Raw genomic sequence first — 57,671 nt, 5'->3', positions numbered from 1 at the left:
GGGGGGGATTATATTTCTGTCTATCGATAATAAATGTATCGTTATGCAGTCGAGTAATCGCTATGTACTTGTCACTCTTGAATTTTTTTTGTTTTTTTTGTTTTGTATGAACCAATGAGCCCCTTTTTACATCTCAACTTATAGTACTAAAAATCAAGCACAGGAATAGGAGGTTTCACGATGTGACCGTTACATACGATTCTCAGCAGGATGTCGGCCTTGCCATGCGCGAAGGATACGGAAAGGCGGTGATCGTTGAGGCCGAAAGAACCGGTAGGGAAATGGGCTGCATCTTCCGCGCATACCTCGACTTTCAGTTACCAATCTCCGCATTTTTATCAGACCATGGGGTACAAGATTTTTGGCATTCTGGACGACTATCCGGACGGAATCAAGCAATATTTTCTGAAGAAAAAACTATAGAAGGAGTGTTTCTTACGTGATTTATAAACTTGATAAAACCGATTATGGGAAGATACAACAATTGTTAAAAAACGAGCAACAAAATGACCTGACACTAAATGCGATTATGAACGGCAACAATCGCGGCACCGTTTACGTGGACAACATAGAGCATCCGCGCACGGCTATGATCGATGTTATCGGAACAATCTCAATGTTTATTGGGGATCATAAGAATGAGGATTTTTTTCACCTACTGCCGGATTTTATTGATAACCAATTGAAGATGGATACGTTGGAATCGTGCGGCGGCACTTATTTCCTGGCCGTGGCAAGTGATGAGGCTTGGGAGCAAGCGATAGAGAAAGCCATTTCACATCGGGAATACGAGACAGATTTTGAGTGGTACCACACCTTCAACGCGGACCGTTTTCATACCCTCAAGAGTGGCTTTAAACCGTTACCAGCGGGGTATACGGTTCGAAGAATTGACAAAGCGACGATCGAGAACGATTCAAAAAAAATCCTCTCCGAGGTGTTAAATGAATTTTGGTACTCGACGGACGATTTTCTTACGAAAGGTTTAGGCTATTGCGTGGTGAAGGACGACCGTATCATTAGCGCATGCCTTTCCTGCTGTGTGAATGGCCGAGATCATGAGATAAGTGTAGAAACGTATAACGACGAAGACATGAATAAAGGTTTCGCTACATTGGCGTGCACCGCGTATTTGGAGCATTGCCTGGCAAATAGAATAACCCCGCATTGGTCGGCACTCGAGACGAATAAGGAGTCTATCCGTTTAGGGGTGAAACTCGGGTTTGAATTTACATCCAAGCGCAAGACGTTTGAATTTGAGTTTTAGATTAATCCCCTGGAAAGGGTGCGGCGTTACGTGAGCTGCAACTTACATTTGGATGCCAGAAAACCAGCTGGTGAGGCATGCAGGCAGGCGAAAGGCGTGTTGTTGCCGCTGTGCGTGCGGATTCAAAGAGCAAGCGGTACATTTTTCGGTAAAATTGCAGATGGACATCCCCATCATTTTTAATAAAGAAACATACAAAAAAATCGTCCTATCCAGTAAAATGAAGTTAACACACTACATTCAAAAGAAAGAACCATTTTTTATGAGCAATCACCAAAAGCAGATGAAAAAACAGTCTCTAAAAGACGACTACCCCCTACCTTTCAACTTTTACAATAACCAATAAATTCATTTTATTTATGATACTAAGGCACTCATTCCTGAACATCGTGTGGCGTGTAGTAGATGAAATGGTGAAAGCGATACCCGATGAGAAGTTGTTTTCCTGCTGGAGAGATGTCCCTATCATCCCAAAATGACGCTCAACATCATTCTATTTGGCTACTCACAAAAGGTTTATTTTTGTAGAGGAATCGAAAAGCAAATTAGAAAAACTTAGCTTATCGCCAAGTCTTTAGCGAAAGCTGTAGTTTTTCTTATACTATAAACCTTAAAATTTTATACTTTCCTATAGTACGAGTTAAAAAAACAGCTAAGGAAAATTGTTTCATTTTCTTAGTTGCTTTACTTTTAAGGACTTATCGGAAAGCCCGTGTTATTTAATGTACATTATTCTTAAGAATGATTTATATGCTACGACCACATAATTGGTTGACAAATACTAGAATCGTTTCAATAATAGAGACGACAAACACTTCATCAATAAAGGAGAAATCAAAAGTCCATGACATATAAAACACTATTCCTCGATATTGACGGAACAATTTTAAGGCCGGATCATACGTACGCTTCCTCTACAAAAGAGGCAATAGAACAAGTACAAGAACAAGGTATGCTTGTTTTTATTTGCACCGGAAGACCGCTTCATGAAGTGAAAGAACTGGGAGAAGAACTAGGTGTAGAAGGCTATATCGGTTATAATGGGGCGTATGCCATCTATGAAGACAATATTCTTGTAGATGAACCGATAAATCAAAACACCTTTGAGCAATTTTTAGCAGTCGCTAAAAAAAATAATCATGAAATTGTTTGCTATACAAGTGATAAAAATTATTTTACCTCATTAATGAACCCAGTTATGAAGAACTTTTCTGAAGTATTCCAGTTAAAAAATAATCGCATATTAACACAAGATGTGCATAGTCATATCCTTAGCCTATCGCTAATTAATGTCCCTCCTGAACAAGCCAAAGAATATGAAGCTGTAAATAACGATTTTTATTTATCTGAAGTGATCGTAAATGGTATTTCCAACTGTTATGATGTTATTCGTAAACGAGTAAATAAAGGAGAAGCAGTAAAAAAAGTGCTTCAGCATATAGGAGTAGAACCTGAACAGGCAATTGCCTTCGGTGATGGAATGAACGATAAAGAAATGCTGCAAGTGGTAGGTGAAGGTTTTGCTATGGGAAATAGTAATCCAGATCTGTTTTCATATGCAAAACACCGAACCACTTCTGTTGATGATTCGGGTATTTATAACGGACTAAAAAAACTAAATTTAGTGGAGTAAATGGAGCAAAATCTATTCCGTGGGTCCTCTATACCCACGGAATAATGGTTATAGAAGTTGTTCAAAGGTTGAGTAAAATGATGATCGGAACTGGACTATAACAAAAATCCTCCATAAATGAGTGCACCTCCAATGACAAATGCAGGATGTAACTTCAGTCGTTCCATTAATATATAACTAAGAAGTGCTAACACCGCTGTTTGCACGAATCCAATACTGACATAAGATTCGCTAAAAAACCGCCAAGCCATAACCCCGAGTAATATTCCAATAACTGGTCCGATGAACAACGTCATTCGCTTAACTTTCGGGGAGTCTTTATATCTATATAATATGTTTAATAAAATAATGATAAGTAACAGTGACGGTGCAACTGTGGCAAAGACTGCCACAGCAGCACCCAATACTCCCCCCACCTCAAATCCGATATAGCCTGCCATTTTTGTAGCAATCGGACCAGGCAGTGCATTCCCAAGTGCAAGAACTTCACTAAACTCTTGTACATTCATCCATCCGTAACGGGAGACAACTTCATTTTCCACAAGTGGAATCGAAGCTGGACCACCACCATAACCTAAAATGCCCGGAATAAAAAATGCAAGAAATATTTCCCAATAAATCATAAGGTATCACCTTCTTTGACGACTGTTTCTTCTTTTCGATTTCTATCCTTTTTTAACAGGGCAGCTATTAATAATCCCCCTATGATTATAGCCGGATGCACATGCAATATTTCTAACAGAATAAAGACGGCAACCAGCATTACACTGGTTACCACCCAACCAAGTCCGTTTCCGGATTTTTGAATAAATTGCCAAGTTAATACAAGAAGCATAACGCCCACAACTGGAATTACAGCTGCTGTCATGCCTTGAACCCAATCAAATCCTTTAATAGAAGATAAAGAAGACAATAAGACAATCATCAATAAAATAGTTGGTAAGATCGATGACAATAGAGCATTCATCATTCCCCAAAATCCAGAAACGCGATAACCAATATAACCCGCTAGTTTTGTCGCAATTGGTCCCGGCAAAGTATTCCCTAACGCCAATAAATCTCCGAATTCTTCAGCGTCCATCCATTTATATTTTTCAACTACTTCTTTATGAATTAATGGAATTGAGCTGGGGCCACCCCCATAGCCAAGTATCCCTACACGGAAAAAAGCGATAAAAATATTCCAATGTGTTTTCATAACTCACATACCTTTGTTATATAATCAGTTTACCAAGCAGCGATTGTTCCATCAGTACGAGATTCTGTACCGCCAACCAGCACTCCTGTCTCCGCATTTCGCCAAATAATTTGCCCTCTGCCAAAGCTATTCGGTTCCAGCTGAATTTTCACATCATGTCCCTTTTCAGCTAATTGCATTGCTATGTGAGGAGGAAATCGCTGTTCTACTTCTACCTGTTTATCTTTCAGCCATTGCCAGCGTGGTGCATCCAATGCTGCTTGAGGGTTTAATTGAAAATCAAGCGTATTCATTACTACCTGTACATGTCCTTGTGGCTGCATAAATCCTCCCATTACTCCAAAAGGTCCGAGGGGTTGATTCCCCTTTGATATAAAGCCTGGAATAATCGTGTGGTATGTACGCTTATCGCCACGAAGTGCATTTACATGATTTTCATCCATCGAAAAATTATGACCGCGATTTTGCAGAGCTATTCCAGTACCAGGTACAACCAACCCAGAGCCAAAGTCCATATAATTACTTTGGATAAAAGATACCATATTTCCTTCATGATCTGCCGTCGCTAAATACACTGTACCACTAAGAACTGGTTCTCCTGCTTCAGGCTGTAATGCTCTACCTTGAATAAGCGATCTGCGTAATTCGCCATATGTCTCATTTAATAATTTTTCTACGGAATGTTTCATATACCTGGATTCAGTTACATGTTTTCCACCATCCGCAAACGCAAGCTTGATCGCCTCAATCTGCTTATGGTAAGTGTCAACAGATTCCTTCTCTACAAACTTAAATCCACTCAAAATATTTAGAGCTTGAAGTGCAACAATACCTTGCCCATTGGGTGGTATTTCCCAAATATCAAATCCTCGATAGTTAACTTTTATTGGTTCTACCCAATCCGGCTTATAATTAGCCAAATCTTCACCACTTAAAAACCCACCATTATCTTTAGAAAATTGAACAATTCGTTCAGCTATTTCTCCACGATAAAAGGATTCTGCATATGTATCGGCAATTTCCTTTAAGGTTTTTGCATGATTCGGTGAATTCCATATTTCTCCCGGTTCAGGTGCACGATTATTAGGAGCAAACGTTGTAAACCATTCGTTAAACAGTTCATCCGTTAATTCATGTTTATATGCTTCAAACACTTTTTTCCAAAATCTACTCAAAATTGGTGAAACTGGATACCCTTCCCATGCATACTGAATAGCAGGCTCCAAAACAACAGACAGTGGCAATTTACCAAAACGATTAGAAAGCTCAGCCCACGCACCTGGAGCACCGGGTACAGTCACTGGAATCCAGCCATGTTTTGGAATTTTATCATAACCGGCTTTCTTGACCGCCTCAATAGAAATCGATTTTGGAGATTTACCGCTGGCATTTAATCCGTGCAGTTTTTCTTTTGTCCACACTAATGCAAATGCATCTCCACCAATACCGTTAGAGGTTGGTTCTACGACTGTTAAACACGCTGCAGTAGCAATAGCTGCATCAATAGCATTTCCTCCTTTTTTTAATATTTCCAACCCCGCTTGTGAAGCTAGTGGTTGGGAGGTTGCCACCATTCCATTTCTGGCATAAGTAACCTGTCGAGTTGTTGTATATGGCTGTGTTTGATTAAATAAGAATTGCATTTTTCTAAACGTCCCCTCTGCATCGTTAAGTTCTTTTAGGTGAATGTAAAAAAAGTACGGTAAAATGACATATCGTACGTTGGAAAAAATTTAGCACTGAAATTAAGATATAAAGTCCAAACTTCAATCAATGGAGGTTTTCTTTCATCTCCTACTGATTGTTAGTACCTTAATGGTACGACCTAAAGCCTTTGAACGAATCGGGAATTTAGGTATGTTGCTATCTCCCACTTAGACTTCTTTCGTATTCTCTATAACTCTCGAGAGCGGGAGTATTACGGCACCTTACATTCGGGATAAAGCATCAAAATTTTTCATGTTCAACGTATAAGTGCCCACGAAGCATAACTATATCTTTTTTCAGTCATTTCTTACTTTTATCAACTTAAGTGTATATTATCAAACAACTATATATTTGTAAATAACATACAAACATAAATAAATAATATAACATAAAATTCCTTCTTATATAAAATATTTTATTATTTACACCTTCTTTTTGTAAGCACTTCTTCAATATAGGCAACTGTTATGTAAAAATTGAAGAATACCACTTTTATGAAGAATAATAACACTTTCTCTTTCTTGTTTCTCAAAACTTGAAATAAAACCGTTCTCCAACCAATAACCTATTCAAAGCGTAATGGGTAAGTAAAAAATAGCAGTGAAAACTATTCAATGAGAAAGTAAAACTTCATTCAGTAGGAGTTTTCTTCCATCTCCTACGAATGTTAGTACCTTAATGGTATGACCTAAAGGCCTTTGAACGAATCGGCATTTGGTGCCGTTATCTCCTGCTTTGACTCCTTTATATTCTCTATAACTCTCGAGAGCGGGAGTCTTACGGCACCTTAGATGCAGATGAAATTTAAATCGCCGATGTATATGTTATTGGAGCACTAACCAAGTTTTCTTTATACGTTTAGAATGAATAATATTGCAGCGCAGAAATTAAGTAAACCGGAATAATTTTTAAATCATAAATATAAGTGCAATTAGGCTTTGTGTGCACTAGAGTTAACCCTGACTATGTTTTCTTTACATATAAATTCTGGTAAACTAAAACGTAGCTGAGAAGGTCATATTTCATTTGTTTCTTCACTTCTCAGAATGCCATTTCAACCAACCAGAAGACATTTAGAAGATCTATACCATTATGCTAGAAGTGAGCATTATACAGCCGCCTTAGATACATAATAAACAATAAGGAGCTCAAAATATGAAATTGGATAATATTGATAAACAATTATTGGCAGAGTTATCTGAAAATGGAAGACTATCATATGTAGAGCTAGCGGAAAGAGTTGGGCTATCTCGAGTAGCCGTGAGGGATCGAATTCAAAACTTAAAGGATAAAGGCGTGATTGAGAAGTTTACCGTTGTGATTAACTCTGAAAAATTTGGCAAACAAGTCTCTGCTTTTTTTGAAGTAGATGTTGAACCAATGCAGCTTCAAGAAGTTGCACAAAATTTAGCAAATAATCCTCAAGTAGCGAGCATTTATCAAACGACTGGACCGAGCACCTTACATATGCATGTACTCGTAGAAGACTTTCAAAAATTAGAAACCTTTATCAATAAAGAACTATATTCCGTTAGTGGCATTATGCGGGTAGAAAGTTCAATTATTCTAAAACGCTTTAAAAGCCGGACAAGTTTTAAACTATAAGCTTTCAACTGTCCTTGTTATGACATCGAGATTTTTAATAGAGTGCTATGCTTCAAGGACAGTGTCTGTTTAACATGGTATACATGGCATTTTTCAGGTAAAGTTTTCTATGCTAGATTGTGATATCAATAACATTACCAAGCAAATCGTATGGAAAAGAGGTTATCTTATGTTTGATCTTTTGGTTTTGATGCTAGAAAGACTCGGTATCATTGTTATGCTCGCCTTTTTATTAACAAGATTTCGGTTCTTTCGTAATTTGATGTCTCCACGTACATTAAGCCACAGTCAACAATATAAGGCCATGCTATTCTTTGGTTTGTTTGGGATCATTGGAACGTATACTGGACTTATTTTTAATTCAGCAACTTCGGATATTGAGCGTTGGCAAATAGGTATTGAACCAGATGAAGCAATTGCTAATTTTAGAGTAATTGGTGTAGTAGTGGCGGGACTACTTGGTGGTTATAAAATCGGATTCGGTGCGGGAGTTATTGCAGGCGTCCATCGTTTTATGCTCGGTGGCTATACGGCATTAAGTTGTGGACTTGCAACGATCATTGCCGGTGTTTTTTCAGGTTATTTCCATAAAAAACAAAGCTATAATTCCTTGCCAAAAGTATTTACGATTACGGCTTCAGCTGAAATCATTCAGATGCTACTAATTCTTTTATTATCAAGACCTTTTGAAAAAAACATTCCGCTTGTAGAAGTAATTGGACTTCCTATGGTACTTGCAAACGGACTCGGTGGAGCTTTATTTATACTGATCATTCAAATGGTTGCCAGTGAAAAGGATAGAATAAGTGCACACCAAGCTCAGTTGACATTACGTATCGCGGATAAGACATTAGCCCATTTGCGAAAGGGGTTGGACTATCATACTGCTCAAGCTGTTTGCAACATTTTATATCGAGAGATGAATGCAATTGCCGTTTCGATGACAGATGATAAAGAAATTCTTGCTCACGTTGGCTTAGGAGATGAACATCACACACAAGCTAGCAGTATCCAAACCCAAGTTACTCGCGACACGATTCGATCAGGAAAGCTTACCTTTGCAGCTTTAGAACAGATCCATTGCAGCCATGAAGATTGTCCGCTTAAAGCTGTAGTTATCGCCCCGTTAAAGCAACGCGAAAAAACAATCGGTACACTCAAATTTTATTATCATTCTAAAAATGAGATTAACACTGTGGTTAAGGAAATGGTGTCAGGTCTTGCGAAGCTGTTAAGCAATCAACTTGAAATTGCTCGAGCTGAACAGGCGTTACAATTAGCAAGAGAATCCGAAATTAATGCATTACAAGCACAAATTAGACCACATTTTCTATTTAACACATTAAATACGATTACATCACTTATTCGAATCGATCCAATGAAAGCACGCAAATTACTCGTATCGTTATCCAATTTTTTACGAAATAACTTAACCGTAACCACAGATAAAGAAACTACGATTGAGCAGGAATTAAAACATGTTCAGGCATATTTAGATATTGAATTAACACGATTTTATGATCGGCTTCATGTTGATTACAATATTGACGAGAGCTGTTTACAAGAAACTATTCCTCCATTAATTTTACAGCCAATTGTCGAAAATGCTATGAAGCATGGACTAAAAGATAAAGCAACGAATTGTCATATTGAGATACAAGTGAAAAGGAAACATAAACAGATCCATATTTCTATTATAGATAATGGAAAAGGAATGGATCCAGCATATATAAAGCAAATTGGTAGCCATGTTATACATTCCAAGTCCGGAACAGGTATGGCGTTATATAATATTAATCGTCGACTGGATATGAAGTTTGGCGAACAAGCAAAGCTGCAAATTCATAGTAATTTAGGCGAAGGAACAGAGGTCAGTTTTATCATACCGGCAAAAGATCGTGAAACGGAGGAAAAATAATGCAAGCGGTTATACGTACGATAGTTGTTGATGATGAAAAATTAAACCGTGAAGAGCTAATCTATTTACTAGGGTCCCATCCATCTATTCAAGTTATCGGTGAAGCAAACTCAGGTGAGGCCTGTATTATGGAGGCAATGAAAAAAAAGCCTGACCTTGTATTCTTAGATGTAGAAATGCCGGGGATGAATGGTATGGAAGCAGCTGAATCTTTAATGGAACTTAAAATACGACCATTATTAGTTTTTGCTACCGCATATTCGCAATTTGCTGTACAAGCTTTTCGCTTTGAAGCAGTTGATTATTTATTAAAACCGTATGATGAAAATCAACTTGCTCAAACAATTATGCGTATTGAAAAGATAGTGTACGGTGAAGTGAAAAAAGAACAAGAAACGGCAAATAAACTAGGTATCGAAAATGAAGATGGTGTAATATACCTTGAACCAAATGATATATTATATATTCAAAGTGAAGAGAAACAAGTAAAAATTATGACTGTTTCTAAAACATTTTTTACTAAAAAAACGTTAAAAGATTTAGAATCAAAATTGATCCCGTTTGGTTTTTTTCGTATTCATAAAAGCTATCTCATTAATTTAAATCATGTCAGTCAAATAACACCTTGGTTTAACGGTGCCTATAATTTAAAAATACAAGGAAACGAAGAACTTCTCCCGGTTAGTCGTAATTACGTGAAAGGTTTACGCGAACGCTTGGAACTTTAATTAATAAGCTAAGACTAGAGTACAGGTCGTATCATTACAGGAGTTGTTCAATATATTGATGTATCGGGCGGCTCTTTATACTTATGTAAAGAGCACCGAATTTAAAGGTATATTATAGAAAAACTTGGCTTGTCGCCAAGTCTTTAGCGAAAGCTGTAGTTTTTCTTATACTATAAAGTGAAACTCCATTCAGTAGGAGTTTTCTTCCCTCTCCTACTGAATGTTAGTACCACAAGGGTATGACCTAAAGGCCCTTGAACCAATCGGGCATTTAGTGCCGTTTTCTCCCACTTTGACCCTTTGTATCAACTAAAGGCTCTTGAAGTGGGAATCTTACGGCACCTTACATGCGGGATAAACCATAAAATTTGATACTTTCCTATAGTGGAACAAACACTCAAATATTGATTTAGTACTTTTTCTTATGATGAGCTGGTTCTTCAAGCTATTTCTAGCTTTTGGGCTTCTGCTCGGTTCTGAGCGCTCTAGCCACTACCTTACTTTCGCTAGTTAGGAGTTTATTCTTTTACTTCGTATCTCTCACACGAATTTAGGGATTTTTCTAAAAGCTTCTTCACTTTAGATAGGACTACTATTATATTTATTACTTTTTCTCCTATCCTATAATCTTTGCCTCCATCAAAGTTTGCCCTTTTCTTCATAAACTTGAAAATTATTTGCTTTATCGGGTTCCGATTTATAGTTATCTAATTTATCAGTTTTCAATTCGGTTTCATCTGTTTTTGCTAACTCCGCCATTCTGCAAGTTTCCTCAAATCAACTTATTTGATTTCTTTTCATCCTCACTTTTTTGCATGTTAGTTCCTAAAAAAAACATCTTATCTAAAATCTCTCTTTTTAAAGCGACTTCATATTACATTAAATATGTAAACGAATTCATATAGAGAGGAGTATTTATATGTTTACATTTATAGGAGGTATTATATTATTAATTGTAGGTTATTTCACATATGGTAAGTTTATTGAAAAAGTTTTTGGAATAAAACCTGATCGCCCTACTCCTGCTATAACAAAGCATGATGGTGTTGACTATCTTCCATTGCCTAAACGAAAAAATGCGATGATTGAATTAATCAGTATTGCGGGAGTTGGTCCCATATTCGGTCCAATAATGGGGGCATTGTATGGACCTGTAGCCTTTCTTTGGATTGTCCTCGGTTGTATTTTTGCAGGAGCCGTTCATGATTACTTGACCGGCATGATTTCCATCCGTAATGGAGGAGCACATCTTCCACAACTGGCTGGAAAGTTTTTAGGAAAATATATGAAGCATTTAGTTAATCTGTTTTCAGTAATCTTACTATTATTAGTTGGTACTGTTTTTGTTAGTTCATCCGCAAGTTTAATTTTTGATTTATTTAACGGTTCTATTGCATTAGTTACTCTCATCACTATCATTTTTGGATATTATATTTTATCAACTATGTTACCTATAGATAAAATCATTGGTAAACTTTTTCCGATTTTCGGTATCTTTTTGCTTGTTGGTACACTTTCATTAGGGGTTAGTCTTGTAATTAATCAAGCTCCCATTCCTGAAATTTCCATAACAAATATGCATCCAGAGAATACTCCAGTATTTCCGCTATTATTTTTAGTTATCTCCTGTGGTGCTTTATCTGGCTTTCATGCAACCCAGTCACCAATTATTTCCAGAACAACAAAAAATGAAAAAGAAGCACGAAGTATTTTCTATGGCATGATGATTGTAGAGGGAATTATTGCTATGGTTTGGGCTGCAGCAGCAATGAGTTTATTTGGCGAAACGGTTACGTTAAATGAATTGATTCAAACGATTGGAACAGGAGGAATTGTAAGCGAAGTCGGTACAATGATGCTCGGATCTATTTTAGGTACTGTACTCGTTATGTCCGTTATCTTTCTTCCATTATCATCAGGAGATACAGCATTCCGCAGTGCTCGCATGATTATAGCTGATTATTTTAATATTTCCCAAAGTAAGATTGCTAAGCGCTTAATTATTGCTTTACCGTTATTTACGATTTCCGTTATCTTAACCAATATGGATTTCACATTACTTTGGCGATATTTCTCTTGGGCAAATCAATCCCTGGCAGTAATTGCATTATGGGTAGCTTCCATGTACCTCTTTATTGCTAAAAAGAATTATTGGATCGCAATGCTTCCAGGTATTTTTATGACCTATGTAACGACAGCATATATCCTTAATGCGGAAATTGGTTTTCGATTACCGATGAATATAACCTATATTCTTAGTGCTGTTATGACTATAGGAATTATTGCATTATTTTATAAATATGCACAGCAAAACACGAAAAATAATATGCAAATTGAAGAAAACATCCCAGTCAATCCAGGAGCCGGTGCAGCTTAAAAATGATCTAACTGTTAGGTACTAAACTATCAACCGCCGAACAATTGTGTATGTTCTGATTCAAAATTCAACTTCATGACGAGCTGGCTTAACTCAACTTTACGATGCTCTATCTCGATTGTCAAAGCGTTCTGGCTTCGTGCTCCTTTTCACATTCAAAAAGCCCTCTTAGCAACAGTCTAGAGGGCTTCTACGTTGTTATTTTTTTTCAGGAAATGAACGGATAACCGCATCATAGACATCTGCAAGCTGTTTTCCCATTCCGGATTCAACTGCTGCCACATACGATCCTTCCACAATTGGTGCTTCCACTAATTTTACATCATCTCGTTCTGCCAATTCTATCGCCATTTCTGCATTCATTTTTGCACTACCGAGATCATAAAATAACAGTACGCCCATACCTTGATTTGCTTGATCAATAGCCGCAGATATTTTTTCAATACTTGTCCCAATTTCGTTTTCATCTGTTCCACCGGCTGTTTCAATTGGTATATCCTTCATTACTTGAAGAATTAATTCTTTTGTTCCTTCTGCAATTTTAGCACTATGGGAAATAAGTACAATGCCTACGTAGCTCACGCTTTGCTGTCTCCTTTCCAAATTTCTGCTAGAGCTTCAAAAATATAATAGCTTGAAGCTGCGCCAGGATCTTGATGACCTACCGATTTTTCCTTAAAATATGCCGCTCTTCCTTTTGTTGCTTTCATTTCCTTCGTTTTTTCCAACGCCATTTTAGCGGTATCTACCACTTTATCAGCAGTAATGCCCTCTTCTTGTTGAAATAGTTTAGTAATTGGTGCCCACATGTCAATCATCGTTTTTTCGCCTTCTTCTGCTTTTCCACGCTGTTTCAAGCCAGTAACCGCAGCATCTAAAGCACTTGCAAATTGCTTTGCATCTATTGTTGCTTCCCCTTTAATAGATGTAGATAATTTTAAAAACGCTGTTCCGAATAAAGGCCCTGAAGCACCACCAACTTTTGCCATTAGTGTCATGGCTACATCTTTCAAAAGCTCCGATATATCTTTATAATCTTTACCACTTATTTTAGCCTCTACTTCTTTAAAACCCCTTGCCATATTAATCCCATGATCGCCATCTCCAATTGGCTGATCAAGGCTAGTTAAATAATCTTTTTTTTCCTGTATTTTAGTATTAGCTAATTGCAACCATTCGATTGTTTTTTTTACATCCAATTGCATTGTAATTCCTCCTAATTTCGAAAAGCAGGTGCACTGCATGGGGCATTAAGCAATGTCTTTAGTTCATCATCAAGCTGTAATACCGTTACGGAACAGCCCGCCATTTCTAATGATGTCATATATTCACCAACAAACGTTCTATATACGTGTAATCCATTTTCTTTTAGTATTTGTTGCACTTTTTTATTTACAATATATAGTTCCATTTCCGGAGTAGCACCCAGACCGTTTACCATCACTGCTACTTCCTGACCTTTTGGTATTTCCATATCTGCCAAAATTCGTTCAACTAATTCAGTCGCAATTTCATCAGCGGATGCTATCGGCTTTCGTTCAATACCTGGTTCACCATGGATCCCTATTCCAATCTCCATCTCATTTTCAGCTAATTGAAAGCTTGGTTTGCCCGCTGCCGGTACGGTTCCGGATGTTAGCGCCATTCCCATGGAACGTACGTTAGCAACTACTTTATCAGCAACTCGCTTTATTTCCTGAAGTGTGGCTCCACTTTCAGCCATAGCACCAGCTATTTTATGGACAAGTACTGTTCCGGCAATTCCCCTTCTGCCAGTGGTGAATGAACTATCCTCTACGGCAACATCATCATTTACGACAACCTTTTCTACTTCAATGCCTTCTGCTTCTGCAAGCTCAGCAGCCATTTCAAAATTAAGAACATCTCCTGTATAATTTTTAATAACTAGAAATACTCCTTTTCCTCCATCTGCTGCTTTTATTCCTTCTAAGACTTGATCTGGTGTTGGGGAAGTAAATACCTCGCCAGCGACAGCAACATCTAGCATCCCTTCACCGATATAACCTGCATGTGCTGGTTCATGACCGCTTCCTCCGCCGCTAACTAATCCAACCTTTCCTTGAACGGGTGCATCCTTCCTTGCAATAGCCAATGTCTCAGGGATGAGTTTCAACTGGGACGGATAGGCAGCAATTAAGCCTTGTACCATATCCTGAACAACTTCATCTGGTTTATTAATGATTTTTTTCATACTACATTCCTCCTTAACCCTATTGTATTGTATTTTGGCTTAAGAATAAAAAGAGGTCACTCCTACCTCCTTAAGATAATCATGACCTCTATTTTCTTCGCCTGCCTATTTAAATGCTCGGGTTGCTTCCACTGCTTTTTTCCATCCGGCATAAAGTTCATTGCGCTGTTGTTCACCCATTTTGCTATGGAATGTCTTTTCTACATCCCATTGTCTAGCAATTTCATCTTTATCTTTCCAATAACCAACTGCTAACCCAGCTAAATATGCAGCACCCAACGCTGTAGTTTCTTGAATAACAGGGCGTTCAACTGGGACTTCGCCAAGAATATCACTTTGAAATTGCATTAGGAAGTCATTCTTTACTGCCCCGCCATCAACACGTAATGTTTTTAATTCTAAGTTTGAATCGGCAACCATTGCCTCTATAACATCTTTTGTTTGATAAGCTAACGATTCCAATGTGGCACGAATAAAATGACCTCTTGTCGTTCCACGAGTAAGACCAAATACGGCTCCTCTAGCTTCACTATCCCAATACGGCGTACCTAATCCCACAAATGCAGGAACCATATATACACCTTCTGTGCTGTCTACACTTTTAGCATAGCTTTCACTTTCCGGCGAATCTTCAATTAACTTTAGTCCATCACGCAACCATTGAATGGCAGATCCTGCTACAAATACACTCCCTTCCAATGCATATTCAACTTTCCCATTAACACTACAAGCCAAAGTTGTTAATAAGCCATGCTTTGAGGGTACACCCTCTTCACCAGTATGCATTAACATAAAGCAACCAGTTCCGTATGTGTTTTTAACCATGCCTTTTTCGAAGCAAGCCTGACCAAATAGTGCAGCTTGTTGATCACCAGCAATTCCGGCAATTGGTACTTCTTCTCCAAAGAAATGATAAGAAATAGTGTGAGCATATATTTCAGATGATTGTTTTACTTCAGGAAGCATACTTTTCGGTACAGTCAGAATATCTAAGAGCTCATCATCCCATTTCAAATTGTAGATATCAAACATTAGTGTACGTGATGCATTGGTATAATCTGTAACATGAACTTTTCCAGCAGAAAACTTGTAAATAAGCCAGCTGTCAACCGTACCAAATAATAAATCTCCATTTTCTGCTTTTTCTCTTGCGCCTTCTACATTATCTAAAATCCATTTTACTTTTGTACCAGAAAAATATGGATCGAGTAATAATCCCGTTTTTTTCCTAAACAATTCATTATATCCAGCATCCATCAATTCTTTAACAATACCCTCTGTTTGCCTGGATTGCCAAACGATGGCTCGATAGATCGGTTTTCCTGTATGCTTATCCCAAACGACTACCGTTTCTCGTTGGTTTGTAATCCCGATAGCAGCAATTTGATTAGCTTCTAGATCAGCTATTCGTAACACTTCAGCAATACAGGCAAGAACGGATGTCCAGATTTCATTAGCATCTTGCTCTACCCAACCTGGATGTGGAAAAAATTGTTCAAATTCCCTTTGTGCAGTAGCAACAATCTCTCCATTATGATTAAATATTATTGCCCTAGAACTTGTTGTACCTTGATCAATAGATAGAATATATTTATCTTTCATTTTGTCATCCCCCTAAATAATTTCATTCTTTAATTTAGCAGAATTATCTCCCTTATTCTTTAATTCTACACTCAGTGCCCCTAAAATAAGAACAGCAATTATCCCACTTAACAGCCAAAATCCAATGGTCAACTCCCCTACGAACAATGCATCATAAAAAAAGGCTCCATAAATTCCTCCGATAATGGGTCCAACAATCGGCACCCAAGAATAGCCCCAATCGGAACTTCCTTTTCCGGATATTGGAAGTATTGCATGAGCAATTCGCGGTCCAAGATCCCGAGCAGGATTAATTGCATATCCAGTTGGCCCTCCTAAAGACATGCCTATTGCTATAATTAATACCCCGACAACAATTGGGTTTAAACCTTCTGTAAATTCATTTGCCCCAATAAACAATAATCCCATAACGAGAATGAACGTACCAACAATTTCCGATAATAAATTGGCTAATGGACTACGAATGGCTGGGATCGTTGCAAACACTCCGAGCTTTGTTGCTTGGTCTTTTGTTTTTCTCCAATGGGCTAGATAATTTAAAAAGACAATCGCTGCCCCAATAATCGCTCCAATTATTTGTGCAGTAACATACATCGGTACTTTCGACCATGGAAATTCGCCAATAGCAGCAAATCCAATCGTTACAGCCGGATTAATATGAGCAGGAGAATAATTGCCAACCGCATATACTCCAAACGTGACCGCAAGTCCCCAGCCAATCGTAATAACTATCCAGCCTGCGCCTTCAGCTTTGGATGATTTTAATGTTACCCCGCCTACAACGCCGCCACCAAGGATAATCAAAATCATTGTACCAATTAACTCAGCCAGAAATTCAGATTCTGCCATATGTAACACCCCTTTGTATCAGTTTGATTAATTATGAGCAAACAAAAAAGACCACACTTTTTATCCATATTTCACCATTGGAACATATGATAAAAAGTGTGGGTCTCCTGTTCTCCGCCACATAATTAACTTATGTTTAAATATAGCTGATGTTGAAAACGTTGTCAAGATAAAAATAATCTTTTATTTGCATAATCTTGACAAGTCTTTGAACGGATTAACCTTCCTTGGATAAGGCTCCCTCAACTTAGGACTGAAATAAAACTCTTACTCGAATGAATTTCATCATTCTTAACCCATGTACCACAAGGGGAGGCAGGGCATGAAAAAGGAAGCACAATTAGATGTTTCTTTAGAGGTGTACCGGGTCATCCGGGGTATAGAATAACGAAGATGAAAATTTATAATTTCAATTTATAACGGAGCCTATTTAAGATGTATAAGTATAGTTAATATTTGATCAAGGTGAAGAAAACTAGAATCTTATCCTATGATTTAAATAGAACTTCAGTCTAAACCGAAATTTGTACCAATTAGGTTATATTTTTATCTTATAAAGTGAAACTTCATTTCTTGGAATGCTTTTCCCAAGAAATGTTAGTTGAACGAATCGGGCATTTAGGTGCCGTTTTCTCACACTTAGCCCCTTTTGTATCAGCTCAGGTCTTGAAGTGGGAGTCTTACGGCACCTTACATGCGGGATAAAGTGAAACTTCATTTCTTGGAATGCTTTTTCCAAAGAAATGTTAGTTGAACGAATCGGGCATTTAGGTGCCGTTTTCTTCCACTTATACCCTTTTGTACCAACTCGGACTCTTTGAAGTGGGAGTCTTACGGCACCTTACATGCGGGATAAAATCAGGAGAAAACATCCATTCTCCAACTTATTTCCCGGGGAATAATATCAACTTTTCGTTTCAGCTGTGAAAGTGCTGTTTTAAAAAGACGCTATAATCTCAGCTGATTTCTGTCTTCATCCTTTTTAAACACACGCTTCAACTTAATTATCTTTTTTAGGCTGCAAAATCAATGGTTTACCTACTGTTTCATTCAGCTTAGTTATATGATAATTGCCAGTAACCCAATCCTCTGATTGATCATCATACCACTTACTTCTAAAATGTCCTGACTGTCCGGGTGCAACAAGATGATATCCTTGATCCGCCTGACTCATATCAATAACAAATCGCCATGACGCTCCGTGATCAATAATTCCCGTTTCGGAATCATAACCTGCCGCCATTGGAGTTACACTGCTCCCATCTGACGAGATCGGATCCTTACGATTAAAGAAGAATGCTAACACAGGATGGACACTGGACAGGGGATGCTTAAACTCTACCTGATGATAATCTCCCCACTTCCATTTTTCCAAGTTCTTTCCGTATTCCTTTTCCAGATTGGATAATGCTTGATTCAAAGATTCAGATAAAACATTTTGCAATCCGCCTTGAGCATTAATCCACTGTGAAGTTCCTTCTTTTATTGCTGTTCGTAACAACTCATCGGTCGTTTGTCCCTTAGATGTAAACAAATTCATCATAGAATCCGGAATATCTTGATAAATGATGTTTTCTAATGTTTCGTACCAGTGATGAAATATTAACGGTTGCGCAGCCGTTGATTGATCTTTATAGTCCCATTTTCTTAAAAGCTCGATTGCTTGTTTCGCTTGACCTGATAAGTCAGTTCCTTCTAATTCAGTAATAAACAAAGGTACGAATTCTTTAGCTTGCATATTAAAGTTATCCATTTGCAATTTTTTCATATCCTGTATTGTCAATCTATCGTTTGCTTCAAGTACTTCTACTATCCGTTCATAACGATAAGGTTGTGCCCATACATTACTTATATGATAAGGATAATCGTCTGTTGTAACTTTATTATTTGCGGTGGCGATATAATCTTTTTCAGGATTTACGATGGTTGGAAGCTTGTCAAAAGGTATATATCCTTTCCATTCAAAATTTTTATCCCAGCCGGGAAGTGGTAATAATGCCTCCTTCCCATCTTTATAAATTGGAATGTTTCCATTTGCTTTATAGGCAATAGTTCCATCAATCGATACAAATACAAAGTTTTGTGCAGGAACTAAAAATTTTTCCAACCCTTTTTCAAATTCCTCCCAATTTTCCGCCTTATTTATTTGTAAAATTGCCTCTAACTCCGTTGTCGGCTCTAATGCTGTCCACCGTAACGATAGCACATTATCTTTTCCACTATCTTCAGCAAATTCAGATATGACTGGACCATGCCTCGTCTCAACTACTTGATAATCAATTGTTTTCCCATCCTTCACAGCAATGGGTTCCTCTATAACTTTTGCTTGTTCCCATTCTTCCTCATACAAATATTCAGTCGGCTGATCAGGATTTCTTTTTTCCAAATATAATTGCTGTACATCTGGTCCGGTATTCGTTACGCCCCAGGCAATTTTTTCATTATGTCCTAAAATAATTCCTGGAACGCCTGCAAAAATTACACCACTCACTTGTTGTTCATTTGTTGTTAATTTCATTTGAATCCAAATAGAGGGGGTTGCTAATCCCAGATGTGGATCATCTGCTAATAGCGGTAAACCAGATTCCGTTTTATCTCCAGAAACAACCCAATTATTACTACCATTAAGTTCATGGGGAACAATTGCTTTTTTTAAACGATCATGTACAGAAACAAGTTCTTCTTCCATAATAACTGGCTTATGACTGGGATAAGAAGGAAATAATTCATACGCTTTCTTTTCATTATAGTTTTGTAAAAGAAAATAATTAAAAGCTTGACGTTCCCAATGTCCACCTAGATCAAACGCCATATATTTACCAATCGTTAATGAATCCACTGCCGTCCATTCTTTTGGTTCAAATCCCATTATGGTAAATTCAATTGGCAAACGACTATTTTCCTTTGCTTGGTTAATATACACATTTATCCCTTCCGCAAAAGCATGTAAAATCTCCTTCGCTTCCTCGCTGTAAACGTCATATGATTGTGCTGCTGCTCGGCGTAACCCTAACGTTCGAAAGTATTTATCCTGATCCACAGCTGCTTCTCCGACAACTTCACTTAATGTACCAGAAGCTTGTCTACGCGACATTTCCATCTGGAACAAGCGATATTGTGCTTGCACATATCCTTGTGCCATATATAAATCATAATTGTTTTTAGCATTTATTTGTGGTACACCATGTTCATCCGTAATGATTTCAACTTTCTTTTTCAACATCGGCAATTCAATCGTACCCTCAATTTGCTCAACCGGCCTCTTTGTGTATTCGTTCCCATATAAAGCAAGTAAAAACAATAAAACTGCCAAAATACCACTAGTAATAATAATCCACTTTCTTTTAACTCGTTTCTTTCCTGTTTCTGTTTGTTTATCCAATACACGCTCTTCCATACCCTTCCTCCTTGCTTATTTTCCGCTTTATTCCATAAATTCTGTATTTTAATGTTTTCCCCTTTTATTCACTATATTCTGTAAAATAATGAACTATGAAACGTTCCACATCTTTATACGTGATTCATAATCTTTTTGGAATATTCCATTAAAAGCATTTAAAAAGGAAATTAATTTTTTACTAAATTGAGCAGTAAGACAAAAGCTACCTTAAAAAGACCAATAATATAAAACAAATATCGTTTCCTAGACAATAAAGGAAAGCAAAAAGGATGAATACAACTATGATAAAGAAACTTCATTCAGTAGGAGTTTTCTTCCATCTTCTACTGAATGTTAGTACCTAGAAGGGTATGACCTAAGGCCCTTGAACGAATCGGGCATTTAGGTGCCGTTTTCTTCCACTTAGACCCTTTTGTACCACCTCAGGCTCTTGAAGTGAGCTTACGGGACCTTACATACGGGATAAATCATTCCTACTTTAGTTATAGGCCTAGGCGTTTTAAGTTCAACCTTAACTAAAAGAACAATTGCCGGCGTAATTGTCACACTAATTTCAACTATTTTCATAGAATTAATCATTTCTCAAAGTATGTTGTCTATGATTTTCTTTTATCCTAATTGTTACGATTATATTCTCTCAACTATTTATAGAATAAGTTGTTGGGATTTTGATTGGAAACTCAACATTTATTACTTCATATGGTGCTCTCGATCTAGGTGTAATCAAACAATCGCTTCAAATGCCTATTTAATTTTCCAAAAATAACTGCTTACTTTTCCGAGGTGTATTTATTACTACCGGGAAGCTGTTTATTCCATTTTAGAACCAGGCCCCACGTATGCCATTTTTTCTGCAAAATGATTGTTATTCTTCTTTCAGCAATAAAAATCCTTAAATTCTTGGATAGTAATTTCTTTTGGGAGTTCTAATCTCCTACACCCCACCTCCGTTTGACGAACTTACATAACCAAAACTTACGATTCTATTCATCAAACTTTACAAGTATTTCCTTGATTTGGTTTGTGAAATTTTTAGAAGATGGCTTCCGGACAATTGCTTAGCTACCGTTTATAGCCATTTATTTACGTTGTATTTTTTCGTAAAAAATATCCCGTATCACCTTTAAAAGATACGGGGTAACTGATTTTCATATCATATTGTTTATCTGTAAAACATCCATATAGCGTTTATTCAGAATTCTAAAAAAGTTTGTTTAAAGCTGCAAAAAGTTCCCTAACAATCTATTAAAATCTTTCATTGTCTTCATTTATTGCTATTCAAGTATCGAGCTACATAAAATGAAACTTCCATTAGTAGGGGTTTTCTCTTATCCCCCACTGATGGTTAGTACCTTAATGGTATGACCTAAGGCCCTTGAACCAATTGGACATTTGACTTTCCGTTATCCCCCACCTAAACTTCTTCGATTCCTCTTGCTCCCCCAGGTGGGGGTCTTACTGCCAGTTAGATGTGGGATAAATTGTTTGCAATATCTTCGCAAAAACTACTTCAACTTTTTTCCTAATTTGTGTCACTCTATCAGTCTACTATATTAACATCATATGTGCGTAACCAATAATCAATTTGGCACAGGTGGGCAATTAATTGCGGCCCCTTCATTAACTGTCCATACCAAGGGTCCTTAAACTCTCTACCTTCACTTTCTAAAATCGCTTCTACCTTGTCTTTCTTTAAAAACTCAAATAAGCGTGCATCTTTATCATTTATAATCTCATGCATCCAAGCTTTTACTGCATTCGTATATTCTGGTTGAAACGTTTTAGGGAAAGGACTTTTTTTACGATATAAAACATCATCCGGTAAAATGCCCTCCATCGCTTTTCGTAAAATTCCTTTTTCCTGTCCGCCCATCATTTTCATTTTCCATGGAATATTCCATACGTACTCAACTAATCGATGATCTGCATAAGGAACTCTTACTTCTAAACCGGCACCCATACTCATCCGATCTTTACGGTCAAGTAACTGTGCCATAAACCAATTCATATTTAAATAGAATAGCTCTCTTCGCCGTGCATCAATATCAGATTCCCCTTCTAAGCGCGGAGTTTCGTCTAACGTTTCTTTATAACGCTGATAAACATATTCCTTCAACTTTAACTTTTTACTCCATTTTTTATGGAGTAAGTCTATCCGTGATTCTAATGAGCGTATCCACGGAAATCCTGTTCCTGCTGCAGTTGACGGATCATGAAACCATGGATAACCACCAAATATTTCATCGGCACATTCTCCGGAAAGACTTACGGTTGCATGCTTTTTAATTTGTTTGCAAAACCAGAGCAGTGATGAATCAATATCTGCCATTCCAGGCTGATCTCGTAACGTAACCGACTCTTTTAAATGATTGGCAAGCTCTTGTCCGGTAATCACTTCATTATAATGTTCTGTAGTAAATTCCTTAGCCATCAACTGAATAAATGGTTGATCCATAGAAGGCTGAAATTTACTCACTTTAAAATGTTGTTCATTTCCTTCATAATCAACAGAAAACGTGGTTAACGGACTTCTTCCTTTATCTTGTAAATAATTAGCTGCAATTGCTGTAATCGAACTGGAATCCAGTCCCCCTGATAAAAACGTAGAAACTGGTACGTCCGCTACCAGTTGTCGCTGTACGGCATCGATAAACAACTCCCTTACCCTTTGTACCGTCTCCTGTTCCGAATCAGTATGCTTACGGCTTTTGACATTCCAATAACGCCACGTTTTTAAACCATTTTTGGAATACGTAAGTGCATGACCTGCTCGCAATTCTTGCATATTTTTAAAGAGACCATGACCCGGTGTTCTTGATGGACCCAAGCCGAAAACCTCAGCCAAACCGGTTGAATCTATCTCAGCCTTTACTGCTTGATGAGCAAGAACAGCTTTTAACTCCGAACCGAAAATAAATTGGCCTGATTTTTCTTGATAAAATAATGGCTTTACCCCTAACCGATCCCTGGCTAAAAATAACTGGGCTTTTTGCTCATCCCAAATAGCAAAAGCATAAATCCCATTCAGATAGTCAACACATGATTCTTTCCACTCCATATAAGCAGTAAGTAACACTTCCGTATCAGAAGTTGTCGTAAAGGAATAACCGTTATTTCTCAATTCATTGCGAAGTTCTTCTGTATTATATAGCTCGCCATTATATAGGAGGGTATAGATGAATCCATCCTTTATCCGCTGCATTGGCTGTTTTCCACCCTCAATATCAATAACAGACAGGCGCTTATGACCAAAAGCGACATGTTGATTTATCCACGTATTTGTTTCATCTGGACCACGATGGGCCAATGTTTCCGTCATATTTACGAGCATCTGTCTATTAGTTCGTACATCGCTTTGCCAATCAATATATCCTGTAATTCCACACAAAAGCTGTCACCCTCCCTGGAAGCATAAAAACTAGCTTACAAAACAGTTTATGCGGAAAATGTCAGCAGTATGACCATTCATGGGTTGAAACCACATTTCAGAAGAACAACAGCTTGAAGAGCTCGAATAGGGCGTACAAACAGAAAGTTTCCTAAGCAATAAAAAATAGACAGTCTGTCTGAATATTACAAACAGACTGCCTAAATTATATGTTATTCTGCTTTAATTGGTTCTTCCTGGGTTACAGCAATTTCATGCCGTTTTAAGCCATAATACTCTACTGTATAATTTAAAACACGATTATTAACAGGAACGACGACAGCGCGATAATGGGTTGGAATAACTGGAACTTCTTCTATCATTAATTGCTGCCATTCTTTATACACTTTCTGACGATACTTTTGATCCATCGCTTTTTCGGATGCACCTTCAGCTAACAACTTATCATTTTCTTCACTTGCATAACGTGAATAGTTAAATAATGCATCACGACCATATAGACCAGCAGGATTTACATCTGTCGCTACCCCCCATCCCGCCATATAAACATCAATCTTTGGATCATCTTCTCCAGTATTTCCGACTCGATCATAAAATGAGTTAAACTCGTGCAAACGACCGTCTAGCAACTGTACATCTAATCCTACTTCTTTCCAAGCCTGGATATAATAATTTGCAACTGGTTCAGCCGTATCTCCACCGGACATCGAAGCAAAGTTAATCACTAGTTCTTCCCCATCCGGGTTTTCCCGCATACCATCATTATTTACATCCTTATAGCCTGCCTCATCCAAAATTTTCTTTGCTTTTTCCGGATCATATGCCAATCCAGAATTTTCTTTATCATGGAAGTTCGGATGCGACGGTGGAATTAAGGTAGTAGCATTCCAGCGTAAACCATTATAAAACTGTTTTCCTACAGCTTCGTTATCAATCGCATGCCACATCGCCTTGCGCAAATTTACATCTGCCATTTTCTTATTAGGGTCAGGCTTGACTTCTTTCTCCTTTTTATCCCATGTTCCTAATTTAAAGCCAATATAGGAATAAGCCATGTCAACATTACCTAAAAACTCAACATTTGACATATTGGCATTATCCGGATATTGATCGGTTGGGAATTTATCAACTGTGTCCACTTTACCTGTTTTTAATGCTTGAACAACCGTTTTTGGATTTACTACTTTAACCGTCACCTTATCTAATTTCGGCTTTCCTTGCCAATAATCTTCGTTTTTCGTAAGCACTACAGCTTCTCCCGGAGTAATACTCTCTACTTTAAACGGTCCAAAACCAATTGGCTTTTCCCGCACTTCTGGCGATTCAGCCATTTTTGCCACCGGAATATCCTTAAAGATATGTTTAGGTAAAGCATAAGACCAAATACCTCCGCTTAATAAAGACGGTGATGCTTTTTTGTACGTTATTTTCAATGTTTTGTCATCGACCACTTCAATCCCTGAAATAGAATCCGCTTTGCCACTATGATACTCTTCCATTCCTTCAATAATGGTAAAATCTTCGCCATAGCGAACACCCGTATAATCGGGATCTCCAATAACTTCATAGGCAAAGGCCCAATCTTCTGCAGTTACCGGTTTCCCATCATGCCAATTCACATTATCTCGAATCTTAAACGTAAACACTTTTCCACTGTCGTCTACTTCAAATGTTGCAGCTCCATCTTGTGTTAAATTATGATTTTTATCAGCAGCTAATAACGACTCATCAAACCATTTTATAATTTCATCATCATGTTCACCTGAATAAAAATTAAAGTTTAATAACCCCTCAAAAGCCGTATCCGTAACGATACCGTATTTAAAATGACCTCCGTCTATCGCTTCGCCTTCATTTTTCTTCTCCACATTAAAATCCTCAATCGAAAATACTTGTTCACTGTTTTTTGCTGCCTTCTTATCACCAGACTTATCTGACTTGCTTTTATCATCTCCACTACATGCTACTAAAGCAAGCAGCAATCCTAGCATACATGCATATAGCATGAAGCGCCAATTTCTTTTTATCATAAAATAAACCTCCCTTTTTTAATTCACGTCATGTTGACGTAATCTATACTTAACATCATCCTATGATGTAAGTAGTTAAAAAAATTACGAGTTTATTTATCAGCCCCTACGTTGTCGGGCATCAGTTGCACGCTTTAAAGCTTCTCCAACATTTCGAACAGCTAACATCAATAGGAAAACCATTACCGCAGCCGGCAGCCAAATCCACCATCTAAGCTCTAATGTTTGCGGATTTCGCGCATATCCTAACAAGGTTCCTAGACTTGGAGTTGATTCAGGAAATCCGAAACCTAAAAAGGAAAGACCGGATTCCAGACCAATATTAGCAGCTAAGTTTAACGTCATCGTTACAATGATGATCGAACTCAAATTTGGTAGTACTTGCGTAAACATAATCTTCCAATCTGGTGTACCTAATGTTTTTGAAGCCTGGGCATAGTCCAACTCTCTTTCTTGCAATGCCTTTGAGCGAATTATACGTGTTATTCCCATCCATAGAAAAGCTGTCATAATTAAAGAAAATGACCATATGCTATACTTGGGCACAATTGCTACAAATACAATAACAATCATTAAAAAGGGTAAGATCAAGAAGAAATCGACAATTCGCATCATCATATTGTCGATTGTTCCACCATAATAACCAGAAACCAATCCATAAACAACGCCAATAATCCCTGTCATCAATGTTACTAATATACCAATTGATAATGAGTTGCGTGTTCCGATAATGAGCTGCCCAAATATATCCCGTCCACCATAATCAGTTCCCAGCCAAAATTCAGAAGACGGGGGTTGGTTAATGGCAAATAAATCAACTTTAACAATTTCCTCTTGGTTTAAAAATAAAGAAATACCATAGACAAATGCTGTAATAATTACAAGAAATATTAATGAAAGAAGTGCAATTTTATCCCGAACAATTTCTCTCCAAATAATGCTTGTCATCGAAGGAGCTTTTTCTGTATCTATATCAATAACGTTGATGTTTGTATGTTCCAATCTGTATCACCTCCATGTTAGTTAACCGAATAAAATTTACTTAATTCGTATCCTAGGATCCACTAAACTTAAAATAATATCTGATAAAAGCGCACCCAAAACAGAAGCAATTCCGAATAATAAGACAACAGATGTTACGACACTATAATCGCGTTGTAAGACAGATTCCATAAATAATAGTCCCATTCCGGGATAACTATAAATAGTCTCAATAAAAACAGTTCCGCCAATTAAGCCAGTAATTTCAAAGCCAAAATAAGCGGCTATCGGCAGTAAAGAGTTTCGCAAAATATGCTTATTATAAACACGTGACTCCGGAGCACCTTTAGCTCGAGCTGTGATGATGAAGTCTTTTTGTTTCGTGTCAATAATTTCACTTCGCAAATACTGCACTGTATTTACAGTTGTAATTAATGCCATAGAAATTGCAGGCAATAATAGATGATTAAACTTACTCATGATGTAAGCAAATGACCCGGGATCTAACCCTGGCTCAACGCTTCCTCCTGTAGGAAACCAACCAAGTGTATACCCAAATAGCCACAGCATTACAAGCGCAAAAATAAATAACGGTGTTGCAAACCCAATATACGTATATCCAGAGATTAATTGATCACGTAAAGTATCATTATAACGACCGCTTATAATACCAAGAGGAATAGCTATAATATAAGTAAATATTAACGTTACTAAAGAAAGCCAAAATGTATTAACAAGTCGCTGACTAATTAATTCTTCGACCGGCATTTTAAAGCGAAAAGATTGCCCTAAATCTCCTTGCAAGGCTGCGGTAATCCAATCAGCATATTGCTCATACCAAGGATCATTAAGTCCTAATTTTTCCCGTTGCTCTTCCATAGCAGCTGGATCGATATTCGGATCTATTAAACCTGATAATGCATCTCCAGGCATCATTTGTGCCATAATAAAGACTAATACACTTAACAAAATGATTTGCGGCATCGTAATCAATAGTCGTCTAACAATAAATTTCCACATGTTATCAACCTTTCTGCGGCAAAGCTACTAAATGAGTATTGGATATACTCCGTAAACCGTAAGCCAAGCCTTCATGATCAAAATAATCATCATAATGTTTCTTATATTCTTTTTCTACTTCATCTCGCCATTCTTGTAGTTTTTGTCGCTTAAAAGGATCGATATCCGGAATAGCCGCAATGAGACGCTTCGTATAAATATGTTGAGGATTATAAAAAATGTCATCCCTAGAACCTTCTTCTACATAACGTCCTTTATACATTATGCCGATTTCATCACACATATGTTTTACAATACCTAAATCATGACTAATGAATAGATACGTTAAATTTAAATCCTTTTGAATATCCTTTAGAAAATTTAGAACTTGAGCTTGCACCGATACATCAAGAGCAGATACTGGCTCATCTGCTATAATTAATTTTGGCTTTAATGCAATCGCTCGGGCAATTCCAATTCGTTGCCGTTGTCCACCTGAAAATTGGTGTGGATATTTAAAAATACTTTCAGGGCTTAAGCCAACATGTTCCAGCAATTCTTGTACTCGTTTTCTTTCTTCCACTTTTGATAATCTTTCAAAGTTGCGTAGCGGTTCTGCAACAATATCAAATACACTTTTTTTTGGATTTAATGAAGAGTAAGGATCTTGAAAAATCATCTGAATTTCTTTCCGAATATCTCTTCGGTTTGATTTTAAGTTCGTTAAATCAACACCAGAAAATCGTATATTTCCGCTCGTGACATGGTTTAATCCAATAATCGCTCGGCCCGTTGTTGTTTTACCTGATCCTGATTCACCTACAAGACCATATGTTTTTCCTTGTTCAATAGAAAATGAAACTCCGTCTACAGCCTTGATCTCGTCAATTTTCCGATTTAAGATTCCTCCTCGAATTGGAAAATGAACTTTTAAATCTTTAACTTCTAAAAGTGCCATTACCAAACACCTCCTTGTATCGTTCCTCCGGGAAGTAAAAGTGTTGATAACACGTACAGCGAACAAAATGATCAGGAGCGACTTCACGCAATTTCGGATCCGATTCGTGAGCTGTTCTTTCTACCCACGGAATTCGTGCAGCAAACCGACACCCTTCACGCGGTAGATTTTGTAAGGAAGGTACAATTCCTTGAATTACATGAAGCTTATCGTTTACTTGGTCTGTATTTGGTATAGAGTTTAACAACGATCTAGTATATGGATGTAGAGGTTTTTTAAACAATGTTTGTACATTTGCTACTTCAACAACTTGCCCTGCATACATTACTGCTACACGATCTGCCATCTCTGCAACAACCCCTAAATCATGGGTAATTAAAATGATACCTGTGTCCATCTTGTCTTTTAAATCATTGATTAAACGTAATATTTGAGCTTGAATGGTTACGTCTAAAGCTGTTGTAGGTTCATCAGCAATTAGTAATTTTGGTTTATTTGAGATAGCAATTGCAATCATGACCCGCTGCCGCATTCCACCTGATAATTGATGGGGATATTGTTCACATGTATACTCTGGTCTAGGTATACCAACTTGTTTTAGTAAGTGAATAACCTGATCTTGGCGCTCTTGCTTCGTTAGTTCCTTATTGTGAAGTAATAATGCTTCTCCTATTTGTTCCCCAACAGTCATCAATGGATTTAATGCTGTTAAAGGATCTTGAAAAATCATAGCCATGTCATTACCACGAAGCTTATTTAATTTTGCAATCGGTAAGGGAACAATATCTTGGCCATTAAAGTAAATATTTCCTTCTATCTTTGCTCGATTATGTAATCTCATTATCGAGAAAGCTAAAGCGCTTTTTCCAGAACCTGACTCACCAACAATCGCCATCGTCTCATTTTTATTTACCGATAAAGAGACATCGTCCACTGCAGCATAATAATGATCTTTAATTCTGAAAGAAGTTTTTAAATTTTTGATTTCTAATAAGTTATTGCTCATGTTGACCCCTCCTTTTTAGTAGCGTTAAGCATATTCTTTATTATTTCGGAGTTTTTAGATCTATATATTTCTGAAAATAACTGTCAACTTTAAAACAAACATAATAAACTCGAATTTTTAAAATAATCTAAAAACGTAGTATATTATATGCTACTTTTTAAAAAAAGCTACGTTTTTAACATAATCTAAATTATTCGCATTAATTATCTGAAAATTAAAGTTACAAGTATTTGCTGTCATTTATTTAGTTATCATTTAAATCTAAAAATAACGAAAGGAATAAATAGTATGAAAACTATTTCTTGTTTTATAGTCTAGATCGGTGTAAATTTTTAGCTTTCCTTGTCATATAAAAACAAAATACCCCCCCTTGTATATTTCAAGAAGAGATACCATTTTATTGGGTTCTCCTCTTATTTATCAAGCATAAAATGCTTGTTGGACTTGGCATAGGAATAGTATCATTCCCGTTGCCGAGGTTTCTTTGGGCCAATTCCCTCCACCTCTCTTAATAAGAAGTATTGTATATTAAATTATTGTTACTATAGTATTACTTATTTTATGTCAAATACTATTTTTGTATTATTTTACTTTTTTCCCAATTATTATCATCTTATTTAAAATTTATAGTCTAGTAAGCATTATTATTTTAAAACGCATCTTGCAACATATTTGTAACAAGAATGTAAGACTATACTTTAATATAGGGGAATAATATTAAAGTTGAAGAAACTAGACAACAAAAAGGCCCTGTAATTTTTCACCACTTCCATTTTTTACTCACTTCTCGTGACTGCTTTCACCGACATTTTTATAATCCCATAAAACCGTCCATGCTCCTTCTATCTCCGACATATATACATCTTGAACGATTGTAATATTTCCATATTTCCCATTAAAATGCTGTGATACTGTAATTCGGTACACAGTTGGTATCGGCTCGGCATCCGTTGTTGGAGCCCAATCCTTTATTTTTTTTACCTCCCCAAAGCTATAGGTGAAGTACAATACACCAAAATAATTCATAATTGCTTCTGAACGATCTTGTATATAGGTATCTTTTGCAAATTTATCTTTAATAATGGGATGGAGCATCTCCCATGATTTCGAAAAAGCTCCCTGCTGTTCATACGTAAAAAATTCTTCGCAAGCCTCCTCTGCTTGATTTTCGGGAGATGATTTTACTACAAGATAAGCTGATATCACTAAAATACTAATCATAGTAATCCCAAATAATAGAATGACTCGTTTGTTCATCGTGCTCCCCCATCCCCTGATAATTCTCATACTAGCTTATTCGGAACGGCTTGCAATTATTAGCCTTTGTTTAGAAAAACTTGGCTTATCGCCAAGTTTTTAGCGAAAGCTATAGTTTTTCTTATACTATAAACCATAAAGTTTTATACTTTCCTATAGTACAAGCATAAGGATGAAGAAAACCAATCAACGTTTGCGTTACGGTTTTTAGAAGTTTCCTATTTTTAACTTCGAGTCACTTATTATATTCGAGGTTACCTTTCTCTATCTTCTAACGATTAATCTTCTTTTTTCTTAGATTTTTATTAGCTTACATGATCGTTGTTTATGGTCGGTGGGTTGTTAGATGTACTAGTACTTCTTAAGTTAGCATTCCCTAAAGATCATTTTCACTAGTCCGTTTGGTACAGATTATCGTATTCAAACTCTATTTTTGTGTATTTACAAAAATACTTACTTAACAGAAAAACTGGTGACACGACTTAAAGGACGTACCAGCTTTTTCATTGTGATTAAACTGTTTGATAATGTACTTTTCGGAATAAATTTGTCAGTTACCATCTCGTTATCTCTAAAATACAGCCCTTGAAGTTGCCGCTAAAGAAATCACAAGCTGTAATGATTATATATTTTCCAAATATTATTTCATTACAGCTTGTATTGTAAGCATTTGAAGCTCTTTACATGGCCTTAATCAGATAAGTAAACAGAATCAATAATCGTACGTTTGAATGGTGATCCCGAAGCTGTTTCCCCTTTAATGTCAATCGTAATATTATAAGCACGATTCTCTTTTAAATGCGAGAGTTCTTCTGATAAATTTAAAGTTCCCTTCGTTTTCCATGTCGAGACATTGTGCTTCTTTCCTGATTCAATTACCGTATAAACAGCTTCAATACTATCTTCTTTGACATAAGATTTATCCGCTTTTAGTTGGTATTTTCCAGAGATATTTTTATCTTGATTGACATGTGAAATAATTTTCTTGTTATTTGCTTTGCTAAACTGAACATGGAGTAAATAAGCATTTTCTTGCGGACTTTGCATTTGTATCGACCACTCCCCTGATGAAGGGTCATCTACTTCAATATTATAGGCTGTTACACCATCAAAAATGCCCGTTTCCTCCATTATCGCAACTTGATTTGTTGAATAAGCATTCCCCTCAGGATCTACAAGCTGTACGTCAGTTAGTTGATATCCTGTGTATAATTGTAATGTCATCTTATCTACATCGGATTCGATTGGAAAAACTTGTTTCACTTGCTTACCCTTGGTTAGTTTATTTCCGTGAATATACCGGTCAGCATCAGGGGCAATCGTGTGCATCAAGTTTGATTTACTCTGGTTGCTACTTTTCATATCTGCTGAAATATAGCTTTCAATTACAGGGAAGATAATATTACTGCGAATGGAGGTGTGATTCCAATTACCGATCTCAATCTCATGGCCCTTCGGCAAACGAGTACTCCTCGCTGTAACTACTCCATCATTTTCACCGTAGCTGGATAAATAAACTCCACCAAACCAAGTTGCAGAAAATATATTTCCCCAATCTCTTCCGCCAACTGTATAAAAATCATTCACATACGCATACGGTTTGTCATCGGTGATTGATCGAAAATATTCCATATAACCTGTTTCCACCGCCGACGTACCTTCCCCTCGCAAACCCAATAGTTGCGCTAACCATCCAGCCCAGTTACTATTTGCTAAATCTGCCAATTCTGACCCATAGTGAGGACTGGATAATGTAATTATATTGTCAACATATCGCCATGCACCATAATACGTCACCGCTGCTTGTGTATCTACTCCACCCTTACTGTAGGCTACGACTGTAATCGGCTTACCATTAAAATACGCCGATATCTCTTTAATTTTTTCGGCAAGTAATTTTCCATTATTCCACATATCCGCCGAAGCTCCACCGGCATCATACAACTGAATAAAAGCAGTTTCATACCCCGCTTCATTTGCTGCTTGATATAAGCCATTTTCTTCCCAGAAAATTTGAGCAACATTATTTAAACCAGGGACAAACAATAAAACCGGGGCATTTGGTTGTGGATTAGCCGGCGATTCCCCTACAAACCATTCACCTGGTGTTTCAGCATTTCCATTCCCTCCCTTCCCCATTATTGAATGTTCTTTTTTTTCGCCAACCAATTTTGGTTTAGCCAAACCTTCCGATTGGGCAATTACATAAGATGGAATGGATACTACAAACAATCCTAAAAGAAACAATATTAGCAATCGTTTTGCCATTTGATTCTCCTCCATTCAATTTGTAATTTATTTAAACATCATTTAAAAATGATGGAATTAGAAGGTAGATTCTATTTTGTTTTCAGCTATCGATAATTTGCACGTTGCTTGGAAACATCGAAGTAACTCAAATTCTTCATTGTGGGGCTTTCATTTTGTAATTATTTAACGAAATATTAAGATTTTTCTAAAAATAAATGAACAAATGAATCTATTTAAGATAGTGACCTAATTAAACATATTGCATAAATAAATCACAGTTAGACAATAGGCGTTAAAGTGCGTGTTCAAAAAGAAGATATTAGAAAAACTTGGCTTGTCGCCAAGTCTTTAGCGAAAGCTATAGTTTTTCTTATACTATAAACCCTAAAATTTTATACGTTCCTATAGTATAACAAAGCGAGGTCGGCTATTCTTAGGCACCTTGTTACAACGCCGACACTGGCATGTCCTATCTAGTCGAAGTTCCAGACGGCGAAGTTTCGAGTAGCGCGCTTGTACAGGACGTACTGCCTTCAACGGTTCCTACAGGGCGTGGGCACTTTTAGTAGAAGATCCTTAATAGATACATGAGCACCAGTATAGCTTCCTTGAGACTTATTTCCACGCAGGAAAAGTGTTTTTCTTTTCCAAGGAACGGAGAAAAAAGCCAATAAAGAAAACTTAGCTAGCCGCAAGCTGTAGACGATAGCCTTGTTACACGTATACGTAGAATTTAAAAGGTTTTACTACGTTGAATGAACTTCAACGCAAAAATTTTATGCGTTTGAACGGGCGAAGAAATTCGATGTGTCATTTTTAGCATACTTTTTGAACAACCTCTTAAAGTTCCAATAAAGCATGGAATCTTTCATAGAAATCTTGTTGATGCGAACATATTCCATTTAATATTGCGTTCGTATCCATGATTCGATTTCAGTTTAGCTTAGCATTTATATGTTAAATGTACACGATAATGTAAAACTTGAAAATAAGGAAATAGAACCGTGAAATTAATCCCAAGTCACTTCGGCATTTATTCACCTATCAAATTCTAAAGATTTAATTCTGAGAGATACAGAATGTTGTTAATTCAACTTAACAAAAGTTTGAATTAACTTACATAAATGTCCAAAAAATTATATTTAGTTAGAAGGGGTGAGCGCGAGAAGATGTTAACAGCTAATGCATGTAGGAGACCTTATAGTTTTAAGTGGGTAACTTTTGGAGTTATGCTGTTACTGATGTTCCTCTTCCTGTTCATCCAGCTTACCCTGTATTCGTATTATTTATCATGTCTGTAGCACAAATAACGGTTTACTTTTTTCGATGAAAAACAATATAAACTATTGATTATCTGCTTTCAGATTATATTTTTTGAGTATCCTAATGTTTAAAAGCACCTCTTGGGGTGCTTTTAAACATTTAATAGCGGACTCTATCTGGTTCGTCTTCATATTTTGTTGTTACTTTACAACGTTTTGTTTCAACTTTACAGCTCTCTGTTGCGACTTTACAACGTTTAGTTTTGACTTTGTATCTCTCTGTTGCGGCTTCGCTCATTCTGATCCAACTTCGCCGTATTCTGTAATAAAGTGAAACTTCATTCAGTAGGAGTTTTCTTCCATCTCCTACTGAATGTTAGTACCTAGAAGGGTATGACCTAAAGGCCCTTGAACGAATCGGACATTTAGGTGCCGTTTTCTCCCACTTAGACCCTTTTGTATCAACTCAGGTCTTGAAGTGGGAGTCTTACGGCACCTTACATGCGGGATAAAATTTATTTCTATCGCTGACCTTTTATTTATTTAATACATCAATAAATCGTGCAAATGTAGTGCTGTTTTTAAATACACCTGCATCTTGTAATATTCTTACAAACTTTTTACCGACCTCTTTTTGAATAATATCCTCTGCTATTTCCTTTGACTTGACATTTCCATATTTACTTTTTAATTGGCTGGCCCAAGTTTTGTGATAAGCGGCTAGTTCGTGCTGCTTACCTAATAAATAATTTTGAATTTGAGCTAATTCATCCTTTAATCTTGCTGGTAACACGGCAAGACCCATCACTTCAATTAACCCAATATTCTCCTTTTTTATATGATGAACATCCTGATGTGGATGAAAAATACCTTGTGGATACTCCGCTGTTGTTCGATTATTTCGTAATACAAGGTCGAGTTCATACAAAGCATTTCGCTTTCTGGCAATTGGTGTAATGGTATTATGTGGCATATCATCCGTATAAGCTAGAATATTAGCTGTTTCATCGGAATAGTTCTTCCAAGTATCAAGTATATGTTCTGCTGCTTTAACTACGTCATCCGCTTTTCTTCCTTGTAATCTAATCACGGATAGCGGCCAATGTAAAACAGAAGACCTCACTTGAGGAACGAGCTTTAATTCGAATGTATATGCTACTTGTGTATTTGTCATAGCAAACTCATAGCGCCCCGCCTGATAATGATCGTGACTTAAAATCGAACCGCCGACAATTGGCAGATCGGCATTGGAACCAATAAAATAATGGGGAAATTTATCTGTAAAAGCAAGTAATCTTTTGAATGTTTTGCTGTCAATTTTCATGTCCCGGTGTTCCTCAGAAAGTAATATACTGTGTTCATTATAATACATATATGGAGAATACTGAAAAAACCATGTCTCATTGTATAAGGGAACTCCGATCATCCGATGATTAGCACGTGCAGGGTGATCAACTCTTCCTGGATATCCCTCATTTTCAATACATAAAAGACATTTAGGATAAGCGATTGCTGTTTTTGTTTCCCGTTCACGTTTTATTTGTTCCGGGTCTTTTTCCGGTTTCGATAAATTGATGGTAATATCCATTTTTCCATACGGTGTTTCCACTGGATACCTGATATTCTTTTTAATACGTTCCATTTGAATGTAATTACTATTCTTACAAAGATCATAAAAGTAATCTGTAGCTTTTTTCGGTGATTCATTATATTTCTTATAAAAAATGCTATTTATTGTAGATGGATGAGCAATAAAACAATTCATAATCTTAGCAGCCAGTATTTCCTTTTCACTAAAAATATCATCTATTACTTTATGTTCAACAGCATATGCTACTAAATCATCTAATAAGTTCGGAATTGGTAATTTTTTTGCAGGAACGGATGGATCAGGGTATGTTTCTAAATGTAATAGCTTCATTACCTGATTACGTGTATAGGTTTTATCCATTGAGTTTATTAGTTCGACATTTATGGCCTGTTCGATTAAACCTTCTATATATGCGTAAATCATCTCCGTGTCCTCCTTTAGCAAATTATCATAAAAGCAAATCATTTATAGGTCACATGCTCTTAACCCTGCACCGATAATCCCTTGCCCATTATTTAGTTTATTTATTTCCATACTTTCTAAAATATGGCTCTGCTCGGCAAGCAGGTATGGTTCTAGCTTCTTTTTGATCTGCTCAATTAAATATGGATTATATGCCATCACACTGCCACCAAAAATGATTGTGTGCGGATCTAATAAGCAGTTAATTATATAAACCCCTTTAGAAATAACAAGAACCATTTCCTCAACTAATTGCTCGGCCTTTGCATCTCCTCGTATATAGTTTTCAAAGATGTCTTTTGTGAACATTTGGTCATTTTTATAAATACTCCTTGCTTTCTGCTGTATTGCCGGACCAGAAGCTGCATTTTCCAGTCTTATCAATGGCTCTTTCTCTTTTTTTGTATCAATGGGGATTAACCCTAATTCACCAGCAAACCCAGCTCCTCGAATATAACGGCCGCCTTGAATAATCGAACAGGAGATTCCAGTACTGACCGTAAGATAGACAAACAATTCTTTATCTGACATGTTGGCAGCTCTCCATTCGGCAAAAGCAGCCATGTACACATCATTATCAACAATAATTCTCTCAATACCTAGAGCTTCACGAAGACGATCGACAAAAGGAAAATTTCTCCATGGTACATTATTTTGGAAGACAGCTATACCCTTTTCTCTATCAACTTTACCTGGTATACCTGCGCCAATTCCGTATATTTCTTGTAAAGGAATACTTGAATGATTCATCAGTTGCTCGACACATTGAACGACTCGTTGAAACATCGCTTCTTTACTTGAGGGATCACTGCTTACAAGTTCCTGCTGAATTAAATCACCATGCTCATTAACGATTCCTGCTGCTATTTTTGTCCCACCGATATCAATCCCAATAGCATATTTCATTTGTCTCCCCACCTTCATAAAACAGCTGTTGTTTTCTCCAAAGTTTCATTGCTTTCCCGTTTAATTAGATTTCTAAACAAATTTCCTATTGTAGTTCCATAGTAGGAACAATAATCCAGCTAGACCAACGAGCTGTAGAAATAACTCCCATTTACCGACGGTTTGTTGTCCGTAAAAAATTAGAAACATACAAAATAGAAAAAAAGCAATTTTTAAACCGAAAAAGATTTTATCCTTCATGAGAATAATCCTCCCATAAAATTTCACTAGCCTCTAGTGTTACGTTATGTTTTTTTCCGGCACCATCGTAGACATCTGTTACCTGCCTTTCCGTCGAATTATTAATTATGGCATACTTATTAATTTCCGGATATGCATGGACTTCACAATGAACATTAGAGGCAAACCATTTTTTCATTTCTTTTTCCTTATGAGCTGCATAGTACATAGCCCGCAATAATAACCTCGTATTTTCGTGACTATATGGTAGACCAGCAATATAAATCCCTCTACCTTTACCAAATGACGAACTAGACAAATGAACTCCACCATTCGAGTACTCAATAATTTCCGTATTTTCCGTTAAAACATAAACATTCTCCATACTTTCTCCAAAATCAAAGTTCGTTACGTCCGCAGCAATAAAATGTGCCTCTTTCGCTTCTGTGAAGTATTTATTGGTCGATAAACTAAATCCTAATTCTTTATCAACTCCTAATACATTTGCAAGCTGATAAAACCTGCCTTGATAGTGATATGCGCTCGGATCGCCAATCCCGATAAAGCCGCCGCCATTATAAACCCATTCACGTAAGATAGTAGTTAACTTCTCATTTTTCCACCAAACTCCACCCGAGAATGCCGTGCCTGCATCACCGGCATTAATAATGACATCTATATCCTTTGGAATACCATTGTTAATTACTTCATCAAAGCTAATAAAAGATACATCGACAGCAGATCCGCTAAGCGATTCTAAAACTCCATGATAAGAATACGCTTGTTTATACCATTTCCCATGAGCTACAATATGCGTTTGCCATGTTCTTAATTTTCCCCAAGCGTTTAAAATAGCTACTTTTAAACCGGTATAAGGCTTAATACCATTTATTTTGTTATATATATCGCGAAACTCATCCGTAACTTTCTCTACATAATCAACGAACTTCGGAAACTTGTAAGCAAGGCTAAGATAGCCGCCGTAACCAATTCGATCCAAAGGTTTACGCATGAAGGCTCTTCTTGCAGTCAGCCAATTTTCGTTTGCTTCTATAACCGGGTCATTTCCTTCATAAAAAGTGTCCGGGAAAAAGTAAGGTAAAAATCTTCCTTCTGTATACTTCACACCGGGAATGTCTGAAATAATTCGTAACGTCGTACCATCACCTACACTGCCAACTACCGCATCTATACCAATATGTTTGAAATACTTTCCATACGGCTCTGTTCCTATCCAATTATCACCTAAAAACATCATCGCTTCTTTATCATGCTCGTGAACAATATCCACCAATTCTTTCACTTCTTTTGCAACAAACTGCTGAATAAAATCAAGGTAATCCAAGTAGGCTTGTGATGGGACACGGAAAGTAGAGTTATAGTAACCTTCATCCACAATATCTTCCGGTCTTAGACGATAGCCTTTTTCTTTTTCAAAAGCTTCGAGTGCAGCTACCGAAACACTTGCTCCATAACCGAACCAATCGACAAACTTTTCCTTGCCAAGATGATTAAAGATAAGTGTAAAATGGTAAAAAAAGGTTGTAAACCGTACAACATCTGTTTCCGGATTATCCTTTAACCACTTTCGTAAATACTCCTTGACATATTTGTTAGCATGAGGCTGCCGTACATCAAACGGAATATCGTGTGGCGTATCTCCCCAATCATTTGTTATATGATTATACATATGTGTTGGATCCCATTTCATATATGCTAAAAAGGATACGGTATATTCATGCCACTGTTTAGTCTCCGTAATGGTCAGTGTATTTGCTGTTTGATTAACACTCCAATGATCTGGTGAAACAACTTCTCCCGTGGTACGGTCAATCACTTCCCACCAAACTTTCGGATCGTGAATATAATCTGGTTCCATTTGCTCAGTAAAGTATCCTTTCAGAAAATCAATTTCGATCGTTGTACTTGTAGCTGTATTATATTGTGACATTAAATAAATTTGCTGTCTTTCTTCCGGATGCTTTATAGCGAAGTCATTATGATTACGGGCAACAAAGTAAGTCGTATATATTTTTGCATCTAATTGTTTAATCTCCTGATCAAGCTTCGTACCATCACTGTCACGAATTGCGTCTGCACCCCATCGTTTCATTAATTCTTTTGTCTCTTTTAGAAAATTTTGCTGACTAGGCAATGTAACTCTTCCTGCTGTTTTTTTCATTTCTAACACCTAACCTTTCACTCCACCTACTGTCATACCTTCTGTTAAACGCTTTTGCACCAATATATAGAGGATTAATGTAGGCAACATAACGATCACCATTCCTGCATATAAAGGTCCGTAATTAACAGCAGCCCTTTCTGCTGCCATCAAGTTTAATAAACCGACTGGCAATGTTTGATTCTTTGCCGGCATTAATGTTAATGCCAGGATATATTCATTCCAAAACAGCAAAAAATTAAATAAAATAACAATCACAATACTTGGAGCTGCCATTGGAAACATAACCGAAAACATAGTCCGATAATATCCTGCACCATCGATACTAGCTGCTTCTTCAAAATCAGATGGCAATGTTTTAAAATAACTCGACAATAAATAAATCGTAAATGGTAAAGCCGTTGAAGCGTAAATAAGGGCGAGCATAAACCGATTATTTAATAAAAACTCTTGACCAAAAATTGTATTTAAACTCGTATCCCAATCCAACAACATTAAAAAAATAGGTACCGCAACATAGCTGACATTTATAAATAAGCCTGCTTTAACAATAGAATTCAATAGCCGATTGCCGTTAAAATTAAATCTTGATAGTACATAAGCGGCTGGTAAAGCTACAACCAATAAAATGATTAATGCTAGTGCTGTAACCATAATTGAATTAAATAGATACTCTCCCATTTGCGCTTCACGAAAAGCTTCGATAAAATTTTGAAAATGAATTCCCTCCGGAAGAGACCACGGACTACCGTAAAACTCCTTATTTTGTTTAATTGAAGCTAAAAACACCCAAGCAACTGGTACAATAATAGAAATAGCTAACGTTATTAAAGCTACATAGATAAATAGTTTAATAAGGGTGTCAGTGCTTAACCGGTTAGACTTTTTCATGGACCTTTCAAACCTCCTTAGTACTCTAAAACGTCACGTTTTGTAATGTGACTGACTATAGCTGCTAAAAAGAATGAAAATAAAAACACAATTACACCGATGGCCATGCCGTAACCAAAGGTAGAGTTCCCGTAAGCCTGATCATACATGTAGGAAAGAAATACTTCCGTTGATCCGTCGGGTCCTCCGCCTGTCATTGCTTTAACTAATAAAAAGCTTAGATTAATTGTACTAATGATAAAAAAGGTCAGTGTTGTCCGGATGTTATTCCAAACCAAAGGTAATGTAATGCTTGTAAACTGTTTAAATTTGCTTGCACCTTCAAGAGAAGCCGCTTCGTAAAAGCTTGGCGGTATTGCAGCCATGCTCGACATATACATCACCATATAATAACCAATTGCTTGCCATACTAAAGCAGCTGCTAAGCTGTATATAACGATTTCCTGATCACCTAGCCACATTTGTTGCAACTTATCCAGGCTGAACAAACCGAGGATACTATTTAATAATCCATTGGAAGGATCATAAACAGCTGAGAATATCCCAGCAATAACAACAATGGATAAAATATTTGGTATATAAAAGATAATCCGAAAAAAGTTACCTCCCTTTACTCTCTCTTTTGTTAAGATAGCAGCAAAAAAGATGGCAAAAGTAAATGTTACTGTGGCTACAATTACAATTAAGAATACCGAATTCTGAAATGCACGAATGAAATTCATATCATTCCACAACAATTTAAAGTTATCTAATCCGACAAATTGCTTTGTATTGGAAAAGCCTCCCCACTGATAAAAGGACATGCGAAATACCTCTATCGTTGGTAAAAACATAAAAACAAAAAGTAGAATAAGTGCAGGACTAACACATAACGCAATAAACAACCCTCTTGACTTTGTTTTACTCATTTTCTCACCTCTTTTAGTTAAAATGCGCGTTCAAAAAGGGAATAAACAGATCTAAGGTCGGCTAAGGTCTCAGGCATCTTGTTTGATCGCCAACACTAGCACATCCTATCCGGTGAAGTTTTGCCTTTCTTGAAACTCATTCCCATGCAGGAAAAGCGTTTTACTTTTTTAAAAGACGGAGAAGCGAACCAATAAAGAAAACTTAGCTAACGGTAAGCAGCGCATAGACGATAGCATAGTTACACGTATACTTAGAAATTAAAAATTCTTAACTATATTGAATAAACTTAGAGCGGGAAGCTTTTATACGTTCTAACGTGCGAAAAAATTCGATGTGTAGCATATTTTTTCGCACAACCTCTAAAGGGAAATAGCAGTAAGGAAAAGACAACCACCCTTCACTCATCACTGAAACTCAGTTAAATCTGTGTAATGGTGAACTTTTGAATTTGGTTTGATACCCAGATTACGCTTTCATTCTCTTCCTAACTGCTTCTCATTTAACCTACCAACATCCTTATACAAATACCTTTATTATTTCATCGCTTCTCTTAACTTATCACTAACTTCTTCGATTTTATCCTGCCATTCTTTATACGTTGTTTTTCCGCTTATTACACTGTCAATCGTTCCATATAATGTCTCTCCCATATTGGCTCCTGGTACTGGTTTCGTTGAAGCGAAGGTACCCATTGCAGGCAAGACATTATCTTCTTCGTAAATGCTATAAAACATCTGCTTTTGTCCTTCCAGTTTTTCCGTAATATCCTTTATCGGTTGGACTGCTCCGGCCTCTAAGAAAATATCGGTTGCCTCATCGGAATACATATATGCAATAAAATCTTTTGCGGCTTCTTTATTCTTGGCTTCTTTTGGAATCCAAATCTGTTCAAAGAAAGTAAATGCATAACGATCACCATTTTCTTCAAATGCTGGAACGGAGGTCATCCCCCAATCAAAATTTTCGGATCTTGGTGCTTCCTTCATCTCATCCACTACCCAGTTACCATTTGGCATAAAAAGGGTCTTATTATCCAATATCAGCTGTTGGTTTTTTGTAAAGTCATTAGGATTTGCATTCGCTACTGTGTTCGGATGAACATAAGCAGCCATTTTTTCAACCGTTTTCAAAACAAGTGTGGCTTCTTCTGTTTCCCAAATTCCGTCTTTATAAGTCATTGCAGAACTATAAAAATCAGGCCCTCCGGCAGCATAAAGCATGGAACCAATTAAGGTATCAAAATAATTACTAGTTGGATACGTAAAAAGAGAGATTCCTTCTTCTTTTGCTTTGTCTCCCAATTCCCACATTTCATTCCATGTTGTTGGAACTTCCCAGCCCTTTTCCGCAAATAATCCTGCATTGTAGAACAAACCTGTCGGACTATAAAACATTGGAGCTAGATACATTTTTCCATCATTATACGGATTTGTAGCTAATGTGTCGGTAAAACCCTCCAATAATTTATCTTTGACAGCGTTTTTTTCTCCTGGAATCTCCATATCTAATACATCGGTTATATCTTTTAACCTATTTTCTTTAATTAGCGTTTCTGTTAAAGCTTCTTCTCGATTCGTTGCTAATAGCATAACATCTGGATATTTACCAGCCTGCATATTCGGACGTACGACTTCTTCCAGATTTTTTTCAATCGTTAATTCTACTTTCACATCCGGGTTCACTTTTTCATATGATTTAGCAATGTCTTTCCATATATCCGCTCCATAAGCAGACTCTAAAGCTGCTACTTGAAGGGTCGTTTTTCCTTCTCCATCACTATCAGATGATTTTTCTTCTTTTCCACCGTCAGAACAAGCCACTAAACTAAAAATTACCAAAATTAGTGATAAACTGAGCAACCATTTTATCCGTTTCATTAATAAAGCCTCCTTCGCTTTTTATTAAGTTCCTTGCTAACTACTATTCTATCCATTGTAAAACGCTTTCACAATAAACATCTTGTTAAGTTCTTTAGAAATATTGCTATTTAGAAGAACGCCTATAAAATTTTTCCAAAACCATTTGCTTTCAGTTAGTAAAGCCCTTCCATTTCTAGCTAAATTATCGTTTAATAGAAAGTAGGTATAGGCGGGTTCAACTATTAGAAAATGTTCAAAGCTCCCCATAAAGTGAAACTTCATTTCTTGGAATGCTTTTTCCCAAGAAATGTTAGTACCGCAAGGGTATGACCTAAAGGCCCTTGAACGAATCGGGCATTTAGGTGTCGTTTTCTCCCACTTAGACCCTTTTGTATCAACTCGGCTCTTGAAGTGGGATTCTTACGGCACCTTACATACGGGATAAACTGCTGTGCGTTAGCTTGCCCAACTTGGATAATGGATTAGATCCATATTGTTTTTAGAAATAGCATACCCAAACTTAGAAGTTCTTTTTTGAGTACTTGATAAAAGGAGAGGAAATGATGTCTTACGAAATTTATAAGGTAAAAGATGCAACAAACATAAAGCCATCATTTAAACTGCTTTATATAACACACTCGGAGTACGATAAAGGTTGGCACAGTACACAACATACTCACCACTTCTCTGAATTATTCTATATTGTCAAAGGAAAAGGATCATTTGTACTTTCCAACCGCGAGCTTCCTATAAAAGAAAATGATTTAGTTATTATTAATCCAAATGTAATTCATACAGAAAAGTCGAATAAACACGATTCTTTAGAATATATTGCTTTAGGAATTGAAGGACTCTCCTTTAGTAAAGAAGATAATGAAAATTCACAGCTTGGTTTATATGTTTTTCAAGCCAATGGCGAGAATATCCTATTTTATCTTAAAAGATTATTAGAAGAAATACAGGGGCATAAGAAAAATTATGAGATTATCTGTCAAAACATCATTGAAATACTAATTATTAAACTTATACGTGAAAAACAATTAACCGTCAATAAAACGGAAGCCCAAAATATGAATAAAATCTCTGCTTTTATCATGTATTATCTGAATCAAAATTACCGAGATCCGATTACGCTGGACAAGCTGGCTAGTGTTGGGCATATAAATAAATATTATTTAGCACATACCTTTAAAAAAGATATGGGAATTTCTCCAATTGAATATTTAAATCGCATTCGAATAAAAGAGGCAAAATTGCTATTGGAAACAACGGATTATTCAATAGCACATATTGCAGCTTTTACCGGCTTTTCATCACAATCTTTTTTCACACAGGCTTTTAAGCGGATGACAAATAAAACACCTTCTCGTTATCGAAAAGTAATGAAAGGGGTTTCACGTAATGTGAAAAATTGAGTTATTATATAAAAGACATGTTAAATAATTATATATTACGGATAAAATATAACTAGCTCGAAAACTTCATGCAGTTTTCGAGCTAGTTTATAATTCTAGTTTGATAGTGTCTTACTGGAAGCAACTTTTAAAAAGCTACCCACTATATAAAAACAGATACCTATAAAAACCAGCATTACTTCTTTTAATAAAAACATTATCGGTTTTAACCTTTCAATTTTATAAAGTGAAACTTCATTCAGTAGGAGTTTTCTTCCATCTCCTACTGAATGTTAGTACCTAGAAGGGTATGACCTAAGGCCCTTCTCACGAATCGGGTATTTAGGTGCCGTTTTCTCCCACTTAAACCCTTTCGTACCAACTCAGGCTCTTGAAGTGGGAGTCTTACGGCACCTTACATACGGGATAAATTACTTTCCATCATAACCATCTGGATGGCTCATATGCCAGTTCCAAGCATCTTTTATAATTTTAGTAATAGAAGTACGAACTGGATTCCATCCCAGTACCTTTTTAGCTTTTGCTGAGCTGGCAATTAGTATGCTTGGATCACCAGCTCTCCTTGTTCCAATTTGAGCAGGGATTTCTTTTCCAGTCACTTTTCTAGCTGAATCAATAATCTCTTTTACAGAGAATCCCTGGCTGCTACCTAAATTAAACACATCACTATGACCGCCACGCTGCAAATAAGTAAGAGCAAGTAAATGCGCATCGATCAAATCTTCCACATGTATATAATCGCGGATACAAGTGCCGTCTTTTGTATCATAGTCATCGCCAAAAATAGTTATATGATCACGCTTTCCCAATGCTGTTTGTAAGACAATTGGGATAAGATGTGTTTCAGGTTGATGATCTTCACCAATTTCTCCAGTCTCCCGTGCTCCCGCCACATTAAAATATCTTAACGAAACATAATGAATATCATGTGCTTTTTGTACCCACTTCATCATTTTTTCCATGGTTAGTTTTGTTTCTCCATATGTGCTTGTCGGATGTGTCGGCATGGTTTCAGTAATTGGTACTTGTTCGGGCTCCCCATACGTGGCAGCAGTCGAAGAGAATACAATATACTTAATATTAAATTCAGTCATTGCTTGCAGCAATACTTGTGTACCATATACATTATTATCAAAATATTTTAAGGGCTGCTCCATGGACTCTCCTACAAGCGAGTTAGCAGCAAAATGTATTACCGCCTCAATGGATTCACGTTTAAATACAGTTCTTAGAAAATTTATATCACGTATGTCCCCTTCATAGAATTTAGCTTGTGGATGAACGGCTTGTGGATGGCCTGTTTCAAGATTATCAATGACAATAACATCTTTACCTTTATCAATTAATTGATAAACAGCATGTGAACCAATATATCCTGCACCACCTAAAACTAATATACTCATTTTTCTTTCTCTCCTTAAAAATTGATGATGTCTTCCATTATAAACATTCATTTTGTCCATTTCTACCACACATCCTACAACCTAGCCTAATAATAAGCAAGTTATCTTTTCCTTTATCCATGAATTGTTCACATATTCCTTGTTCTCTGGAAAATTAAAGAAATTATAAATTTAATTCATTGGGAATGATTTTTGTTTTAAATTTACCTAGATCCTAGCCTGCTCAAGGACGTGGATCTGCTCCTCGGAGTTCCAGCGCTTGCCTGTTCTGACCAAGGTACTTGCGCTTTCGTTCTTCAAAAAGAGATGTTAAAAAGAAACTTACTCTTTTGCCGATGTACAGCATATAGTATGTAGATAAGACCGTTGTGAAAGAAGGTTTAATTGTTGCTGGACTATTGTTGAAGCACTCCGATAAAGTAAAACCAGCGGGAGTTTCCTCCATCCCTACTGATAGAAGTAGAACAAAGGCTAAAATCGAAACGTCTTTGAAAAAAGAAAGCATTTTTTCTCCGTGCGGTGCTTCATCAAGAAATCTTACTTCTCCTTGAAGGAAAGCACTTTTCTGCGTGCGGTGTATTGCTTTCGAAGCATACCGTGTTCTTGAAAAAGAAAAACACTTTTCTGCGTGCGATGTGTTGCTGTCGTAGCTTTCCTTGTCCTTGAAAAAGAAAAACACTTTTCTGCGTGCGATGTGTTGCTGTCGTAGCTTTCCTTGTCCTTGAAAAAGAAAAACACTTTTTCTGCGTGCGATGTGTTGCTATCGTAGCTTTCCTTGTCCTTGAAAAAGAAAAACACTTTTTCTGCGTGCGATGTGTTGCTGTCGAAGCTTTCCTTGTCCTGTCACCGAACGAATTGAGCATTTATATAGGGATTATCTGCTACTTAGACTTCTCTGTATCCTCTATCACTCTTGAAGCGGGAGTCTTACGGAGCCTTCGATGCGGGATAAAACTTTTAGAAAACGGTATACTAATTTTTTACTTTTATGCATATAAATTAGAGGGTATGGAGTATGTATATAACATGAAAGAGAATGTTCAAAAAGTCCGGGGAAAAACGCATTGAACTTTATCGTTGGCTTGTTATCCGTTCCTTGGAAAAGAAAAACACTTTTACTGTAGGATCGAGTTTTAAGGAAGCCATCCTGTGCTCGTGTATCTACTAAAGGATCTTCTACTAAAAGTACCTATGTCCTGTAGGCAACGTAGTAGTCAGTACGTCCTGTACAAGTACGCTACTCGAAACTACGTCACCTCGAACTTCTTGGTCCTTTTTATCCCTTTTTTGAACACGCACTTAAAGGAGGTAATTGTAAGTTGCCAAGTAGCAGTTGTGAAAGAAAGGTTATGATTCCAATTGATGAGATTTGGAATTTTATTAGCGACATGAATAATTGGGCACCACTAGTACCCGGGTATCAAAGCCATACGATAATCAATAATGAACAATCAATTTGGATATGTAAAGGGGATATTGGAGCTATACAGAAAACGGTTCAGTTATCCATCTTCATTACCGAATGGAGACAGCCAGAGAAAGTAGCTTTTACGTTATCAAATACTAGTAAACAACTTGTAGGCCAAGGGTATTTTCAAGCAGAAAAACTCTGCAGTAAACAAACAAAAATTATTGGTTCCCTTACCATTACCATGAAAGGTTTATCAGGAAAAATTATCAACTCTGCTTTACGTGCCATTCTTCCAAAAATCATTGCTAATTTTACGGATACTGTTATTAAACAAATTCAAGAAAAAAAGCCTGCTGTTATGCAATAATACATTTAAATCTTTATAGAATCCTCCATTTGTGGAAGTCGACAGTAGGAGCCCTTCATGTTAGAATTATATCCGTTAGTAGGAGTTAGGGAAGGGATCTATGATATGACAGCAATAACACAAAAAATGAACAAATCAGTAATTTCATATACACAAATCATCTTTGGAGCAACGCTTGTCGGTTTGTCCTATAACATATTTATACTGCCAGCTAAATTAGCTGCTGGGGGGATTTCCGGAGTTAGTACGATTCTCTTTGAATTATATGATTTAAGTCCTGCTTATGTACAATTTATCATTAATATTCCGATATTTTTTATTGGCTGGTTGGCGCTCGGAAAGGATTTCAGCTGGAAAACGCTTGTTGGGACATTTTGGGTGCCTTTTATTATTTGGTTAAGTTCCGATATTCCCTTCGCTATTACCAATCCATTGCTTGGGGCGGTCTATGGAGGGATAGTACTTGGGGTTGGATTAGGTGTTGTCTATAAAGGAAATGGTTCAACCGGTGGAACAGCAGCAATCGCCCAGATTGTTAAAAAGTTTACCGGTTTATCTAGCGGTTATTCACAATTTATCGTTGATGGCTTAGTTGTAATCTCTTCTATTATTGTATTTAATATCGAGTTAACGTTGTTTGCCTTAATGTGTATTTATATAACGAGTAAAACGATCGATATTGTTCAGCTTCAAACTGCCGCTACTAAACTAATCATGATTATTACAGAAAACGAGGAACGAATTCAATCTCTCATTCAAAACGAGCTTGACCGTGGTTTAACAAAGGTGCGTTCAGTTGGTGGTTATTCTGATCAAGATAAAACAATGATTCTTTGTGTTGCTGAAAAGCAAGAAGCAGTACATTTGAAAAAAATTTTACAACAAGAAGAAACGGAGTCCTTTGTGATTTTCCTAAATGCTTCAGAAATATTAGGAAGGGGCTTTTCAATCGATAAATATTATGGACAGAAGCTGTAATGATATTAAAAAAGAGAGGTAAGACCTGACACCAGCTAAAATCGCAACGCCCCTGACAAACCGTGACGCGGCGTTATCGAGAAGCTTTCCTTGTCCTTGAAAAAGAAAAGCGCTTTTTCTGCGTGCGATGTATCGCTGTCGTAGCCCTTCTTGTCCTTGAAAAAGAAAAACACTTTTTCTGCGCGCGATGTGTTGCTGACGTAGCTTTCCTTGTCCTTGAAAAAGAAAAGCGCTTTTTCTGCGTGCGATGTATCGCTGTCGTAGTCCTTCTTGTCCTTGAAAAAGAAAAGCGCTTTTTCTGCGTGCGATGTATCGCTGTCGTAGTCCTTCTTGTCCTTGAAAAAGAAAAGCGCTTTTTCTGCGTGCGATGTATCGCTGTCGTAGTCCTTCTTGTCCTTGAAAAAGAAAAACACTTTTTCTGCGTACGATGCGTTGCTGACGTAGCTTTCCTTATCCTTGAAAAAGAAAAACACTTTTTCTGCGTGCGATGCGTTGCTGACGTAGCTTTCCTTGTCCTTGAAAAAGAAAAGCGCTTTTTCTGCGTGCGATGTATCGCTGTCGTAGTCCTTCTTGTCCTTGAAAAAGAAAAACACTTTTTCTGCGTGCGATGCGTTGCTGTCGTAGTCCTTCCTGTCCTTGAAAAAGAAAAACACTTTTTCTGCGTGCGATGCGTTGCTGACGTAGCTTTCCTTGTCCTTAAAAAAGAAAAGCGCTTTTTCTGCGTGCGATGTGTTGCTGTCGTGGTTTTTTCTTGTCCTACGATATGAACGAATAGGGATTTAGTGCCGTTATCTCCCACTTTTCCCATTGTTGTGATAGAGTGGGCTTACGACTTTTTAGATGTGGAATAACCAAGATCTGGCTGGAAGCTAAGTCTTTAGCACAGAAGATTATCTAAATTCTCTTATACTTAAAAATTTAAAACGGAGAATTAACAGTTGCTAAAAAAATTATACTCTTAATACAAAAAGAGGCTGGGACATAAGCAAATACTAAATAGCAAAAACCGAACAATTCATTTATAATTGTTCGGTTTGTTTGTGTTAAAAAAATTCCTATCATCGCTACGTCAAACTATTTCGCTTTCCGCGGGCACGGCCTCAGCTTCCTCGGAAAGCAAAGATCGCTTTCCTGCGGGATCTTCAGCTCGAGCTATTCCCGCAGGAGTCTACATATTTTGACTACGCTAAAAACTTGCGTATACACAAGGACGATTTATTGTTCGTTTTTTAATCAGCTGTTTTAGTTTTGTCCCAGCCTCTTTTTAATTTTATGAGTGAACGAGTACGGGATCATGTAATCGTTCAGCTAGCTGCTGTATTCTTGGCATTGTACTAATATCCATATTTCCTCCACTAACAATGACCCCGCAATGCCTGGAGTTGATTTGCTTATTATGGGCGAATAAGGCAGCTATCGCGGCAGCGCCTGCCCCTTCCATCAACGTTTTGTTACGCTCCAGCATATAGACAATGGATGCAGCAATTTCTTCATCCGAAACAGTAACCATGTCGTCTACATATTCTCTAATGATAGGCAGTGTTCGCTGACCAGGCTTTTTAACTGCAATTCCTTCAGCAATCGTTTTAACTGAACGTAAATTTTCAGTTACGTCTGTATGATAGCTTCTATACATTGCATCAGCCCCACTGGCTTGCACACCAATAATTTTCAGATTACGATTGACATGCTTTGCAGCAACGGCAATTCCACTTATCAGGCCACCGCCACCCACTGGAACTATAATCGTATCTAATCGATCTTCCTGTCTTAACAATTCCATTGCAATTGTTCCCTGTCCGGCCATCACATCATAATCATCAAATGGATGAATATATTCTGCTCCTGTCCGCAATTGATGTTCAAGGGAAGCTTCATATGCTTCTTGAAACGTTTCCCCGGAAAGAACAACTTCTGCTCCATAGTTTCTAGTTGCATTTACTTTTGCTAAAGGTGTTTTTTCAGCCATGAAAATCGTTGCGTTTGCACCTAATTTGGCTGCAGCATAAGCGACACCCTGTGCATGATTCCCAGCAGAAGCAGTGATAACGCCATTTTTTAATTGCTGTTTTGTCAGCTGCATTAACTTGAATGTAGCACCTCGAAATTTAAAGGCACCCGTTTTCTGCTGATTTTCCATTTTAAAGTAAACTTTTTTCTGTAAAAAATCATTTGTCGTTTGTGATGTTAATAATGGTGTTCGATGCACGATTGGAGCAAGACGCTGCATCGCATAATATACCTTTTCACCTGTTAAGCAATCCCCAATTTCCCCACACTCCTTGTATCGTTAAGTTTATTTAGGATCTCATACTATTTTCATAGAGAGAGATTTTGTCCTCATGCTGTAAAGTAAGAGCAATATCATCCCAACCATTCAGCAGCTTCTGTTTATGGTATGCTGGTATGTCAAAATGATATGCATTATCTTCCCCGATAATTTGTTGTGTTTCTAAATTCACTTCTAAAACGAGTGTTCCTTTTTCTGCTTTCTCCATCCAGTATTGAACTTGCTTATCGTCAACTTGAATCACAATGATTCCATTTTTTAACGCATTATTATAAAAAATATCCGCAAAGCTTGGAGCAATAATAACGCGAAAACCATAATCCAATAAAGCCCAAGGTGCATGTTCTCTAGAAGATCCACAGCCGAAGTTTTCACCCGCAAGTAAAATCGTTGCTTCCTGATAGCGATCTTCATTTAAGCTAAAATCTTTACGTTTATTGCCATCATCATCAAAACGCCAATGGTAAAAGAGAAACTGACCAAAACCAGTTCGTTCAATTCGCTTTAAGAATTGCTTTGGAATAATTTGGTCTGTGTCTATATTTGTTCGATTTAAAGGATAAACAAGCCCTTTATGAGTTTGAATTGCTTCCACTTTTTTACCTCCTTCGGAAAGTGATACAGATGTTTTGGTTAACTAACTACTCGACAACACCGCACCCGCATAGTCTCGAACATCTACGAAGCGCCCTTCAATCGCTGCTGCCGCCGCCATCTCCGGACTTACAAGATGGGTACGAGCGCCATTCCCTTGTCTGCCTTCAAAATTACGATTGGAGGTAGAAGCGCAGCGTCCACCGGGTGGAACAACATCATCATTCATTGCCAAGCACATGCTGCAACCGGCATCGCGCCATTCAAACCCGGCATTTTTAAAAATTTCGTCAATACCTTCGCGTTCAGCTTGGAGTTTAATGCTAAAAGAGCCTGGTACGACAATAGCCCGTACATTTGGATGCACTTTTTTTCCTTTAATCATGCTCGCTGCTCGCTGCAAATCACTTAGACGTGAGTTCGTACAAGAACCTATAAACACATGGTCTATTTCAATCGAAGAAATTGGCTGATTCTCTTCCAACCCCATATATTCTAAAGCCCGCTTTATATCTTCCGGGTGTTCAGTTTGGTCCAAGCTAGGAGTTGATGCGCTCACGGGAACACACATAGAAGGATTTGTTCCCCATGTAACTTGCGGCTCTACCTCATCTCCGCGTATCGTTACTTGGTGATCATATACCGCTCCTTCATCTGTCGCTAAACTCAACCATTCTTTCGTACGTTTTGCAAATGCTTCTCCTTTTGGAACATAGGCTCTTCCTCGGACATATTCAATCGTAGTTTCATCTGGACTAATTAACCCCGCTCTGGCTCCGGCTTCAATCGACATATTGCAAACGGTCATACGACCTTCCATCGATAACTTTCTAATCGCATCTCCCGTATATTCAATGATATAACCTGTGCCAAAACGTACTCCAAACTTAGCTATAATTGCTAAAATCAAATCTTTTGCCGTAACTCCTGATTCAAGGTCACCTTCTACATGAACATTTAACGTTTTTGGCCGTTCCTGCCAAATCGTTTGCGTTGCTAATACATGCTCCACTTCACTTGTACCGATTCCAAAAGCCAGTGCACCAAAAGCGCCATGGGTTGAAGTATGACTATCGCCGCAAACGATTGTTTTACCGGGTTGAGTCAACCCTAATTCTGGACCGATGACATGGACAATTCCTTGATCAGGATGGAACATATCTGCTAATGGAATATTATGCTCTAAACAGTTTCGCTTCAATGTCTCCATTTGCTTACGAGAAATCTCATCTTTAATAACATCCCTATTTTTAGTTGGAACATTATGATCCATCGTTGCATAAGTCAAATCAGGTCTGCGCACTTTACGATTGTTTAAGCGTAGCCCTTCAAAGGCCTGCGGAGAAGTCACTTCATGGACTAAGTGCAAATCAATATAGAGTAAATCGGGCTTTCCCGACTTTTGATAAACAATATGATTATTCCAAATCTTCTCGATAATCGTTTTCGGCTTTCCCACTTATTTCACCTCCAGTTTTATGCATATGAATTACAAATACAATTAGATGCTTCATTGCTTGATAGATTATTAATAACAATATCTGTCATTTCTTTTGTACCAACGATTGTTCCATTTTTTATATTCAAATCAGAAGTATGGTATCCTTGGTCAAGACTTTTTTGCACTGCTCTTTCAATTTCATCTGCTTCTTTTTCCATACCAAAGGATTGGCGAAGCATCAATGCCGCGGATAAAATCATTCCCAATGGATTGGCTATCCCTTTTCCGGCGATGTCTGGGGCTGAACCATGAACAGGCTCGTATAGGCCAACTCCATCGGATCGTATGCTAGCTGATGGTAGCATGCCTAATGACCCAGTTAATACGGATGCTTCATCACTCAAAATATCACCAAATAAATTTTCAGTTACAATAACATCAAATTGCTGCGGACTAGCAATTAGCTTCATTGCAGCAGCGTCTACTAACAAATGATTTACTGTTACATCCGGATACTGCTTGCTTTTTTCTTCTACGACTTCTCGCCAAAGTCTGCTTGATTCTAGGACATTCGCTTTGTCAACAGATGTCAACTGTTTCTTTCTCGTTCTTGCAGTTTGAAAAGCTGTATCAATAATTCGTTCCATTTCCATTCGAGTATAGTACAATGTGTCAACTGCGGCATTGCCATCATCCACACGCTTTTTCGGTTCACCAAAATATAAACCACCTGTCAGCTCTCGAATTATTAAAATATCGCTTCCTTTAATAACTTCTTCCTTCAAAGGAGAAGCATGCAGTAAGGGGGCAAATCCTTTTATAGGACGTAAGTTAGCAAATAATCCTAATGTTTTGCGGATTCCTAAAAGCCCCTTTTCCGGACGTTTGTCTCCAGGCAGTGAATCCCATTTTTCTCCGCCAACAGCTCCTAACAGTACAGCATCTGCTTCTTCACATGCTTGAACCGTAGCTTCTGGTAATGGGTCATTATATTGATCAATCGCTTGCCCACCAATGGCATATTCCTCAAAAGTAAATTGGTGATTAAAATCTGCTGCAATCGTTTCTAACACTCGGATTGCAGATTCCATGATTTCCTTCCCGATTCCGTCGCCAGGAAGAATAGCAATTTTCTTATCCACATGAGTTCCTCCCTTTTAATGTGATTTAACCACTTTCTGCTTATCTGTGTTGACTTGTTGAATAATATAGCGATTTACTGCATTTAAATATGCTTGCACAGATGCTTCCATAACATCTTGTGCCGATCCTCTTCCGTTCACTGTTTTCCCATTCACCATCAGCTGAACACGTGATTCAGCAAGTGCATCCTTGCCTCCGCCTACGGAGTTTATCTGGTAATCAATAAGTTTTGTTTCTTCTTCTGTTAAAGCTTCTAATGTTCTATAAAGTGCCTCTACACTTCCATTTCCGGTACATGCTGTTTTAACTACTTTTCCAGCAGGCGTTTTTAGCTCAACAGCTGCAGTTGGAATATTATTCGAGCCGTATTGTATTTGAAACATTTCCAGCTTATATTTATCGACAGAAGCTGTATTCGTTTGAATTTCAGTAATAATCGTAAAAATATCGTCATCTGTAACTTCTTTTTTATGATCTGTAAGCTGTTTAAAAGCTGCAAACGCTTTGTAAATATTATCTTCGGAAAGCTCTATGCCAAGCTCCGCAACCTTTTCTTTAAATGCATGACGTCCGGAATGCTTTCCTAAAAATAGTGTATTGGCATTGACTCCGACAAGCTCTGGCGTAATAATTTCATAGGTTGAAGCATGTTTTAGCACGCCATCTTGATGAATACCCGATTCATGAGCAAACGCATTTCTTCCAACTACCGCCTTATTTGCCTGAATATACATCCCTGTCAGCTTAGCTACCATATCACTTGTGCGCTTAACTTCTTTTAGATTTAAGTTTGTTTGAAATGAATAAAAATCAGAACGAATGTTTAAAGCAACTGCTATTTCTTCCAGTGCTGCATTACCGGCTCGCTCACCAATGCCATTAATGGTTCCTTCAATTTGCGTTGCCCCATTTTCAACAGCTGCAATCGAGTTTGCCACCGCCATTCCAAGGTCGTTATGACAATGACAAGATAAAGTAACTTGATCAATATTCGAAACATTTTCACGAATAAACTTGAACATATCTCCATATTCTTTCGGTGTTGTATAGCCAACTGTGTCTGGAAGATTAATAACTGTAGCGCCAGCATCGATTACCTTTTCAACAATTTGTGCTAAAAAACTCCAATCTGATCGTGAGGCATCTTCTGCTGACCATTCTATCTGTGGAAACTTCTTTTTGGCATAAGCCACCATTTCTGTAGCCGTTGCAATAACCTCATCTGGTGTCTTTCTTAGCTTATAGGTCATATGGATGGGAGAGGTTGCCAAGAAAATATGAAGGCAAGGTTCATCAGCCCCCTTCAGTGCCTCCCAAGCGATATCAATATCTGACTTTACCGTTCTTGCCAATGCAGTAACAGATGTATGTTTAATCGTATCTGCAATGACTTTTACCGCTTGAAAATCCCCTTCGGAAGAAGCAGGAAAACCTGCTTCCATCCGATCAACACCTAACCGTTCCAATTGCTTTGCTATTTCTAACTTTTCTAATTTATTCAAATTCACCCCAGGGGACTGCTCGCCATCTCGAAGTGTCGTATCGAATATTTTAATTCGTGACATGGACATTCACATCCTTTTGTTTATTTTTCTTTGCTTGTAACGGTTCCGAAACAAAAGGCATTAATGCACGTAACTCCTTCCCTACTTTTTCGATTGGATGTTGATTTTCTTTTGCATTTATGGCATTAAATTGTGGACGGTTAGCTTGGTTTTCTAAAATCCACCCTTTAGCAAATGCACCTGTTTGCACATCTGTTAGAATTTCTTTCATTCTTGCTTTTGTTTCATCATTAATTACCCGTGGTCCAGAAACAAAATCTCCCCATTGTGCCGTATCTGAAATGGAGTAACGCATATTTTCCAATCCACCCTCATAGAGAAGATCCACTATTAGTTTCATTTCATGCAAACATTCAAAATACGCTACTTCTGGCTGATAACCAGCTTCTGTTAATGTTTCAAAACCTGCTTTGATCAAGCTGGTAACCCCACCGCATAGCACTGCTTGCTCCCCAAAGAGGTCTGTTTCTGTTTCTTCTTGGAAAGTTGTTTCCAAAATCCCTGCACGTGCCGCGCCAATTCCCTGTGCATAAGCCAATGCAATGTCCCTTGCCTTTCCCGATACATCCTGATAGATTCCATAAAGTGCTGGTACACCCGCCCCTTCCTCATAGGTACGTCGCACTAAATGGCCCGGACCTTTTGGAGCTACAAGAAATACATCTACATTAGAAGGTGGAACAATTTGGCTAAAATGAATGTTAAATCCATGAGCAAAAGCAAGAGCATTACCCGGCTTCAGATTTGCTTCAATGCTTTCTTTATAAACCGCTGTTTGCAGTTCATCAGGAAGTAAAATCATAATTACATCCGATTGCTTGACAGCGTCTCTTACAGAAAGTACGTTAAAGCCATCCTCTTCTGCTTTTACTTGCGATTTTCCTGGACGCAAACCTACAACGACATCAAATCCGCTTTCTCTCAAGTTTAGTGCATGCGCATGACCTTGTGAACCATAGCCAATAATTGCGATTTTCTTTCCTTGTAAAACTTCTGTATTTATATCCTTTTCATAAAGTACTTTTGACATGTTTATTTCCTCCCTGTTTTTTAAATCGTAAATGAATTTATTTCTGTCACTTGAGCCGGCTGTTGCCCTCGTAAAAATGCAGTGACACCGGTTCTTGTTAATTCTTTTATTCCATAAGGTCTTAATAAAGAAATAAGTGCATCTATCTTGTCAGGTTTTCCGGTTACTTGAATCGTTAAACTATCTCTACTCACATCGATAACGGATGACCTAAATGGCGTAATAATTCCTTGTATTTCCGCTCGTAATTGTCCGCTTCCGACAACTTTAATAAGTGCTAATTCTCTAGCTACGATTGCTTTATCTGTAATATCTGACACTTTTAAAACATCGATCTGTTTATTTAATTGTTTCGTTAACTGCTCCAGTTTCTGATGATCCTCAATAT

44 protein-coding genes and 1 riboswitch (1 of these 45 cut by a window edge) are annotated in these 57,671 nt (G+C 37.3%); of the genes, 10 read left to right on the top strand and 34 right to left on the bottom strand.

All coding sequences use genetic code 11. The annotated features are described in order from the left end of the window. Window positions 1–182 precede the first annotated feature (182 nt). The 3 genes from KQI21_RS09495 (at window position 183) to KQI21_RS09485 (ending at window position 2,900) form a co-directional block, all read left to right on the top strand. Window positions 183–443 carry a hypothetical protein gene (locus KQI21_RS09495; protein ID WP_253291376.1) on the top strand — a complete coding sequence of 87 codons (261 nt, stop codon included), beginning with the start codon at window positions 183–185 and terminating at the stop codon, window positions 441–443. After that, entirely contained in the window at window positions 440–1,267 is an 828-nt protein-coding gene (locus tag KQI21_RS09490; RefSeq protein WP_216483949.1) for a GNAT family N-acetyltransferase, read from the top strand. The genes KQI21_RS09495 and KQI21_RS09490 overlap by 4 nt, the downstream gene beginning before the upstream one ends. 844 nt (window positions 1,268–2,111) lie before the next feature. Further along, window positions 2,112–2,900 carry an HAD family hydrolase gene (locus tag KQI21_RS09485; protein ID WP_216483948.1) on the top strand — a complete coding sequence of 263 codons (789 nt, stop codon included), beginning with the start codon at window positions 2,112–2,114 and terminating at the stop codon, window positions 2,898–2,900. Window positions 2,901–2,995: 95 nt separating this feature from the next. Here KQI21_RS09485 and KQI21_RS09480 read toward each other — a convergent pair whose 3' ends face one another. The 3 genes from KQI21_RS09480 to KQI21_RS09470 are packed head-to-tail and all read right to left on the bottom strand — an operon-like array spanning window position 2,996 to window position 5,741. Next, complete coding sequence (locus KQI21_RS09480) at window positions 2,996–3,523, bottom strand: chromate transporter (protein WP_216483947.1); 528 nt, start codon at window positions 3,521–3,523, stop codon at window positions 2,996–2,998. Next, a complete protein-coding gene (locus tag KQI21_RS09475; protein WP_216483946.1) occupies window positions 3,520–4,098 on the bottom strand; it encodes a chromate transporter in 579 nt (192 codons plus the stop codon). The genes KQI21_RS09480 and KQI21_RS09475 overlap by 4 nt, the downstream gene beginning before the upstream one ends. 29 nt (window positions 4,099–4,127) lie before the next feature. Further along, window positions 4,128–5,741, bottom strand: a complete 1,614-nt coding sequence (locus KQI21_RS09470; RefSeq protein ID WP_216483945.1) for a gamma-glutamyltransferase family protein — start codon at window positions 5,739–5,741, stop codon at window positions 4,128–4,130. Between the two features lie 1,219 nt (window positions 5,742–6,960). Between KQI21_RS09470 and KQI21_RS09465 the strand changes: the two genes are divergently transcribed. The 4 genes from KQI21_RS09465 (at window position 6,961) to KQI21_RS09450 (ending at window position 12,433) form a co-directional block, all read left to right on the top strand. After that, window positions 6,961–7,410 carry an Lrp/AsnC family transcriptional regulator gene (locus KQI21_RS09465; protein ID WP_216483944.1) on the top strand — a complete coding sequence of 150 codons (450 nt, stop codon included), beginning with the start codon at window positions 6,961–6,963 and terminating at the stop codon, window positions 7,408–7,410. A 169-nt stretch (window positions 7,411–7,579) separates the two neighbouring features. Continuing rightward, entirely contained in the window at window positions 7,580–9,328 is a 1,749-nt protein-coding gene (locus KQI21_RS09460; protein ID WP_216483943.1) for a sensor histidine kinase, read from the top strand. Further along, entirely contained in the window at window positions 9,328–10,056 is a 729-nt protein-coding gene (locus KQI21_RS09455) for a LytR/AlgR family response regulator transcription factor (protein WP_216483942.1), read from the top strand. The genes KQI21_RS09460 and KQI21_RS09455 overlap by 1 nt, the downstream gene beginning before the upstream one ends. A gap of 919 nt (window positions 10,057–10,975) precedes the next feature. Continuing rightward, entirely contained in the window at window positions 10,976–12,433 is a 1,458-nt protein-coding gene (locus KQI21_RS09450) for a carbon starvation CstA family protein (protein ID WP_216483941.1), read from the top strand. 198 nt (window positions 12,434–12,631) lie between these two features. On the opposite strand, the gene dhaM is transcribed toward KQI21_RS09450, so the two are convergent. The 21 genes from dhaM to KQI21_RS09345 form a co-directional block, all read right to left on the bottom strand. Continuing rightward, window positions 12,632–13,015, bottom strand: a complete 384-nt coding sequence (gene dhaM, locus KQI21_RS09445) for a dihydroxyacetone kinase phosphoryl donor subunit DhaM (RefSeq protein WP_216483940.1) — start codon at window positions 13,013–13,015, stop codon at window positions 12,632–12,634. Continuing rightward, window positions 13,012–13,638 carry a dihydroxyacetone kinase subunit DhaL gene (gene dhaL / locus KQI21_RS09440; RefSeq protein WP_216483939.1) on the bottom strand — a complete coding sequence of 209 codons (627 nt, stop codon included), beginning with the start codon at window positions 13,636–13,638 and terminating at the stop codon, window positions 13,012–13,014. Before dhaL ends, dhaM begins: the two co-directional genes overlap by 4 nt. Before the next feature lie 11 nt (window positions 13,639–13,649). After that, a complete protein-coding gene (dhaK, locus tag KQI21_RS09435; protein ID WP_216483938.1) occupies window positions 13,650–14,645 on the bottom strand; it encodes a dihydroxyacetone kinase subunit DhaK in 996 nt (331 codons plus the stop codon). A 105-nt stretch (window positions 14,646–14,750) separates the two neighbouring features. Next, window positions 14,751–16,247 carry a glycerol kinase GlpK gene (gene glpK, locus KQI21_RS09430; protein ID WP_216483937.1) on the bottom strand — a complete coding sequence of 499 codons (1,497 nt, stop codon included), beginning with the start codon at window positions 16,245–16,247 and terminating at the stop codon, window positions 14,751–14,753. A 12-nt stretch (window positions 16,248–16,259) separates the two neighbouring features. Further along, window positions 16,260–17,096, bottom strand: coding sequence for an MIP/aquaporin family protein (locus KQI21_RS09425; RefSeq protein ID WP_216483936.1), 837 nt, complete (start codon window positions 17,094–17,096; stop codon window positions 16,260–16,262). Between the two features lie 1,000 nt (window positions 17,097–18,096). Then, the gene (locus KQI21_RS09420) at window positions 18,097–20,493 is read right to left on the bottom strand and encodes a penicillin acylase family protein (RefSeq protein ID WP_216483935.1); all 2,397 of its coding nucleotides are present in this window, start codon (window positions 20,491–20,493) and stop codon (window positions 18,097–18,099) included. Window positions 20,494–22,036: 1,543 nt separating this feature from the next. Further along, window positions 22,037–23,884 carry an asparagine synthase (glutamine-hydrolyzing) gene (asnB, locus tag KQI21_RS09415; RefSeq protein WP_216483934.1) on the bottom strand — a complete coding sequence of 616 codons (1,848 nt, stop codon included), beginning with the start codon at window positions 23,882–23,884 and terminating at the stop codon, window positions 22,037–22,039. A 212-nt stretch (window positions 23,885–24,096) separates the two neighbouring features. Beyond that, the gene (gene opp4A, locus KQI21_RS09410; RefSeq protein ID WP_216483933.1) at window positions 24,097–25,914 is read right to left on the bottom strand and encodes an oligopeptide ABC transporter substrate-binding protein; all 1,818 of its coding nucleotides are present in this window, start codon (window positions 25,912–25,914) and stop codon (window positions 24,097–24,099) included. A gap of 99 nt (window positions 25,915–26,013) precedes the next feature. Beyond that, window positions 26,014–26,862 (bottom strand): ABC transporter permease, encoded by an 849-nt coding sequence (locus KQI21_RS09405; RefSeq protein WP_216484297.1) that lies wholly within the window; start codon window positions 26,860–26,862, stop codon window positions 26,014–26,016. A gap of 90 nt (window positions 26,863–26,952) precedes the next feature. Further along, window positions 26,953–27,915: an oligopeptide ABC transporter permease gene (gene opp4B, locus KQI21_RS09400; RefSeq protein ID WP_216483932.1), complete on the bottom strand. Its 963-nt coding sequence runs from the start codon at window positions 27,913–27,915 to the stop codon at window positions 26,953–26,955. A gap of 4 nt (window positions 27,916–27,919) precedes the next feature. Next, complete coding sequence (locus tag KQI21_RS09395) at window positions 27,920–28,852, bottom strand: ABC transporter ATP-binding protein (protein WP_216483931.1); 933 nt, start codon at window positions 28,850–28,852, stop codon at window positions 27,920–27,922. Then, entirely contained in the window at window positions 28,833–29,858 is a 1,026-nt protein-coding gene (locus tag KQI21_RS09390) for an ABC transporter ATP-binding protein (protein WP_216483930.1), read from the bottom strand. The genes KQI21_RS09395 and KQI21_RS09390 overlap by 20 nt, the downstream gene beginning before the upstream one ends. Window positions 29,859–30,268: 410 nt before the next feature. Continuing rightward, a riboswitch (SAM riboswitch) is annotated at window positions 30,269–30,376 on the bottom strand. Window positions 30,377–30,638: 262 nt separating this feature from the next. Next, a complete protein-coding gene (locus tag KQI21_RS09385; RefSeq protein WP_216483929.1) occupies window positions 30,639–31,115 on the bottom strand; it encodes a hypothetical protein in 477 nt (158 codons plus the stop codon). Window positions 31,116–31,805: 690 nt separating this feature from the next. Further along, a complete protein-coding gene (locus KQI21_RS09380) occupies window positions 31,806–33,383 on the bottom strand; it encodes an esterase/lipase family protein (RefSeq protein WP_216483928.1) in 1,578 nt (525 codons plus the stop codon). A gap of 1,779 nt (window positions 33,384–35,162) precedes the next feature. Beyond that, entirely contained in the window at window positions 35,163–36,641 is a 1,479-nt protein-coding gene (galT, locus tag KQI21_RS09375; RefSeq protein ID WP_216483927.1) for a UDP-glucose--hexose-1-phosphate uridylyltransferase, read from the bottom strand. A gap of 42 nt (window positions 36,642–36,683) precedes the next feature. Then, window positions 36,684–37,586 (bottom strand): ROK family protein, encoded by a 903-nt coding sequence (locus KQI21_RS09370; RefSeq protein ID WP_216483926.1) that lies wholly within the window; start codon window positions 37,584–37,586, stop codon window positions 36,684–36,686. Window positions 37,587–37,658: 72 nt separating this feature from the next. Beyond that, window positions 37,659–37,826: a DUF6903 family protein gene (locus KQI21_RS09365; RefSeq protein ID WP_216483925.1), complete on the bottom strand. Its 168-nt coding sequence runs from the start codon at window positions 37,824–37,826 to the stop codon at window positions 37,659–37,661. After that, the gene (gene gnpA, locus KQI21_RS09360; protein WP_216483924.1) at window positions 37,816–39,987 is read right to left on the bottom strand and encodes a 1,3-beta-galactosyl-N-acetylhexosamine phosphorylase; all 2,172 of its coding nucleotides are present in this window, start codon (window positions 39,985–39,987) and stop codon (window positions 37,816–37,818) included. The genes KQI21_RS09365 and gnpA overlap by 11 nt, the downstream gene beginning before the upstream one ends. Window positions 39,988–39,996: 9 nt before the next feature. After that, window positions 39,997–40,878, bottom strand: coding sequence for a carbohydrate ABC transporter permease (locus KQI21_RS09355; protein ID WP_216483923.1), 882 nt, complete (start codon window positions 40,876–40,878; stop codon window positions 39,997–39,999). A gap of 17 nt (window positions 40,879–40,895) precedes the next feature. Further along, window positions 40,896–41,786, bottom strand: coding sequence for a carbohydrate ABC transporter permease (locus KQI21_RS09350; RefSeq protein WP_216483922.1), 891 nt, complete (start codon window positions 41,784–41,786; stop codon window positions 40,896–40,898). A 534-nt stretch (window positions 41,787–42,320) separates the two neighbouring features. Beyond that, window positions 42,321–43,664: a carbohydrate ABC transporter substrate-binding protein gene (locus tag KQI21_RS09345; RefSeq protein ID WP_216483921.1), complete on the bottom strand. Its 1,344-nt coding sequence runs from the start codon at window positions 43,662–43,664 to the stop codon at window positions 42,321–42,323. A gap of 545 nt (window positions 43,665–44,209) precedes the next feature. Between KQI21_RS09345 and KQI21_RS09340 the strand changes: the two genes are divergently transcribed. Beyond that, window positions 44,210–45,061 carry an AraC family transcriptional regulator gene (locus KQI21_RS09340; protein WP_216483920.1) on the top strand — a complete coding sequence of 284 codons (852 nt, stop codon included), beginning with the start codon at window positions 44,210–44,212 and terminating at the stop codon, window positions 45,059–45,061. Window positions 45,062–45,471: 410 nt separating this feature from the next. Here the strand turns inward: KQI21_RS09340 and galE are convergent, their stop codons facing one another. Together galE and KQI21_RS09330 are read right to left on the bottom strand one after the other, a co-directional pair. After that, complete coding sequence (gene galE / locus KQI21_RS09335; protein WP_216483919.1) at window positions 45,472–46,464, bottom strand: UDP-glucose 4-epimerase GalE; 993 nt, start codon at window positions 46,462–46,464, stop codon at window positions 45,472–45,474. 537 nt (window positions 46,465–47,001) lie between these two features. Next, window positions 47,002–47,262 carry a hypothetical protein gene (locus KQI21_RS09330; protein WP_216483918.1) on the bottom strand — a complete coding sequence of 87 codons (261 nt, stop codon included), beginning with the start codon at window positions 47,260–47,262 and terminating at the stop codon, window positions 47,002–47,004. Window positions 47,263–47,783: 521 nt separating this feature from the next. On the opposite strand from KQI21_RS09330, the gene KQI21_RS09325 reads away from it, so the two are divergent. Together KQI21_RS09325 and KQI21_RS09320 are read left to right on the top strand one after the other, a co-directional pair. Then, the gene (locus KQI21_RS09325; protein WP_216483917.1) at window positions 47,784–48,242 is read left to right on the top strand and encodes an SRPBCC family protein; all 459 of its coding nucleotides are present in this window, start codon (window positions 47,784–47,786) and stop codon (window positions 48,240–48,242) included. Window positions 48,243–48,347: 105 nt separating this feature from the next. Next, window positions 48,348–49,220 (top strand): YitT family protein, encoded by an 873-nt coding sequence (locus tag KQI21_RS09320; protein WP_373687656.1) that lies wholly within the window; start codon window positions 48,348–48,350, stop codon window positions 49,218–49,220. Between the two features lie 35 nt (window positions 49,221–49,255). Here the strand turns inward: KQI21_RS09320 and KQI21_RS09315 are convergent, their stop codons facing one another. The 8 genes from KQI21_RS09315 to ilvN form a co-directional block, all read right to left on the bottom strand. Continuing rightward, the gene (locus KQI21_RS09315; protein ID WP_216483916.1) at window positions 49,256–49,873 is read right to left on the bottom strand and encodes a hypothetical protein; all 618 of its coding nucleotides are present in this window, start codon (window positions 49,871–49,873) and stop codon (window positions 49,256–49,258) included. A 617-nt stretch (window positions 49,874–50,490) separates the two neighbouring features. After that, a complete protein-coding gene (ilvA, locus tag KQI21_RS09310) occupies window positions 50,491–51,450 on the bottom strand; it encodes a threonine ammonia-lyase (RefSeq protein WP_216483915.1) in 960 nt (319 codons plus the stop codon). 70 nt (window positions 51,451–51,520) lie between these two features. Then, on the bottom strand, window positions 51,521–52,105 hold the full coding sequence (gene leuD, locus KQI21_RS09305) for a 3-isopropylmalate dehydratase small subunit (protein ID WP_216483914.1): 585 nt from the start codon (window positions 52,103–52,105) through the stop codon (window positions 51,521–51,523). A gap of 42 nt (window positions 52,106–52,147) precedes the next feature. Continuing rightward, complete coding sequence (gene leuC, locus KQI21_RS09300) at window positions 52,148–53,563, bottom strand: 3-isopropylmalate dehydratase large subunit (protein WP_216483913.1); 1,416 nt, start codon at window positions 53,561–53,563, stop codon at window positions 52,148–52,150. A gap of 17 nt (window positions 53,564–53,580) precedes the next feature. Beyond that, window positions 53,581–54,687, bottom strand: coding sequence for a 3-isopropylmalate dehydrogenase (gene leuB / locus KQI21_RS09295; protein WP_216483912.1), 1,107 nt, complete (start codon window positions 54,685–54,687; stop codon window positions 53,581–53,583). A 15-nt stretch (window positions 54,688–54,702) separates the two neighbouring features. Continuing rightward, window positions 54,703–56,253, bottom strand: a complete 1,551-nt coding sequence (locus KQI21_RS09290; protein ID WP_216483911.1) for a 2-isopropylmalate synthase — start codon at window positions 56,251–56,253, stop codon at window positions 54,703–54,705. Next, window positions 56,240–57,283: a ketol-acid reductoisomerase gene (gene ilvC, locus KQI21_RS09285; protein WP_216483910.1), complete on the bottom strand. Its 1,044-nt coding sequence runs from the start codon at window positions 57,281–57,283 to the stop codon at window positions 56,240–56,242. The genes KQI21_RS09290 and ilvC overlap by 14 nt, the downstream gene beginning before the upstream one ends. Before the next feature lie 20 nt (window positions 57,284–57,303). Next, window positions 57,304–57,671: the 3' portion of an acetolactate synthase small subunit gene (gene ilvN / locus KQI21_RS09280; protein WP_216483909.1), read on the bottom strand. The gene runs 151 nt beyond the window's last position; the window shows 368 of its 519 coding nt (coding positions 152–519); its start codon lies beyond the right edge, outside the window; the stop codon is at window positions 57,304–57,306.

This window comes from Virgibacillus proomii (assembly GCF_018916875.1).
Classification (GTDB): domain Bacteria; phylum Bacillota; class Bacilli; order Bacillales; family Amphibacillaceae; genus Virgibacillus; species Virgibacillus proomii_B.
The sequence above is the reverse complement of the archived record's forward strand: the minus strand, read 5'-3'. Positions and strand labels throughout refer to the sequence as shown.

What these genes read in the sequence shown, in the direction of transcription:
- KQI21_RS09350 (WP_216483922.1), bottom strand. Translation starts at nt 41,786, where the DNA reads ATGAGTAAAACAAAGTCAAGAGGGTTGTTTATTGCGTTATGTGTTAGT.
- dhaL (WP_216483939.1), bottom strand. Translation starts at nt 13,638, where the DNA reads ATGCAATTGGATGTAAAAAAAACAATCGAATGGTTGCAATTAGCTAAT.
- KQI21_RS09460 (WP_216483943.1), top strand. Translation starts at nt 7,580, where the DNA reads ATGTTTGATCTTTTGGTTTTGATGCTAGAAAGACTCGGTATCATTGTT.
- glpK (WP_216483937.1), bottom strand. Translation starts at nt 16,247, where the DNA reads ATGAAAGATAAATATATTCTATCTATTGATCAAGGTACAACAAGTTCT.
- ilvA (WP_216483915.1), bottom strand. Translation starts at nt 51,450, where the DNA reads ATGCAGCGTCTTGCTCCAATCGTGCATCGAACACCATTATTAACATCA.
- KQI21_RS09475 (WP_216483946.1), bottom strand. Translation starts at nt 4,098, where the DNA reads ATGAAAACACATTGGAATATTTTTATCGCTTTTTTCCGTGTAGGGATA.
- KQI21_RS09390 (WP_216483930.1), bottom strand. Translation starts at nt 29,858, where the DNA reads ATGAGCAATAACTTATTAGAAATCAAAAATTTAAAAACTTCTTTCAGA.
- KQI21_RS09370 (WP_216483926.1), bottom strand. Translation starts at nt 37,586, where the DNA reads ATGAAATATGCTATTGGGATTGATATCGGTGGGACAAAAATAGCAGCA.
- KQI21_RS09380 (WP_216483928.1), bottom strand. Translation starts at nt 33,383, where the DNA reads ATGGCAAAACGATTGCTAATATTGTTTCTTTTAGGATTGTTTGTAGTA.
- galE (WP_216483919.1), bottom strand. Translation starts at nt 46,464, where the DNA reads ATGAGTATATTAGTTTTAGGTGGTGCAGGATATATTGGTTCACATGCT.
- KQI21_RS09425 (WP_216483936.1), bottom strand. Translation starts at nt 17,096, where the DNA reads ATGGCAGAATCTGAATTTCTGGCTGAGTTAATTGGTACAATGATTTTG.
- KQI21_RS09385 (WP_216483929.1), bottom strand. Translation starts at nt 31,115, where the DNA reads ATGAACAAACGAGTCATTCTATTATTTGGGATTACTATGATTAGTATT.
- galT (WP_216483927.1), bottom strand. Translation starts at nt 36,641, where the DNA reads ATGATTTACGCATATATAGAAGGTTTAATCGAACAGGCCATAAATGTC.
- KQI21_RS09450 (WP_216483941.1), top strand. Translation starts at nt 10,976, where the DNA reads ATGTTTACATTTATAGGAGGTATTATATTATTAATTGTAGGTTATTTC.
- KQI21_RS09455 (WP_216483942.1), top strand. Translation starts at nt 9,328, where the DNA reads ATGCAAGCGGTTATACGTACGATAGTTGTTGATGATGAAAAATTAAAC.
- KQI21_RS09480 (WP_216483947.1), bottom strand. Translation starts at nt 3,523, where the DNA reads ATGATTTATTGGGAAATATTTCTTGCATTTTTTATTCCGGGCATTTTA.
- KQI21_RS09340 (WP_216483920.1), top strand. Translation starts at nt 44,210, where the DNA reads ATGTCTTACGAAATTTATAAGGTAAAAGATGCAACAAACATAAAGCCA.
- KQI21_RS09290 (WP_216483911.1), bottom strand. Translation starts at nt 56,253, where the DNA reads ATGTCACGAATTAAAATATTCGATACGACACTTCGAGATGGCGAGCAG.
- KQI21_RS09320 (WP_373687656.1), top strand. Translation starts at nt 48,348, where the DNA reads ATGACAGCAATAACACAAAAAATGAACAAATCAGTAATTTCATATACA.
- opp4B (WP_216483932.1), bottom strand. Translation starts at nt 27,915, where the DNA reads ATGTGGAAATTTATTGTTAGACGACTATTGATTACGATGCCGCAAATC.
- KQI21_RS09470 (WP_216483945.1), bottom strand. Translation starts at nt 5,741, where the DNA reads ATGCAATTCTTATTTAATCAAACACAGCCATATACAACAACTCGACAG.
- KQI21_RS09365 (WP_216483925.1), bottom strand. Translation starts at nt 37,826, where the DNA reads ATGAAGGATAAAATCTTTTTCGGTTTAAAAATTGCTTTTTTTCTATTT.
- gnpA (WP_216483924.1), bottom strand. Translation starts at nt 39,987, where the DNA reads ATGAAAAAAACAGCAGGAAGAGTTACATTGCCTAGTCAGCAAAATTTT.
- dhaK (WP_216483938.1), bottom strand. Translation starts at nt 14,645, where the DNA reads ATGAAAAAAATCATTAATAAACCAGATGAAGTTGTTCAGGATATGGTA.
- KQI21_RS09420 (WP_216483935.1), bottom strand. Translation starts at nt 20,493, where the DNA reads ATGGAAGAGCGTGTATTGGATAAACAAACAGAAACAGGAAAGAAACGA.
- KQI21_RS09485 (WP_216483948.1), top strand. Translation starts at nt 2,112, where the DNA reads ATGACATATAAAACACTATTCCTCGATATTGACGGAACAATTTTAAGG.
- KQI21_RS09465 (WP_216483944.1), top strand. Translation starts at nt 6,961, where the DNA reads ATGAAATTGGATAATATTGATAAACAATTATTGGCAGAGTTATCTGAA.
- KQI21_RS09345 (WP_216483921.1), bottom strand. Translation starts at nt 43,664, where the DNA reads ATGAAACGGATAAAATGGTTGCTCAGTTTATCACTAATTTTGGTAATT.
- KQI21_RS09405 (WP_216484297.1), bottom strand. Translation starts at nt 26,862, where the DNA reads ATGACAAGCATTATTTGGAGAGAAATTGTTCGGGATAAAATTGCACTT.
- opp4A (WP_216483933.1), bottom strand. Translation starts at nt 25,914, where the DNA reads ATGATAAAAAGAAATTGGCGCTTCATGCTATATGCATGTATGCTAGGA.
- ilvC (WP_216483910.1), bottom strand. Translation starts at nt 57,283, where the DNA reads ATGTCAAAAGTACTTTATGAAAAGGATATAAATACAGAAGTTTTACAA.
- KQI21_RS09395 (WP_216483931.1), bottom strand. Translation starts at nt 28,852, where the DNA reads ATGGCACTTTTAGAAGTTAAAGATTTAAAAGTTCATTTTCCAATTCGA.
- KQI21_RS09355 (WP_216483923.1), bottom strand. Translation starts at nt 40,878, where the DNA reads ATGAAAAAGTCTAACCGGTTAAGCACTGACACCCTTATTAAACTATTT.